This window comes from Kineococcus gynurae, assembly GCF_042433995.1.
Taxonomy (GTDB): domain Bacteria; phylum Actinomycetota; class Actinomycetes; order Actinomycetales; family Kineococcaceae; genus Kineococcus; species Kineococcus gynurae.
Window position 1 is genome coordinate 57,484 of the sequence record NZ_JBHLUI010000001.1, and the last position, 56,448, is coordinate 113,931.

General features: G+C 72.6%; 52 protein-coding genes, 1 tRNA gene, 1 pseudogene and 1 riboswitch (2 of these 55 cut by a window edge). Of the genes and pseudogenes, 33 read left to right on the plus strand and 21 right to left on the minus strand.

Annotated elements, in window-relative coordinates; genetic code table 11:
- Positions 1–578, plus strand: partial view of a sugar phosphate isomerase/epimerase family protein gene (locus ACFFKU_RS00275; RefSeq protein WP_380134291.1) — the 3' portion only. Its footprint begins 427 nt before the window's first position; the window shows 578 of its 1,005 coding nt (coding positions 428–1,005); its start codon lies off the left edge, out of view; its stop codon occupies positions 576–578.
- 9 nt (positions 579–587) lie between these two features.
- Here ACFFKU_RS00275 and ACFFKU_RS00280 read toward each other — a convergent pair whose 3' ends face one another.
- Together ACFFKU_RS00280 and ykgO are read right to left on the minus strand one after the other, a co-directional pair.
- Positions 588–1,223 (minus strand): TetR/AcrR family transcriptional regulator, encoded by a 636-nt coding sequence (locus tag ACFFKU_RS00280; protein WP_380134293.1) that lies wholly within the window; start codon positions 1,221–1,223, stop codon positions 588–590.
- Positions 1,224–1,368: 145 nt separating this feature from the next.
- A complete protein-coding gene (ykgO, locus tag ACFFKU_RS00285; protein ID WP_380134294.1) occupies positions 1,369–1,491 on the minus strand; it encodes a type B 50S ribosomal protein L36 in 123 nt (40 codons plus the stop codon).
- Between the two features lie 84 nt (positions 1,492–1,575).
- On the opposite strand from ykgO, the gene ACFFKU_RS00290 reads away from it, so the two are divergent.
- The 4 genes from ACFFKU_RS00290 to ACFFKU_RS00305 all read left to right on the plus strand — a co-directional run bounded on the left by ACFFKU_RS00290 (position 1,576) and on the right by ACFFKU_RS00305 (position 5,052).
- Positions 1,576–2,421, plus strand: a complete 846-nt coding sequence (locus ACFFKU_RS00290) for an ABC transporter ATP-binding protein (protein WP_380134297.1) — start codon at positions 1,576–1,578, stop codon at positions 2,419–2,421.
- Positions 2,418–3,185, plus strand: coding sequence for an ABC transporter permease (locus ACFFKU_RS00295; RefSeq protein ID WP_380134299.1), 768 nt, complete (start codon positions 2,418–2,420; stop codon positions 3,183–3,185). Before ACFFKU_RS00290 ends, ACFFKU_RS00295 begins: the two co-directional genes overlap by 4 nt.
- A 49-nt stretch (positions 3,186–3,234) precedes the next feature.
- On the plus strand, positions 3,235–4,341 hold the full coding sequence (locus tag ACFFKU_RS00300) for an ABC transporter substrate-binding protein (protein ID WP_380134301.1): 1,107 nt from the start codon (positions 3,235–3,237) through the stop codon (positions 4,339–4,341).
- A 264-nt stretch (positions 4,342–4,605) separates the two neighbouring features.
- Entirely contained in the window at positions 4,606–5,052 is a 447-nt protein-coding gene (locus tag ACFFKU_RS00305) for an RICIN domain-containing protein (protein ID WP_380134303.1), read from the plus strand.
- A 28-nt stretch (positions 5,053–5,080) separates the two neighbouring features.
- Here ACFFKU_RS00305 and ACFFKU_RS00310 read toward each other — a convergent pair whose 3' ends face one another.
- Positions 5,081–5,986 (minus strand): hypothetical protein, encoded by a 906-nt coding sequence (locus ACFFKU_RS00310; protein ID WP_380134304.1) that lies wholly within the window; start codon positions 5,984–5,986, stop codon positions 5,081–5,083.
- A 139-nt stretch (positions 5,987–6,125) separates the two neighbouring features.
- Between ACFFKU_RS00310 and hrpA the strand changes: the two genes are divergently transcribed.
- From hrpA to ACFFKU_RS00360, 10 genes are all read left to right on the plus strand, one after another.
- Positions 6,126–10,256, plus strand: a complete 4,131-nt coding sequence (gene hrpA, locus ACFFKU_RS00315) for an ATP-dependent RNA helicase HrpA (RefSeq protein ID WP_380134307.1) — start codon at positions 6,126–6,128, stop codon at positions 10,254–10,256.
- 50 nt (positions 10,257–10,306) lie between these two features.
- Positions 10,307–10,879 carry a cardiolipin synthase ClsA gene (gene clsA, locus ACFFKU_RS00320; protein ID WP_380134310.1) on the plus strand — a complete coding sequence of 191 codons (573 nt, stop codon included), beginning with the start codon at positions 10,307–10,309 and terminating at the stop codon, positions 10,877–10,879.
- Between the two features lie 82 nt (positions 10,880–10,961).
- Positions 10,962–11,753 (plus strand): DUF881 domain-containing protein, encoded by a 792-nt coding sequence (locus ACFFKU_RS00325; protein WP_380134312.1) that lies wholly within the window; start codon positions 10,962–10,964, stop codon positions 11,751–11,753.
- A 9-nt stretch (positions 11,754–11,762) separates the two neighbouring features.
- A complete protein-coding gene (locus tag ACFFKU_RS00330) occupies positions 11,763–12,095 on the plus strand; it encodes a small basic family protein (RefSeq protein ID WP_380134315.1) in 333 nt (110 codons plus the stop codon).
- Complete coding sequence (locus tag ACFFKU_RS00335; protein WP_380134318.1) at positions 12,092–12,889, plus strand: DUF881 domain-containing protein; 798 nt, start codon at positions 12,092–12,094, stop codon at positions 12,887–12,889. The genes ACFFKU_RS00330 and ACFFKU_RS00335 overlap by 4 nt, the downstream gene beginning before the upstream one ends.
- Before the next feature lie 63 nt (positions 12,890–12,952).
- The gene (gene gcvH / locus ACFFKU_RS00340) at positions 12,953–13,336 is read left to right on the plus strand and encodes a glycine cleavage system protein GcvH (RefSeq protein ID WP_380134321.1); all 384 of its coding nucleotides are present in this window, start codon (positions 12,953–12,955) and stop codon (positions 13,334–13,336) included.
- 113 nt (positions 13,337–13,449) lie between these two features.
- A complete protein-coding gene (locus ACFFKU_RS00345) occupies positions 13,450–13,953 on the plus strand; it encodes an FHA domain-containing protein (RefSeq protein ID WP_380134323.1) in 504 nt (167 codons plus the stop codon).
- Positions 13,950–14,705: a transcriptional regulator FtsR gene (gene ftsR / locus ACFFKU_RS00350; protein WP_380134326.1), complete on the plus strand. Its 756-nt coding sequence runs from the start codon at positions 13,950–13,952 to the stop codon at positions 14,703–14,705. The genes ACFFKU_RS00345 and ftsR overlap by 4 nt, the downstream gene beginning before the upstream one ends.
- A gap of 67 nt (positions 14,706–14,772) precedes the next feature.
- Positions 14,773–15,261, plus strand: coding sequence for a bifunctional nuclease family protein (locus tag ACFFKU_RS00355; protein ID WP_380134329.1), 489 nt, complete (start codon positions 14,773–14,775; stop codon positions 15,259–15,261).
- Positions 15,262–15,517: 256 nt separating this feature from the next.
- Positions 15,518–16,054, plus strand: a complete 537-nt coding sequence (locus ACFFKU_RS00360) for a MerR family transcriptional regulator (RefSeq protein ID WP_380134438.1) — start codon at positions 15,518–15,520, stop codon at positions 16,052–16,054.
- 54 nt (positions 16,055–16,108) lie between these two features.
- On the opposite strand, the gene ACFFKU_RS00365 is transcribed toward ACFFKU_RS00360, so the two are convergent.
- Both ACFFKU_RS00365 and ACFFKU_RS00370 read right to left on the minus strand, forming a co-directional pair.
- Positions 16,109–16,828: a hypothetical protein gene (locus tag ACFFKU_RS00365; RefSeq protein ID WP_380134332.1), complete on the minus strand. Its 720-nt coding sequence runs from the start codon at positions 16,826–16,828 to the stop codon at positions 16,109–16,111.
- 107 nt (positions 16,829–16,935) lie between these two features.
- The gene (locus ACFFKU_RS00370; RefSeq protein ID WP_380134334.1) at positions 16,936–17,697 is read right to left on the minus strand and encodes a ParA family protein; all 762 of its coding nucleotides are present in this window, start codon (positions 17,695–17,697) and stop codon (positions 16,936–16,938) included.
- A gap of 81 nt (positions 17,698–17,778) precedes the next feature.
- Positions 17,779–17,869, plus strand: a riboswitch (glycine riboswitch).
- A 97-nt stretch (positions 17,870–17,966) separates the two neighbouring features.
- On the opposite strand from ACFFKU_RS00370, the gene gcvP reads away from it, so the two are divergent.
- Positions 17,967–20,882 (plus strand): aminomethyl-transferring glycine dehydrogenase, encoded by a 2,916-nt coding sequence (gcvP, locus tag ACFFKU_RS00375; protein WP_380134336.1) that lies wholly within the window; start codon positions 17,967–17,969, stop codon positions 20,880–20,882.
- A gap of 115 nt (positions 20,883–20,997) precedes the next feature.
- A complete protein-coding gene (locus ACFFKU_RS00380) occupies positions 20,998–21,327 on the plus strand; it encodes a hypothetical protein (protein WP_380134339.1) in 330 nt (109 codons plus the stop codon).
- A gap of 134 nt (positions 21,328–21,461) precedes the next feature.
- Here ACFFKU_RS00380 and ACFFKU_RS00385 read toward each other — a convergent pair whose 3' ends face one another.
- A complete protein-coding gene (locus ACFFKU_RS00385) occupies positions 21,462–22,301 on the minus strand; it encodes an SDR family NAD(P)-dependent oxidoreductase (RefSeq protein WP_380134342.1) in 840 nt (279 codons plus the stop codon).
- Positions 22,302–22,405: 104 nt separating this feature from the next.
- Between ACFFKU_RS00385 and ACFFKU_RS00390 the strand changes: the two genes are divergently transcribed.
- The 4 genes from ACFFKU_RS00390 (at position 22,406) to ACFFKU_RS00405 (ending at position 26,418) form a co-directional block, all read left to right on the plus strand.
- Positions 22,406–22,915: an NfeD family protein gene (locus ACFFKU_RS00390; protein ID WP_380134343.1), complete on the plus strand. Its 510-nt coding sequence runs from the start codon at positions 22,406–22,408 to the stop codon at positions 22,913–22,915.
- The gene (locus ACFFKU_RS00395) at positions 22,916–23,995 is read left to right on the plus strand and encodes an SPFH domain-containing protein (protein WP_432499854.1); all 1,080 of its coding nucleotides are present in this window, start codon (positions 22,916–22,918) and stop codon (positions 23,993–23,995) included.
- Between the two features lie 61 nt (positions 23,996–24,056).
- Entirely contained in the window at positions 24,057–25,598 is a 1,542-nt protein-coding gene (locus ACFFKU_RS00400; RefSeq protein WP_380134346.1) for a cryptochrome/photolyase family protein, read from the plus strand.
- A 46-nt stretch (positions 25,599–25,644) separates the two neighbouring features.
- A complete protein-coding gene (locus tag ACFFKU_RS00405; protein ID WP_380134348.1) occupies positions 25,645–26,418 on the plus strand; it encodes an isocitrate lyase/PEP mutase family protein in 774 nt (257 codons plus the stop codon).
- Between the two features lie 17 nt (positions 26,419–26,435).
- On the opposite strand, the gene ACFFKU_RS00410 is transcribed toward ACFFKU_RS00405, so the two are convergent.
- Complete coding sequence (locus ACFFKU_RS00410) at positions 26,436–27,479, minus strand: permease (RefSeq protein ID WP_380134351.1); 1,044 nt, start codon at positions 27,477–27,479, stop codon at positions 26,436–26,438.
- A 47-nt stretch (positions 27,480–27,526) separates the two neighbouring features.
- A complete protein-coding gene (locus ACFFKU_RS00415) occupies positions 27,527–28,366 on the minus strand; it encodes an aldo/keto reductase (protein ID WP_380134353.1) in 840 nt (279 codons plus the stop codon).
- A 174-nt stretch (positions 28,367–28,540) separates the two neighbouring features.
- On the opposite strand from ACFFKU_RS00415, the pseudogene fdh reads away from it, so the two are divergent.
- The 3 genes and pseudogenes from fdh to nrfD form a co-directional block, all read left to right on the plus strand.
- Positions 28,541–31,795 (plus strand): annotated as a pseudogene (fdh, locus tag ACFFKU_RS00420) (formate dehydrogenase); the annotation flags it as partial.
- 248 nt (positions 31,796–32,043) lie between these two features.
- On the plus strand, positions 32,044–33,075 hold the full coding sequence (locus ACFFKU_RS00425; RefSeq protein ID WP_380134355.1) for a 4Fe-4S dicluster domain-containing protein: 1,032 nt from the start codon (positions 32,044–32,046) through the stop codon (positions 33,073–33,075).
- Complete coding sequence (gene nrfD / locus ACFFKU_RS00430; RefSeq protein WP_380134358.1) at positions 33,072–34,169, plus strand: NrfD/PsrC family molybdoenzyme membrane anchor subunit; 1,098 nt, start codon at positions 33,072–33,074, stop codon at positions 34,167–34,169. The genes ACFFKU_RS00425 and nrfD overlap by 4 nt, the downstream gene beginning before the upstream one ends.
- 106 nt (positions 34,170–34,275) lie before the next feature.
- Here nrfD and ACFFKU_RS00435 read toward each other — a convergent pair whose 3' ends face one another.
- Positions 34,276–35,493, minus strand: a complete 1,218-nt coding sequence (locus ACFFKU_RS00435; RefSeq protein WP_380134361.1) for a pyridoxal phosphate-dependent aminotransferase — start codon at positions 35,491–35,493, stop codon at positions 34,276–34,278.
- Between the two features lie 37 nt (positions 35,494–35,530).
- Here ACFFKU_RS00435 and ACFFKU_RS00440 point away from each other — a divergent pair, with 37 nt between their 5' ends.
- On the plus strand, positions 35,531–36,595 hold the full coding sequence (locus ACFFKU_RS00440) for a spore photoproduct lyase family protein (protein WP_380134363.1): 1,065 nt from the start codon (positions 35,531–35,533) through the stop codon (positions 36,593–36,595).
- Between the two features lie 4 nt (positions 36,596–36,599).
- Here ACFFKU_RS00440 and selD read toward each other — a convergent pair whose 3' ends face one another.
- The gene (gene selD, locus ACFFKU_RS00445; protein WP_380134366.1) at positions 36,600–37,637 is read right to left on the minus strand and encodes a selenide, water dikinase SelD; all 1,038 of its coding nucleotides are present in this window, start codon (positions 37,635–37,637) and stop codon (positions 36,600–36,602) included.
- Positions 37,638–37,699: 62 nt separating this feature from the next.
- On the opposite strand from selD, the gene ACFFKU_RS00450 reads away from it, so the two are divergent.
- Positions 37,700–37,792, plus strand: a tRNA-Sec gene (locus tag ACFFKU_RS00450).
- Positions 37,793–37,801: 9 nt separating this feature from the next.
- Here the strand turns inward: ACFFKU_RS00450 and ACFFKU_RS00455 are convergent.
- On the minus strand, positions 37,802–40,027 hold the full coding sequence (locus tag ACFFKU_RS00455) for a protein kinase domain-containing protein (protein WP_380134367.1): 2,226 nt from the start codon (positions 40,025–40,027) through the stop codon (positions 37,802–37,804).
- 98 nt (positions 40,028–40,125) lie between these two features.
- Between ACFFKU_RS00455 and selA the strand changes: the two genes are divergently transcribed.
- Together selA and selB are read left to right on the plus strand one after the other, a co-directional pair.
- Positions 40,126–41,493 (plus strand): L-seryl-tRNA(Sec) selenium transferase, encoded by a 1,368-nt coding sequence (gene selA / locus ACFFKU_RS00460; protein ID WP_380134368.1) that lies wholly within the window; start codon positions 40,126–40,128, stop codon positions 41,491–41,493.
- A 1-nt stretch (position 41,494) separates the two neighbouring features.
- A complete protein-coding gene (gene selB / locus ACFFKU_RS00465) occupies positions 41,495–43,291 on the plus strand; it encodes a selenocysteine-specific translation elongation factor (protein WP_380134370.1) in 1,797 nt (598 codons plus the stop codon).
- Here the strand turns inward: selB and ACFFKU_RS00470 are convergent.
- On the minus strand, positions 43,281–43,673 hold the full coding sequence (locus ACFFKU_RS00470) for a universal stress protein (protein WP_380134372.1): 393 nt from the start codon (positions 43,671–43,673) through the stop codon (positions 43,281–43,283). The two genes, selB and ACFFKU_RS00470, sit on opposite strands and share 11 nt — an antisense overlap.
- 25 nt (positions 43,674–43,698) lie before the next feature.
- The gene (locus tag ACFFKU_RS00475; RefSeq protein ID WP_380134375.1) at positions 43,699–45,135 is read right to left on the minus strand and encodes a CitMHS family transporter; all 1,437 of its coding nucleotides are present in this window, start codon (positions 45,133–45,135) and stop codon (positions 43,699–43,701) included.
- A gap of 199 nt (positions 45,136–45,334) precedes the next feature.
- Here ACFFKU_RS00475 and ACFFKU_RS00480 point away from each other — a divergent pair, with 199 nt between their 5' ends.
- From ACFFKU_RS00480 to ACFFKU_RS00495, 4 genes are all read left to right on the plus strand, one after another.
- Positions 45,335–47,197, plus strand: coding sequence for a sensor histidine kinase (locus ACFFKU_RS00480; RefSeq protein ID WP_380134378.1), 1,863 nt, complete (start codon positions 45,335–45,337; stop codon positions 47,195–47,197).
- A complete protein-coding gene (locus ACFFKU_RS00485; RefSeq protein WP_380134380.1) occupies positions 47,194–47,916 on the plus strand; it encodes a response regulator in 723 nt (240 codons plus the stop codon). The genes ACFFKU_RS00480 and ACFFKU_RS00485 overlap by 4 nt, the downstream gene beginning before the upstream one ends.
- Positions 47,917–48,130: 214 nt before the next feature.
- Positions 48,131–49,795, plus strand: coding sequence for a putative bifunctional diguanylate cyclase/phosphodiesterase (locus ACFFKU_RS00490; protein ID WP_380134383.1), 1,665 nt, complete (start codon positions 48,131–48,133; stop codon positions 49,793–49,795).
- A 54-nt stretch (positions 49,796–49,849) separates the two neighbouring features.
- Positions 49,850–50,698 carry a TrmH family RNA methyltransferase gene (locus tag ACFFKU_RS00495; RefSeq protein ID WP_380134384.1) on the plus strand — a complete coding sequence of 283 codons (849 nt, stop codon included), beginning with the start codon at positions 49,850–49,852 and terminating at the stop codon, positions 50,696–50,698.
- Here ACFFKU_RS00495 and ACFFKU_RS00500 read toward each other — a convergent pair.
- The 8 genes from ACFFKU_RS00500 to ACFFKU_RS00535 form a co-directional block, all read right to left on the minus strand.
- The gene (locus ACFFKU_RS00500; protein WP_380134386.1) at positions 50,634–51,089 is read right to left on the minus strand and encodes an SRPBCC family protein; all 456 of its coding nucleotides are present in this window, start codon (positions 51,087–51,089) and stop codon (positions 50,634–50,636) included. The genes ACFFKU_RS00495 and ACFFKU_RS00500 overlap by 65 nt on opposite strands.
- Positions 51,086–51,628 carry a YbaK/EbsC family protein gene (locus tag ACFFKU_RS00505; protein WP_380134389.1) on the minus strand — a complete coding sequence of 181 codons (543 nt, stop codon included), beginning with the start codon at positions 51,626–51,628 and terminating at the stop codon, positions 51,086–51,088. The genes ACFFKU_RS00500 and ACFFKU_RS00505 overlap by 4 nt, the downstream gene beginning before the upstream one ends.
- 5 nt (positions 51,629–51,633) lie before the next feature.
- Positions 51,634–52,149 (minus strand): YbhB/YbcL family Raf kinase inhibitor-like protein, encoded by a 516-nt coding sequence (locus ACFFKU_RS00510; protein WP_380134392.1) that lies wholly within the window; start codon positions 52,147–52,149, stop codon positions 51,634–51,636.
- A 99-nt stretch (positions 52,150–52,248) separates the two neighbouring features.
- Positions 52,249–52,659 carry a flagellar assembly protein FliW gene (fliW, locus tag ACFFKU_RS00515; RefSeq protein ID WP_380134394.1) on the minus strand — a complete coding sequence of 137 codons (411 nt, stop codon included), beginning with the start codon at positions 52,657–52,659 and terminating at the stop codon, positions 52,249–52,251.
- A gap of 5 nt (positions 52,660–52,664) precedes the next feature.
- The gene (flgL, locus tag ACFFKU_RS00520; protein ID WP_380134397.1) at positions 52,665–53,582 is read right to left on the minus strand and encodes a flagellar hook-associated protein FlgL; all 918 of its coding nucleotides are present in this window, start codon (positions 53,580–53,582) and stop codon (positions 52,665–52,667) included.
- A 29-nt stretch (positions 53,583–53,611) separates the two neighbouring features.
- Positions 53,612–55,063 (minus strand): flagellar hook-associated protein FlgK, encoded by a 1,452-nt coding sequence (gene flgK / locus ACFFKU_RS00525; protein WP_380134400.1) that lies wholly within the window; start codon positions 55,061–55,063, stop codon positions 53,612–53,614.
- Between the two features lie 24 nt (positions 55,064–55,087).
- Entirely contained in the window at positions 55,088–55,579 is a 492-nt protein-coding gene (gene flgN / locus ACFFKU_RS00530; RefSeq protein WP_380134402.1) for a flagellar export chaperone FlgN, read from the minus strand.
- A gap of 104 nt (positions 55,580–55,683) precedes the next feature.
- The gene (locus ACFFKU_RS00535) at positions 55,684–56,181 is read right to left on the minus strand and encodes a hypothetical protein (RefSeq protein ID WP_380134404.1); all 498 of its coding nucleotides are present in this window, start codon (positions 56,179–56,181) and stop codon (positions 55,684–55,686) included.
- Between the two features lie 127 nt (positions 56,182–56,308).
- Between ACFFKU_RS00535 and ACFFKU_RS00540 the strand changes: the two genes are divergently transcribed.
- Positions 56,309–56,448 carry the start of a sigma-70 family RNA polymerase sigma factor gene (locus tag ACFFKU_RS00540; RefSeq protein ID WP_380134406.1) on the plus strand. 754 nt of this gene lie beyond the right edge of the window, so only the first 140 of its 894 coding nucleotides appear in the window; its start codon is at positions 56,309–56,311; its stop codon lies beyond the right edge, outside the window.

Sequence of the window (56,448 nt, forward strand, 5' to 3'; positions counted from 1 at the left end):
CGCCGGTGCCGGACGGCATGGTGGAGGCCGGGTACCAGGACTTCGCCGACCGGTGGAACCCGATCATGGACGTGTTCGACGAGGTCGGCGTGCGGTTCGCGATGGAGGTCCACCCCTCCGAGATCGCCTACGACTACTGGACCGCCAAGCGCATGCTGGAGGCCATCGGGCACCGGGAGGCGTTCGGGCTGAACTGGGACCCCAGCCACATGGTCTGGCAGCAGGTCGACCCCGTCGGATTCATCCTCGACTTCGCCGACCGGATCTACCACGTCCACTGCAAGGACTCCAAGGTCAAGACCGGCAACGGCCGCAACGCCCGGCTGGCCTCGCACCTCGCCTGGGCCGACCCGCGCCGGGGCTGGGACTTCGTCTCGGTGGGTCTCGGCGACGTGCCGTGGCAGGAGTGCTTCCGGGCGCTGAACTTCGTGGGGTACCAGGGTCCGTTGTCGGTGGAGTGGGAGGACGCCGGGATGGACCGCCTCGTCGGGGCCCCGGCCGCGCTGGACTTCGTGCGGCGCAACGCCGTCGACCCCTCGGCCGCGGCGTTCGACGCGGCGTTCTCCCAGCGCGGCTGACCCGCGGGGTCAGCCGCCCGCCCCGAGCAGGGCCCGGACCCCGGCGTCGACGTCGGCGCCGGGGTCGCCCCAGGGCAGTCCGGGTTTGTTGATCCGCAGGGATACCGCCCCGTGCAGGAACTGCCACACCCGCGCCGCGGTCGCCCACGGGTCGAGATCCCCGAGGACCCCGTCGGCGCGGGCGGCCTCGAGGTCACCCGCGACGTCGTCGAGCAGCTCCCGACCGGGGACCACGTCCGTGGCGGGCATGAGCGAGGGCACCAGGCCCGTCTCGTAGAGCACGCGGTAGCGCCCCGGGTGCCGCAGGCCGAGCTCGACGTAGGCGTGGGCGAAGGCCAGCACCCGGGCCACGGGGTGCTCGGCCCCCGCCCGGGCGGTCGCGACCTCCTGCTCGAGCTCGGCGAACAGCCGCTCCACGACGGCGCGCAGCAGCGAGGTCTTCGACGAGAAGTGCAGGTAGAGCGACGGGGGAGTGACCCCCACCGCGTCGGCCACCGCCCGCATCGAGACCTGGTGCTCGTCACCCAGGTCGGCCAGCAGTCGGGCGCCGGCGTCGAGGATCTGTTCCCGGAGCAGGTCGCCCTCGCCGCGGCGCACACGGTGCCGCCCCTCGCCGATGGTGGGTCGCTGCGGTCGGGTGCTCATGGCGTCAGGCTAGTGCATTGATTAGGTTAACGAGTCGTTAGTCACCTCCCCTCGAAACCCGAAACCCGAGACCCGCCCCGAAGCCGGGGGGTGCCGACCGGGCCAGAACGGGAGGGTCAGGTCGCCCCGACCCTCCCGGCCGCATTCAGCCCTGACGTCCCTTGAACCGCGGGTTCTGCTTGTTGATGACGAAGATCCGTCCGCGGCGCCGGACGATCTGCGCCCCGGGCTGGTTCTTGAGTGACTTCAACGAGGCTCGGACCTTCATGTCCCCCTGCTCCTTTTCTGAGAACGATTGTCAGGAAGAAGCTAGCAGGCGTGGCCGCGGCGGGGCCTGGGTAGGGTTCCCCGGGTGAACGGGCAGACGGCGGGGGAGAGCATCGTCGTCCGCGACGTCGGGCAGGTCTACGCGGCCCGCTCGGGCCCCCCGACCGTCGCGCTGGACCACGTCGACCTGACCGTCCCGCGCGGGCGCTTCGTGAGCGTCATCGGCCCCAGCGGGTGCGGGAAGTCGACGCTGCTGCGCGTCCTCGCCGGCCTGGAGGAACCCCGCACCGGGTCGGTCTCCGTGTTCGGCGCGACCCCGGCCGCCGCCGCGGCCGCCAAGTCGGTGGGCTTCGTCCCGCAGGTGCCTGCCCTCCTGCCCTGGTCCTCCGTGCTGCAGAACGTGCAGGTGCTCGGCCGGGTCAACCGGGCCGCCGGTCGCCGCCGCCCGGCCCCGCCCGCCGGGTGCGAGTTCGTCACCGACCCGGTGAGCCTGCTGACCCGGCTCGGTCTCCAGGACGTCCTGCACGCGCGGCCCGCCGAGCTGTCGGGGGGGATGCAGCAACGGACGGCCTTGGCCCGCGCGCTGGCCCTGCAGCCGGACGTCCTGCTCATGGACGAGCCGTTCTCGGCCCTGGACGAGTTCACCCGCGAGGCCGCCCAGCTGCAGCTGCTCGACGTCTGGTCGGAGCTGCGCACGACCGTGGTGTTCGTGACCCACTCGATCACCGAGGCCGTCCTCCTCTCCGACACCGTGGTCGTGATGGCCTCGGGGCCCGGACGCATCGCGACCTCGATCCCGGTCGACCTGGCCCGGCCCCGCCACCACGGCCAGCTCGACTCCAGCGCCATGCACGCCCTCGAGCACCGCGTCCGGCAGGCGCTCGGCGCGGCCTACGCCGAGGCCGGGGTCCTGCGCGGGAGCACCGCGTGAGGCTGTTCCGGCGGGCGGCGGTCGTCCTGCCGGCGTTGCTGGCCCTCGTCGTCGTCGGAGCGGTCTGGACGGTGGTGGAACGCGACCACCCCTACGTGCTCCCGCCGCTGGCCGACGTGGGTGCCCAGCTCGCCGGCGAGCCCGGGCTGTTCCTGGCGAACGCGTGGACCACGCTGTCGGAGGCCCTGCTCGGCCTGCTGGTCGGGACGGTCGCCGCGGTCCTCGTCGCGGTCGCGGTCTCGGAGTCCACCCTCCTGCGCCGGGCGGTCATGCCGTTGGCCGTCGTGCTGAACGTGACCCCGGTGGTGGCCATCGCGCCCGCGCTGGTGGTCGCGTTCGGGTTCGGGATCCTGCCCAAGGTGCTCGTGACCGGCCTCATCACGTTCTTCCCCGTCCTCATGAACACGCTGACCGGCCTGCGTTCGGTGGCCCCGCCCGTCCTCGCGGTGTTCCGCAGCGTCCGGGCGACGCGCCTCGACGTCCTGCTGCGGCTGCGGCTGCCCAGCGCGCTGCCCTACGTGTTCGCGGCCCTGCGGGTGACGTTCCCGCTGTCGCTGGTCGGCGCGATCGTGGCGGAGTTCTCCGCGGCCGGCTCCTCGCGGGGACTGGGCACGATGATCCAGGTGGCCGCGGCGAACTCCCAGCTCGACGTCGTGTTCGCCGCGATCGCCTGCCTGGCGGTCATGGGGTCCGTGCTGCTGGTCGCCGTGACCCTCGTGGAGCGTCGGGTGCTGGCCTGGCACGACTCCCAGCGCCGGACCTGACCGACGACCCCATCCGGGTGGGACGGGCGGCGTCCGCCAAGATGTCGCCATGAGGACGCGGAGGAGCTGGGCCCACCCCCTGACCGGGGTGGCGGCCGCGCTGGTGCTGGTGCTGGCGGGTTGCGGCGGGGACGGGGAGGGCGACGCCTCGCCGACGCCGACCGGCAGCGCGGGCGACGCGGTCCCCGCCGAACGGTGCCGGGCGAACCGCGACGCCGGGCCCATCACCTACGTCACCGGTTACCAGTACCAGGCGTCGGCCAGCATCCTCGACCCGGTGGCGGCGAAGGCCCTCGGGTACTTCGACGAGGTGTGCCTCGACGTCACCCTGCAACCGGGCACCGGTGAGACCGCGCAGAACGCCCAGCTCGTCGCCGCGGGCACCGCGCAGATCAGTTCCATGAGCGGCCAGAGCGACGTCATCGTGAACGTCGCGAACGGGGTCGACGTCACCGCCGTCGCCACCTTCGGCCACGTCCCCATCGCGACGTTGATGACCGAACCGTCCGTCACCGACCTGAAGCAGCTGGACGGGACCACCCTGGGTCAGAAGGGGGCCCTGCCGGTCGCGATCGACGGGATGCTGCGGGCGGCCGGCGTCGACGTCGCCTCGATCACCCAGGTCGTCGTCGGGTACGACCCGAGCGTCCTGGTGCGTGGCCAGGTCCAGTCGCTCACCGGGTACAAGTCCAACGAACCCCTGACGCTGGCCGCCCGCGGCGACACGGTGAAGCAGTGGAACCCCGAGGACTACGGGGTCCCCGGCTCGATCGCCACGACGATCGTGAACCCGGCCTTCCTCGCCGAGCACCGCAGCGCGGTCGAAGACTTCCTGCGGGCCCAGCTGCGGGCCTACACCTACTGCGAGACCCACGGGGCCGAGTGCGTCGGGTACGCCGCCGACCTCGCCCAGACCGGCTACGACGAGGACCACAACGAGCAGGTCTGGAAGACCGAGCACGACCTGGTGGACTCCTCGCTGCCCGCCGGGGAGGTGCTCGGTCAGATCGGCGTGGAGTCCATGCGCTCGGAGGCGGACTTCCTGCTGGCCCGCGGACAGATCGAGGCCGTTCCCGACCTGGCCGCGGTGACCGACACCACCGTCGTCCCCGCCCTCTACGACGAGACCGGAGAACTCCGCTGGCCCGTCCGGTGAGACCGGGGAGGGACCGGAGGTCGGGACGCACCGGATCCGTGGTTCCCGGGACGAGGGCGGCGGTGCGGCGCTAGCTTGTGCTCGATCGCCACCAGTGGGGTGGTCGATCCGCGCAGGAGACCGTTCGTCGTGGTGTCGTCCTCGGGTGAGGGCGACGCACCGACGGCCGTCCGGGCAACGGCGCCCGGTGGCTTCGGCCCGTCTCGACACGTCTGCGCGGCTGGTGCCGACCAGCATCTGTGCCTCGTGTTCCCAGGAGAAGACATGCGTCTCAGGAATGCCGTCACCGTCCTCGCCGCCACGGCCGCGCTCGTCGCGACCACCGGCGCCCCCGCCGGAGCCGGGGTGATCCGCACCTACACGAACGTCGCCACGGGTCTCTGCATCGACAGCAACGCCAGAGGTCAGGCGTACGTCAGCCGTTGCAACGGCGGGAACTTCCAGAAGTGGGACGTCACCGGGACCGACAGCTCGACGGTCCTCCGGAACGTGGCGACCGGTCTCTGCCTCGACAGCAACGCCCGGCGAGCCGTCTACACCCTCGGTTGCAACGGCGGGAACTTCCAGAAGTGGACGGTGACCCGGTTCGGAGACGGCTCGGTCGTGCGCTTCCGCAACGTGGCGACCGGCCTCTGCCTGGACAACAACACCGAGTTCCAGGCCTACACGCTGTCCTGCAACGCAGGGAACTTCCAGAAGTGGCGGCGCTGACGTCCGTCCCCCGGGGTGCCGGGGCCGGTCAGTACCGGTAGAGGACGTCCACCGACCGCTGGTCGCGGCTGACCAGGGTCGCCGTCGCCCGATCGGTCCGGACCGCGTCGACCGTGTCGATGCGCCAGTCGACCCAGGCCGGGGTCGTCCCCCGCGGGCAGGGGGCGGCTCCGGCCGGGACGGCGGACAGGCTGCGGCGCAACGCCGTCGCCGGGACGCCCGCGGCGTGCGTCTCGCGGAACCACGAGTCCCGGGCCGCGACCGTCGTCGTGGTGCTGAACCGGCCCCCGGGTGCCGTCGTCCCGGCGCGGGGGGTCCCGTCGCTGCCGACGCAGGCCCACGTTCGCTCCCCGGAGAGCGTCGTGGTGACGGTCGAGGCCAGGGGAGAGGCGCCGACGGTGCTGCGCACCTGCGGGGCGACGCCCGGTGCGCCCACCGCGACGGAGGTGATGAGGGTCGGGTCGATGCCCAGGAGGTCGCCGTCGCCGGAGTTGTCGGCCAGCTCGCGCTCGGGGATCCGACCGTCGCGGTTCACCACCGCGTCGAACCAGAGGTTCTCGGCCGGGACGACGGTCGGGGTGGAGGCGTAGACCGTGCGGGTGTTCCCGGGGGCCAGGGAGCGCGTGCCGACGACGGGGGCGAGGTCGAGCGGGGCGTTGACGCCGCTGAACTCCACGACCATCGCGACGTCGGTGGGGGTCGGGCGGTCGCCGGTGTTCGTGATCGTGGCGTAGAGGCGGACGCGGGACCCGGTCAGCGGCTGCCCGAGCAGGGTGGGCCCGGACACCGGGACCCACCCGACCTGCACCACCCGCAGGTCGGCCCGCCGGTCCTTCCAGGCCGGGGTCGTCGCCGCTCCGGCCGTGCCGGTCGTGAGCGAGGAGAGGACGACGAAGGCGACGAGGGCGAGGACGGCGCGTCCGGTGCGGTGCATCTGCGTTCCCTTGGCTCGAGCGGTGCTTCCCGTCCCTGATCGGCCGATCGAGCCACTTCATTACAGAGAGTGTTCGCTGCACTCCGTCCGGTCACTCGTCCGGAGCAGAGCATCGGCGCATCGTTACGATGGTCCCCTCATGCCCAGAACCTCCCGTCGTCGTCCCCCCACCGCCCGGCGGGGCCCCGCGCACCCGCTCGACCCGGCGCTGGAGGCGCGGTTGGCGGGCATCGGGCTGCGCGACGCCGACCGGCTGCGGCGCCGGGCCTCGGCCGGTGCCGAGACGGCGACCGGTACGGCGACCGACCGGATGGCCGACCTGGAGGCGGAGCTCGCCCGGGCCGAGGCGACCGTCGCCGAGCGGGCCGCGTCCGTCCCCGCGCTGCACTACCCGGAGGAGCTCCCGGTCAGCCGGGAGAAGGACCGGATCGCGGCCGCGCTGCGCGAGCACCAGGTGATCGTCGTCGCCGGGGAGACCGGGTCGGGCAAGACCACGCAGCTCCCCAAGATCTGCCTCGAGGTGGGGCGCGGGATCCGCGGTCGCATCGGGCACACCCAGCCCCGACGCATCGCCGCCCGGGCGGTCGCCGAGCGCGTCGCCGAGGAACTCGGCAGCGAGCTGGGAGGGACGGTCGGGTACGCGGTGCGGTTCACCGACACGGTCTCCGAGGCGAGCCTGCTGAAGGTGATGACCGACGGGATCCTGCTGGCGGAGATCCAGCGCGACCCGGACCTGCTCCAGTACGACACGATCATCATCGACGAGGCTCACGAGCGCAGCCTCACGATCGACTTCCTGCTGGGGTACCTGGCCCGGCTGCTGCCGCGCCGCCCGGAGCTGAAACTCGTCATCACCTCGGCGACCATCGACCCGGAGCGGTTCTCCCGGCACTTCGGCGGGGCCCCGATCCTCGAGGTGTCCGGACGCACCTACCCGGTCGAGATCCGCTACCGGCCGCTGCGCGTGGAAGAGCTCGCCGAGGAGCTGGGGGAGGAGTTCGGGGACGCGCTCGACGACGACGACGCGCTGGCCGCCGTGCTGCCCGAGGACGACCGCGACCAGACCGAGGGCATCGTCGAGGCGGTCCGCGAACTGGCCGCCGAGGGGCCCGGCGACGTGCTGGTGTTCCTGCCCGGGGAACGGGAGATCCGCGACACCGCCGACGCGTTGCAGGAGCTGCTGCGCGAGAGGGATTTCCGCGGACAGACCGAGATCCTGCCCCTGTTCGCCCGGTTGTCGGCCGAGGAGCAGCACCGGGTGTTCCGACCGCATCCCGGCCGCCGCATCGTGCTCTCGACCAACGTCGCCGAGACCTCGCTCACGGTGCCCGGCATCCGCTACGTGGTGGACGCCGGGACCGCGCGCATCTCCCGGTACAGCCACCGGACCAAGGTGCAACGGCTCCCGATCGAGCGGGTCTCGCAGGCCTCGGCCAACCAGCGGGCCGGTCGGTGCGGGCGCGTCGCGGACGGGATCTGCATCCGGCTCTACTCCCAGGCCGACTTCGAGGCCCGCCCGGAGTTCACCGACCCCGAGATCCTGCGGACCAACCTGGCGGCGGTCATCCTGCAGATGGCCTCGCTGCGGCTGGGGGACATCGCCCGGTTCCCCTTCGTCGAACCGCCCGAGGCGCGGGCGGTCGCCGACGGTCTGGCGCTGCTGACCGAGCTGGGCGCGCTGCAGCCGCCGCGCCCGGGGGAGCGCGGTCTGCCGCGGCTGACCCGCGTCGGGCAGGACCTGGCCCGCCTCCCGATCGACCCCCGGCTCGGTCGCATGGTGCTGGAGGCCCAGCGGAACTCGTGCCTGCACGAGGTCCTGGTGGTCGTGGCCGCCCTGTCGGTGCAGGACCCCCGCGAACGACCGCTGGAGCAGCGTGACCGGGCCGCGCAGCTGCACGCCCGGTTCCGGCACGAGAACTCCGACTTCCTCACCTACCTGAACCTCTGGGCCTACCTGCGTCACCTCTCCGACGAGCTGTCCTCCTCGGCGTTCCGTCGCCGGGTCAAGGCCGAGATGCTGCACTTCCTAAGGATCCGGGAGTGGCAGGACACCTACCACCAGCTGCGCCGGGTCGTCCGCGACCTCCGCTACGAGGTCGTCGTCCCCGAGATCGCCGCTCCGGCGGAGGGGGAGGTCCTGCCCCGCACCACCATCGACGCCGACGCCGTGCACCGCTCGCTGCTGGCCGGCCTGCTCGGCAACATCGGGGTCAAGGACGAACCCAAGGAACCCGCCGGGAAGGGGCGGACCGAGCGACGGGGTCGTCCGGAACGCCCGCGCCAGCAGGAGTACCTGGGCGCGCGCAACGCGAAGTTCGCCGTCTCCCCGGGTTCCGCGCTCGGTCGGCGGTCCCCGGACTGGGTGATGGCGGCGGAACTCGTGGAGACCTCGCGGCTCTGGGCGCGGGTGGCGGCGGGGATCGACCCGCGCTGGATCGAACCGTTGGCCGAGCACGTGGTGAAACGCCACTACTCCGAACCGCACTGGTCGCGGAAACGGGCCGCGGTCATGGCCAACGAACGGGTCACCCTGTACGGGGTGCCGATCGTGGCCGGCCGCGCGGTGGACCTGGCCCGGATCGACCCGGTGACCGCTCGCGACCTGTTCATCCGGCACGCCCTCGTCGAGGGGGACTTCGAGACCCGGCACGAGTTCTTCCACCGCAACGCGGAGCTGCTGGCCGACGCCGAGGAGCTCGAGCACCGGTCCCGCCGTCGCGGCATCGTCGTCGACGACGAGGTCCTGGTGGAGTTCTACGACGCCCGCATCCCGGCCCACGTGGTCTCGGGTCGGCACTTCGACGCCTGGTGGAAGCAGGTCCGGCGCGAGGACCCGGACCGGTTGACCTTCGACCCGGCGATGCTCGTCGCGGAGGACGACGCGGTCGACGAGGCGGAGTTCCCCCGGACCTGGCGGCAGGGCGACCTCGAGCTGGACCTGGGTTACGTCTTCGAACCCACCTCGCCCGCCGATGGGCTCACGATCGACGTCCCCGTCGCCGTCCTCAACCGGTTCGACGACCGGGACCTGCACTGGCAGGTTCCCGGGTTCCGTCTGGAGCTGGTGACCGCGCTCGTCCGGGCGTTGCCCAAGGACCTGCGCAAGCACCTGGCCCCGGCCCCGGACCGGGCGGCGGAGTTCCTGCGCCGGGTGAGGCCCCGGGAGGAGGACTTCTTCGCGGCCTTCGAACGGGTCCTGCCCGACCTCGGCGACGGGACGGAGATCTACTACGAGGACGTCGACTGGCAGAAGGTGCCGCCGCACCTGCGGGCCACGTTTCGCGTCCTGGCCGACGACGGCACGGTCCTCGCGCAGGGCAAGGACTTCCCGACCCTGCGGGCCTCGCTCAGCCGTCAGGTCGAGGAGACGTTGGCCGAGGCCGCCGACGAGGTCACCCGCACCGGGGCCACCGACTGGACCCCGGGCGGGATCCTGCCGGACGAGGTCCCGGCCGTGCACCGCAGCATCCGCCGCGGCCGGGAGGTGGAGTCCTTCCCCGCCCTCGTGGACGAAGGGGTGACGGTGGGCCTGCGCACCTTCGCGACCGCCGCGGAGCAGGCGGTCGCGGACCGCGCCGGGACGGTCCGGCTGCTGCTGCTCACCATCACCTCCCCGGTGCGTCCGCTGCTCGCCGAGCTGCCGAACGACGCCAAGCTCCTGCTGGCCCGGGCTCCGCACGGGAGCGCGGCGGCGGTGCTCGACGACTGCCTGCACGCCGCCGTCGTCCGCGCCCTGAACCTCGCCGGGGGTCCCGTCCGCAGCGCGGCCGAGTTCGCCGACCTCCGCGACCGCGTGGCGCGCGAGGTCCCCGGGCTGACCCGCACCGCGCTGGCGACGACCCTGCGCGTGCTGCGGGCGCTGGCCGACGTCGAGCGGGGTCTCTCGCGCACCGGGTCGCTGACCCTGGTGCCGTCGCTGGCCGACGTACGGGCCCAGCTGGACGACCTCGTCGGGCCGGGGTTCGTCACCCGGGCCGGCGTGGAGCGGGTGGGCGACCTGCTGCGCTACCTCCAGGGCGTCGCCCGTCGCCTGGAGCGCATGCCCGCGGACCCGCAGCGCGACCGGGTGGCGATGGCGGAGTTCGAGCGGGTGCGCGCGGAGTTCGCCGCCGCCCTCGCCCGGGCCGGGGCCCACCCGCCGGCCGAGCTGCTCGACGTCCGGTGGACCCTGCAGGAGCTGCGGTTGCAGAAGTTCGCCCCCGGGGTGCCGACCGCGCACCCGGTCAGCGAGGAACGCGTCCGCCGCACCCTCGCGCAGCTGCAGCGGTGAGCCGGGGCCCCCGTAGGCTGCCGGGAGGGGGCGCAGCAGGGGGGAGACCGATGGTGAGCGAACGGGTGTGGACCCTTCCCAACCTGCTCAGCGTCCTGCGGCTGCTGCTCATCCCGGTGTTCGGGTTCCTCATCGTCACGCACCGCGACGGGTGGGCGCTGGCCGTCCTGGCCCTCAGCGGGGTCAGCGACTACCTGGACGGCCACCTCGCCCGCCGGTGGGACCAGGTGACGCGCCTGGGACAGGTCCTCGACCCGTTCGCCGACCGCCTCTACATCGCCACGACGCTGCTGGGACTGGCCTACCGGGGGGTCATCCCGTGGTGGCTGGTCGCGGTGCTGGTGGCCCGCGACGCCGTCATGGTGGCCACGGTCCCCATCCTGGCCCGGGTGGGTCACGGCGTCCTGCGCGTGCACTTCCTCGGCAAGCTCGGCACCTTCTGCCTGCTGAGCTCCTTCCCGTTCCTGCTGCTGAGCGTCGTGGTGCCGGCCCTGGCCGGACCCGCCTGGGTGCTCGGCTGGGCGTTCGCCGTCTGGGGGACCGGGCTCTACTGGTGGGCGGGGCTGCTCTACGTCCAGCAGGCCGCCCGGGTCGTCCGTGCCGAGCGGGCGGCCCTGCGGTGAGGACCCGATGAGGGCCCGACCGACCCGGCCGCGTCGACGCCTGGGGCGCCCGCTGCCGCCCGGGACCCGCAAGGACGCCAGCATGACGCTCCTCGTGGAGCTGCTGGAGCGCCCCCTGGACCCGGGCTACGCCGCCGCGGCGGCCCGACGGGCGGCGGGCGGCGGCCCGGCCCGCGGTTCCCGCTGGCTCAGCGTGCTGCTCGCGGCCCTCATCGGGTTGTTGCTCACCCTGGCCGCGCTGCGCGTCCACGCGGCCGAGCAGGTCGGTGACCCGGCGCGGACCGACCTGGTCGCGCGGGTGGAGGCGGGGACGGTCGCCGCCGACGACCTGGCCGGGCGGGCCGAGGCGCTGCGGGCCGACAACGCCCGGCTGGAGCAGAAGCTGGGCGGGGCGCAGGCCGCCGCCGACTCGGCCCGGGCCGACGCGCTGGCCGTGGCCGCCGGGGCGGTGGCCGTCGAGGGGCCGGGTCTGGTGATCACCCTGGACGACGCGGCGGAGCCCTCCGGCGGGGCCGGGACGCAGACGGGACGGGTGGTGGACCGGGACCTGCAGCTCGTCGTGAACGGGCTCTGGGCGGCCGGGGCCGAGGCGGTCGCGGTGAACGGTCAACGCCTCACCTCGCTGTCGGCGATCCGCGCCGCGGGCAACGCCGTCCTGGTCGACTACCGTCCCCTCAGCCGGCCCTACCGGATCTCGGCCGTCGGTGACCCGGCCCGCCTGCCGACCCAGCTGGCCACCTCCGTCGCCGGCCGCTACCTCGCTGCGCTGCAGAACAACTACGGCATCTCGGTCACCCAGGAGTCCGTCGAGGACCTGCGGCTGCCGGCCGCCGCGCGGGTCGAGCTGCGCGACGTCGACGGGGCCGGGAGGTAGTTTTCCCTCGTGATCGCGGCGGTCGGACTCCTCGTCGGCATCGTGGCCGGGGTGCTCCTGCAACCCGAGGTCCCGGTGTTCCTGCAGCCCTACCTGCCCATCGCGGTGGTGGCCGCGCTGGACGCGGTGTTCGGGGGTCTGCGGGCCGTGCTCGACGGGATCTTCGACGACAAGGTGTTCGTCGTCTCGTTCCTCTCCAACGCCGTGGTGGCCGCCCTCATCGTGTACCTCGGCGACCAGCTCGGCGTCGGCTCGCAGCTGTCCACCGGGGTCGTCGTCGTCCTCGGGGTGCGGATCTTCTCCAACGCCGCGGCCATCCGTCGGCACCTCCTCAACGCATGAGCGAGGTCCCCCGGCGCGACGCCGAGGCCCCCGCCCCCGCCCCCGCCCCCGCCGGGCCGCGCGGACCCTGGCGGCGGCTGTGGCGCGCCGCGCGCCCGCGCGCGACCCGGGCCCAGATCCTGGCCGGGATCCTCTGCGCCGCGCTCGGTCTCGGGGTGGTGGTGCAGGTCCGTCAGACCCGGGTCAGCGGGTTGGACGACCTGCGCGAGGCCGACCTGGTCCGCATCCTCGACGACACCTCCGAACGCAGCGACCGCCTCGCCGCGGAGGTGCAGCAGCTCGAGGCGACGCGCCGGGAACTGACCGCCGGCAGCGACTCGGCCGAGGCCGCCGCCCGCGCGGCCGCCGACCGGGCCCGCACCTACGGTCTGCTCGCCGGGACCCTGCCCGCGGCCGGCCCGGGGATCACCGCGACCGTCACCGACCCGGCCGGCACCATCTCGCCGACGGTGATGATCCAGGCGGTGCAGGAACTGCGCGACGCCGGGGCCGAGGCGTTGCAGATCAACGGGACCCGGGTCGTCGCGAGCACCGCGTTCACGAGTCCCGGCCCCGGTGCCCCCGCCGGGGGCGGTGTGGACGTGGGCGGGACGATCGAGAGTTCCCCGTTCACCATCCTGGCGATCGGCGACCCGACCACGCTCTCGACCGCGCTGGACATCCCCGGCGGGGTGCGAGAAACGTTGCGGCAGTTGGGGGCCGACCTGTCGGTCGAGAACTCCGAGGACCTGCGGGTGACCGCCTTGCACGTCGTCTCCGCGCCTCAGTACGCTCGCCCGGCGACGTCGGGCTGACCCGGGTCGCGCGCGGGTCCCCGGTGGCGGGACCCCGTGGTTCCACGAAACGAGGAGCAGTCCATGACCGACGTCCCTGCCGACCTGCGGTACTCCACCGACCACGAGTGGGTCCGGGTCGAGGACGACGGCACGCTGCGCATCGGCATCACCGACCACGCGCAGGACGCCCTGGGCGACGTCGTCTACGTCTCGTTGCCCGCCGCCGGGGAGGCCGTGCAGGCCGGGGCGAGCTGCGGCGAGGTCGAGTCCACCAAAAGCGTCAGCGAGATCGTCGCGCCGGTCTCGGGCACGGTCGTCGAGCACAACCCGGGTCTGGAGACGCGTCCGGACCTGGTGAACTCCGACGCCTACGGCGAGGGCTGGATGTTCACGCTGACCCCCGACGACCCCTCCGAGGTCGACGCGCTGCTCGACGCCGAGGGGTACCGCGGCCACATCGGCTGAGCCGCAGTCGCTAGGCTGTGCGGTGATCGCATGACTGCGGTCAGTCGTCGGGCCTCCGGTGGGCCCGTCACGGAGCGGGGTCCGGTTCAGGTCGGGTGCGAGGAGTGAACGCTATGTCTCCGTCGGAGGACAGCCCGGAGCGTGCGGAACGCCCGGCCGACTCCACCATGTCCTTCGCCGGCCTCGTCCTGCCGGAGGTGCACGACCCGGTCGAGGGCGGCCTCTCGCGCGAGGACCTCGAGGCCGTCGAGGCGCTCCCGCCCGGGTCGGCGCTGCTGCTGGTGCGCCGCGGCCCGAACGCCGGGGCGCGCTTCCTGCTCGACGCCGAGCGCACGTCCGCCGGGCGTCACCCGGACGCGGACATCTTCCTCGACGACGTCACCGTCTCCCGCAAGCACGCCGAGTTCGTGCGTCACCCGGACCCGGCGCGGGGTCCCTCGTTCCGGGTCCGCGACGTGGGCAGCCTGAACGGCACCTACGTCAACCGCGAGCGGATCGACGACGTCGTCCTGCGCACCAACGACGAGGTCCAGATCGGCAAGTTCCGGATGGAGTTCCACGCCTCGCAGCGCAGCGCGGACGCGGGGGAGACCGGGACCCCGGGCACCCCCGCGTGAACGCGAGCACCGCTCGGGCCGGCGAGTACGGCAGCTCCGCCGCGACGATGACCATCGGCGAGGTCCTGGCCCTGCTGACCCACGACTTCCCCGACGTCACCATCTCCAAGATCCGCTTCCTGGAGGACCAGGGGCTGGTCGAGCCGACCCGGACCCCGGCCGGCTACCGCAAGTTCTCGGCCGACGACGTCGAACGGCTGCGCTACGTGCTGGCCGCCCAGCGCGACCACTACCTGCCGCTCAAGATCATCCGGGAGCACCTGGACGCGCTGGACCGCGGGTTGCAGCCGCCGCCGCTGCCGGGCTCCTCGCCGCGCGCCCCGGAGGTCGTCGGGCCGGCCGACGTGCCAGGTGCGTCCCGCTTCGACGGTCGTGCGGCCCGGCTGCGACTCACCCGCTCGGAGCTGCTGCGCGAGTCCGGCGTGGAGGCCGAGCTGCTGGAGGCCCTGGAGGGTTTCGGCGTGCTGGCCCCGGCTCCGGGCGGCCCCTGGTACGACGGGGAGGCCCTGGAGGTCCTGCGGGCCGCGGCCGAGCTCGCGGCCCACGGCATCGAGGCCCGGCACCTGCGCATGTTCCGCACGGCCGCCGAGCGCGAGGTGGGGCTGGCCGAGCAGATCGTCGCTCCGCTCCAACGTGGCCGGACGGCCGAGGCCTCGGCCCGGGTGGAGGAGACGGCGCGCGAGGTGTCGGCCGCCTGCCTGCGGCTGCACACCGCCCTGGTGGCGAGCGGGCTGGCCCGGCTGACGTCCTGATCGGAGCCGGGCCGCCGCACCCAGGGGGGTGACTGGCGCCGCCGGGGGCGCGGGGTACGGTGCAGACGTGCGCGCGCTCGATGTCGTCGGTGTCCGGGTCGAGATGCCCTCCAACAACCCGATCGTCCTGCTGCGGGAACGCGGCGGCGACCGCTACCTCCCCATCTGGATCGGTGCGCCGGAGGCCTCGGCGATCGCCTTCGCCCAGCAGGGCGTCGTCCCGCCGCGGCCGCTGACCCACGACCTGCTCAAGGACGTCATCGAGGCCCTGGGGCGGACGCTCACCGAGGTCCGCATCGTCGAGATGCGCGACAACGTCTACTACGCCGAGCTGGTCTTCGACTCGGGGCAGAAGGTCAGCTCCCGCACCTCCGACGCCATCGCCCTGGCCCTGCGCGTCGGCTGCCCGATCGTCGGGGACGAGGCGGTCCTGGACTCGGGGGGCGTGCCCGTCCCCGACGAGGACGAGGACGAGGTCGAGAAGTTCCGGGAGTTCCTCGACCAGATCACGCCGGAGGACTTCGAGTCCGACCCGGGGCCGGACCCCCGGCCCTGACCGGTCCGACGCGCGGCGGGGCACCCGCCGCCGAAGCCGCGCTCCGACCCGCCGCGCGCCTCGTTGACGCTCCGGGGGTCGCGTTCTACGGTCGGACGAGTACTCAGGGTGTGCCCAGCCGGGCGCCGGCGGGTGCGTCGAGGAGGAGGACGGCGTGAGCAGACGTGGCGATGCTGTCGCACAGCCAGCTGTCGCACGGCCGGCCGTCGCGCGGACCGCGCGGGCGGAGAAGCCCACGGCGACGGGCTCGCAGGGTCTGCTGTTCGCCGAAGACCTGCCCGACCTCGACGAGGAGGTCGGCTACCGCGGTCAGACCGCCTGCAAGGCCGCCGGCATCACCTACCGCCAGCTCGACTACTGGGCCCGGACCGGGCTCGTCGAGCCCGGGGTGCGCGGGGCCAACGGCTCCGGATCCCAACGGCTCTACGGCTTCCGCGACATCCTCGTGCTGAAGGTCGTCAAGCGTCTCCTGGACACCGGGGTGTCCTTGCACCAGATCCGGACCGCGGTGACCCACCTGCGCGAGCGCGGGGTCGAGGACCTGGCCCAGATCACGCTCATGAGCGACGGGGCCAGTGTCTACGAGTGCACGTCCGCCGACGAGGTGGTCGACCTCGTGCAGGGTGGTCAGGGCGTCTTCGGGATCGCGGTGGGTCGCGTGTGGCGCGAGGTCGAGGGGGAACTGGCCTCGCTGCCCTCGGAGCGTCGGGCCCCCCTTGAGGACGCCCCGACGCTCGACCTGGCCGCCGCCGACGAGCTCGGCGCCCGCCGGCGGGCCCGCGAGGCCGGCTGACCCTTTCCCCCGGCCGGGCACCGCCGACGGCTCACCGGGGTCGGTCGGTGTCGCTCAGTCGATGAGGTAGGGCTTCGCCAACGCGCGGACCGCGAACGGATCCGTCACCCAGTCGTGCGCGTCGGGCAGCCAGATCACCGCGGCGAGCAGGGCGTCGGCCCACGTCCGCAGCAGCTCGTCGAGGTCGGCCCGCCAGCCGTGCTGGTAGGAATCCCCCTCGTCGCCGAGCTCGAGCTGCTCCAGCACCGCGACCCCGTGACCGAGCCGGACCGCGAGCAGTTCCTCGGTCCGGGCGAACACCGGCAGCAGGCCAGGCGGGGTGGGCGCCCCCAGGGCTCCGCCCCCGGCGACCCGGTCCACGGCGTCGGCCAGGGACAACGGGACCCACCCGCCGGGACCGACCGAGGGGGTCGTCCGCCCGTACCGGCGGCGGACCGGCTCGACCCCGTCGACGAGCGACCACCACGCCCGGGCCGCGGCCGGGATGGGGAGTCCGAGGCGGTCCTCGGCGGCGTCCAGCTCCGCGGCGGCGACGCCGGGGCGCAGGCGGGCGGCGATGTCGGCGCCGACCCGGGTCCACTGCTGACGCAGGGCGTGCAGGCGGCGTTCCACCGCGGCGTGGACCAGGTCCTCGGCCTCGGCGACCGGCGTCGATCCGGGCGGGTCGGAAGGTCGGGCCGGAGGGGTCACGGTGAGGTCCACCGACAGGTCGAGCACCGTCCGGGGTTCGCCGGGACGCGCGTCCGCACCGGGGCCCGCCTCCGACGTGGTCACCCGACCTCCCTCGGTCCCGCCACCGTGGCGATCTCTGCTCACGTCAAGTTACCGCGCGCGCCCACCGCGGGCCCGGTGAGGTCGCGACCGGCCGCGGCTGGACCGGCTCAGCGGGCGTCCATGATCCGGTCGAGGATCTCCTCGAACCGGGTCGCCAGCTGCCGGGCCCCGACCCCCTTCACGCGGTGCACGGGGAGCCCCGCGCCCTGCGCCTGCCCGATCGCCGCCCGGTCGGGTAGCGGGTCCAGCACCAGGTACCCGGCGATCTCGCGCAGTTCCTCGAGGCGGAAGCGCTGCTCGGGGGAGCGGGGGTTGTAGCGGTTCACGAGGATGCCCACCGGACGCGGTCCCCGGCGCAGCGCCGCCACCTCGCGCAGGGTCCGGTCGACCGCGGCGACCGAGAACCGGCTGGCGTCGGAGACCACGAGCAGGAGGTCGCTGGCGGCCCAGGCCGAACGGGTCAGGCCGCCGAGCGAGGGCGGGCAGTCCAGCAGGGCCAGGTCGTGCTCGCCGATCTTGCGCAGCGCCCGCCGCAGGTGCTCCAGGGCCTCGCCGTCGGGTTCGGGGACGTCGAGCATGGCCGAGTCGGACGTGCCGGTCAGGACGTCGAGCATCCCGGGGTGGTCCGAGGCCCACCCGCTCGGGGCCACGGCCGCCTCGGCGATCTTGCGTTTGGGGGAGGCGAGCACGCTGGCCACGTCGTGGTCACGGTGCGCGGTGACGTCGAGCCCGGTGGTCGCGTCCGCCTGCGGGTCGAGGTCGACGACGAGGGTGGGGACCTGGCGTTCCAGTGCGGCCGAGGCCAGTCCGAGGACGACGGACGTCTTGCCGACGCCGCCTTTGGCACTGCTGATCGCGACGGTCACCACGGCGGTCAACCTACAAGTCGGGGGTGTCGCGCCGGCGACGGCACGCAGAACCGGAGGCGACTAGACTCGGGCCCTGGCCGTCCATCCCGCGCGGGAGAGACCCCGGAGCCACCGGGGCGCCGAAGGGGCAACATCCCCGGAACCTCTCAGGCCACCGGACCGCGTGGAGCAGGCCGCTCTGAAGGCACCCGTCGACACGGCCGCGTCCGTGCCCGGCGGCCCGACAGACGGGGGGTCCCTCGACCGACCCGACCCGCAGGAGTTCTCCGATGACCCTGACCGCTCCCGCCCCGACCACGCCGGCCGAGCCGCCCGCCGGGACCCCCCGTCCCGAGCGCACGCTGACCGCCACCGCCCTGCCCTTCAGCGGTCGGCACATCGGCCCCCGCGGCGCCGAGATCGCGACCATGCTCGCCGCGGTCGGCGTCGCCTCCACCGACGAGCTGCTCGACCGGGCCGTCCCGGCCGGGATCCGGGACTCGGCGCTGGCGCTGCCCGAGGCCCTGGACGAGTCGGCCGTCACCGCCGAGCTGCGGGCGCTGGCCGCCCGCAACACCGTGGTCCCCTCGCTGATCGGGCTCGGCTACCACGGGACCCGGACCCCGGCCGTGGTGCGGCGCAACGTCCTGGAGAACCCGTCCTGGTACACGGCCTACACGCCCTACCAGCCCGAGATCTCCCAGGGGCGGCTCGAGGCCCTGCTGAACTTCCAGACCACGGTGACCGATCTGACCGCCCTGCCGGTCGCCGGAGCCTCCCTGCTCGACGAGGCGACCGCCGCCGCGGAGGCCATGACCCTGACCCGGCGGGTCTCCAAGGCGGCGCGCGACGCCGTCTTCGCGGTGGACGCCGACGTGCTTCCCCAGACTCTCGCCGTGCTGCGCACGCGGGCCGTCCCGCTGGGCATCGAGCTGGTCACCCTCGACCTCGACGCCGAGGACCCGTTGGCCGCGCTGGGGGAGCGGGCCGTGTTCGGCCTGCTGGCCCAGTACCCGGGCACCTCGGGGCGGGTGCGCGACCTGTCCGACCTGACCGGGGCGGCCCACGAGCGCGGGGCGCTCGTCGTCGTGGCCGCCGACCTGCTGGCCCTGACGCTGCTGCGCGCGCCAGGGGAGTTCGGCGCCGACGTGGCCGTCGGGTCGGCCCAGCGTTTCGGGGTCCCGATGATGGCCGGCGGTCCGCACGCCGGGTACCTGGCCGTCCGCAAGGGGCTGGAGCGGTCGCTGCCCGGTCGCATCGTCGGGGTCTCCACCGACGCCGACGGCGCCCCCGCCTACCGGCTCGCACTGCAGACCCGGGAGCAGCACATCCGCCGGGACAAGGCGACCTCGAACATCTGCACCGCCCAGGTCCTGCTGGCCGTGATGGCCGGGTGCTACGCCGTCTGGCACGGGCCGGAGGGGTTGCGCCACATCGCCTCCCGGGTCGCGCTCACCGCCGGGACGCTGGCCGCCGAGCTGCGCGCCGGGGGCGTGGAGGTCGTCCACGACGAGTTCTTCGACACCGTCCTGGCCCGGGTTCCCGGGCGCGCCGACGAGGTCCTCGCCCGGGCCCTCGACGCGGGCGTGAACCTGCGCCGGGTGGACGCGGACACCGTCGGGGTCACGGTCGACGAGACCACCGACGCCGGTCACGTCAGCGCCGCGCTGGCCGGGTTCGGTCTGCCCCCGCTGCAGCTGGACGACCCGGCCGAGGACGGTCTGCCGGAGGCGTTGCGGCGCACCTCGGAGTTCCTGACCCACCCGGTGTTCGCCCAGCACCGTTCCGAGACCCAGATGCTGCGCTACCTCAAGCGCCTGGCCGACCTGGACTACGCGCTGGACCGCGGGGCGATCCCGCTCGGTTCCTGCACCATGAAGCTGAACGCGACGACCGAGCTGGAACCGGTCTCGTGGCCCGAGTTCGCCGACCTGCACCCCTACGCCCCGGCCGACCAGCTGGCCGGGACCGCGGCGCTGGTCGAGGACCTGTCGGCGATGCTCGCCGAGGCGACCGGGTACGACGCGGTCTCGTTGCAGCCCAACGCCGGATCGCAGGGGGAGTTCGCCGGCTTGCTGGCGATCCGGGCCTACCACGTGGCCCGGGGCCAGGCCGAGCGGCGCATCTGCCTCATCCCGTCGTCGGCGCACGGGACGAACGCGGCCAGCGCGGTCATGGCGGGGCTCAAGGTCGTGGTGGTGGCCTGCGACGAGCTCGGCAACGTCGACCTGGACGATCTGCGGCGCAACGTGTCCGAGCACGCCGACGATCTCGCCGCGATCATGGTCACCTACCCCTCGACCCACGGCGTGTACGAGGAGTCCATCAGCGAGGTCTGCGCCCTGGTCCACGACGCCGGGGGGCAGGTCTACGTCGACGGGGCCAACCTCAACGCCCTCGTCGGCCTCGCCCGGCCGGGCCGGTTCGGCGCCGACGTGTCGCACCTGAACCTGCACAAGACGTTCTGCATCCCGCACGGCGGGGGCGGCCCCGGGGTGGGCCCGGTCGCGGTGCGTTCCCATCTCGCGGAGTTCCTGCCCGGGACGTCGCCGACCGACGACGACCCGGCCCGGGTGGGCATGGTCTCGGCGGCCCCGTTCGGCTCCGCGGGCATCCTGCCGATCTCGTGGGCCTACCTGCGGCTCATGGGGCCGGACGGGTTGCGCGAGGCCACCACGCAGGCGGTCCTGTCGGCGAACTACGTGGCCGCGCGCCTCGGTGAGGCCTACCCGGTCCTCTACCGCGGTCCGAAGGGCATGGTCGCCCACGAGTGCATCCTCGACCTGCGGCCGATGACCAAGGCGACCGGCGTGACCGTGGACGACGTCGCGAAGCGGCTGGTGGACTACGGGTTCCACGCCCCGACGATGTCGTTCCCGGTGGCGGGGACGCTCATGGTGGAGCCGACCGAGAGCGAGGACCTGGCCGAGCTGGACCGGTTCTGCGACGCGATGCTGTCGATCGCCGCCGAGGTCGAGGAGATTGCCGCGGGACGTTTCCCGGTGGCCGACTCCCCGCTGCGCCACGCCCCGCACACCGCCCCCAGCCTGCTGGGGGACTGGGACATGCCGTACTCGCGCAGCGAGGCCGCCTACCCGGGCGGGACCGACCCGCGGCACAAGTACTGGCCGCCCGTGCGGCGCATCGACGGGGCCGCGGGCGACCGCAACCTCGTCTGCTCCTGCCCGCCGCTCGACGAGTACTGACCGGAGCGGTCCACGAGCCGTCCGCCGTGATCCAGGGATCGCGGCGGGCGGTTCCACGAGCAGAAGGGGGAGGCGGGTGGCTCGCGCGGCTCGATGGGCGTTCTGCGGTCTGCTGGTGAGCGCCGCCGTCGGTGCCTGCTCCCTCGGGGGGCCGTCAGCGGAGGACGTCACGTTCTCCGTCCCCGACGTCTCGCCCCTCATGGACTCGGAGAGCGCCGTCGTCCTGCGCGTGAGCGATCCGAAGACGGGCGAGGTCAGCGCATCGGAGGTCGTCGACATCGACGGAGAGACTGATGTCGACGAGAAGGTGTCGGTGGTCCCCGGGACGTACTCGGTCTGGGTGGCTCAACTGCACTGCCCGATGGGTGACGGGTGCCCGGACGAGGCGTCGGCCCCCCGGAGTTCGTCGACGTCGGTGCGCTCTGGGAGTGCGAGACGAGCCTGACGGTCGAGCCGGGCGCAGCTGCGAGCGTCCGGGTCGAGCGGACGGGGCCGATGTCGACGGAAGACCGGCGCTGCCGCGCCGGGTGAGCGACGGGCCCGGTCGGGAGTCCCCGCGGCGACGGCCCCGGCGGTGGGTCAGGCCTCGGTGCGGGCCCGGGGGTGCGGGGTCGAGGTGATGGCCCCGGCCACCATGGTCAGCACCCGGCGCGGGACCAGCCGCGTCGTCACCGTCAGCGCCCGGTAGAGCAGACCGTCGACCGCGACCGGCGCGTTTCCCTCCAGGGCCCGGATCGTCGTGGCCACGACCTGGTCGACCGAGCGGCGGGGGAGCGCCCCGACGGCGTCCTCCCCGGCGACGTCGAAGAACGGGGTCTCGGTGGGGCCGGGGCAGACGGCCAGGACGCGCACGCCGTGGCGACGGTTCTCGGCCCACAGCGCCTCGGTGAAGGCGAGCACGAACGCCTTGGTCGCGCCGTAGACCGCGAGTCCGGGGACCGGCTGGAAGGCGGCCACGCTGGACACGTTGACCACCGTCCCCGATCCGCGGGCGACCATGTCCGGCAGCAGGCGGGCCGTGAGGTCGACCAGGGCCGTGCAGTTCAGGGTGATCTGCGCGGTGAGGCGGTCGACGTCCTCGGTCTCCGCGACCGGCCCCTGGACGGCGAAGCCCGCGTTGTTGACCAGCACGTCCACGTCACGGCCCAGCTCGGCCAGCCGGTCCCGGACGGTGCGACCTGCCTCGGGGGCGGTCAGGTCGATCGCGAGGACCTCGACGCGCACCCCGAACCGCGCGCGCAGGGCCGCGGCCAGGGAGGCGAGCACGTCACCGCGGCGGGCGACGAGGACGAGGTCGGCCCCCCGGTCGGCGAAGGCCTCCGCGAGGCCCGCCCCGATCCCGCTGGACGCACCGGTGACGAGGACGGTCCGGCCGTCGTAGCGGAGGGCACGGTGTCCGGGGAGCAGTCGGGAGGCCATGGGGTCATCGCACCACACCCCTCGCCCGGAGGCCCCCGGACCGCGGGTCCGTGGCCTGCGCGAACTAGGATGGCGGCTTCCAGACCGCACGGACGGGGGCCGCCATGGAGATCCTGGATCTGATCCTGGAACGCAGCTGGCTGATCTGGATCGCGGCCGCGCTGATCCTCGGGGTGCTCGAGATGACGGCCATCGACCTGGTGTTCGCCATGCTGGCCGGGGGAGCCCTGGCCGGGGCGCTGGCCGACGCGCTGGGGCTGGAGTTCGTCGGCCAGGTGCTGATCGCCTCCGCCGCAGCCGGTCTGCTGATCGGCACCATCCGGCCGGTGCTGCTGCGCCGGTTGCGGATGCCACCGACCGGCACCACGAACTCACCGGCCCTGGTGGGCCGCACCGCCCTGGTGATCGCCGAGGTCAGCAACCGCGGCGGTCTGGTCAAGCTCGTCGGGGAGACCTGGTCGGCCCGTTCGGCCGGCCCGGTGTTCGCCGAGGGCAGCGACGTCGTGGTCACGGCCATCGACGGGGCCACCGCGGTGGTCGGCGCCGCCGTCCCCACCGATCCGACGGTCCAAACCCGGCCGACCGACCCTCCGAACCTCTCGAAGGAGTCCTAGATGGACCAGATCGTGACGCTCATCGTCCTGGGACTCGTGATCCTGTTCGTGGTCACCGTCATCGCCCGGACGATCCGCATCGTGCCGCAGGCCACGGCGATCATCGTCGAACGGCTCGGGCGGTACTCGCGCACCCTCGACGCGGGCCTGAACTTCCTCGTCCCCTTCATCGACAAGCCCCGGGCCACCGTCGACCTGCGCGAGCAGGTCGTCTCCTTCCCGCCGCAGCCGGTGATCACGTCGGACAACCTCGTCGTGTCGATCGATACGGTGATCTACTACCAGCCGACCGACCCGAAGGCCGCGACCTACGAGATCGCGAACTACATCCAGGGCATCGAGCAGCTCACCGTCACCACGCTGCGCAACGTGATCGGGTCGCTGGACCTGGAGCAGACCCTGACCAGTCGCGACCAGATCAACGGTCAGCTGCGCGGCGTGCTCGACGACGCGACCGGACGCTGGGGCATCCGCGTGAACCGCGTCGAGCTGAAGGCCATCGACCCGCCGGCCAGCGTGCAGGACTCGATGGAGAAGCAGATGCGCGCCGAGCGCGACAAGCGCGCGGCGATCCTCACCGCGGAAGGCTTCAAGCAGTCGCAGATCTTGACCGCCGAGGGTGAGCGGCAGTCGGCCATCCTGCGGGCCGAGGGTGAGCGGCAGTCGGCCATCCTGCGGGCCGAGGGTGAGTCCAAGGCGATCACCCAGGTGTTCGACGCGATCCACCGGGGCGACCCGGACCCGAAGCTGCTGGCCTACCAGTACCTGCAGATGCTGCCGCAGGTCGCCAAGGGCGACGCGAACAAGGTCTGGATCGTGCCGAGCGAGCTGAACGATGCGCTCAAGGGTTTCGGCTCCATGTTCGACGCCCACGGCGGCGTTCCCGCGGGCCCGTCGCCGCGTCGCGGTACCGAGGCCAGCGGCGAGCACGCCGACGTGGCCATGGAGCTCGACCTGGAGGACCCGGCCGAGGCGGTCCGCCGGGCCAGGGCCGAGGCCGACGCCGCGGCCGCCGAGGGCGAGGCTCCGGCGGGGGCGACCGGTGCGCCGGCGGCACCGCGCCCGGCACCCGAGGGCTGAACCCCGACCACCCAAGATCCCCCGGAGGGCGCGGCGGCGTCCCCCGGGGGATATTGCTGTCGTGAGCGACGAGCCGGCCCCGCCGGAAGCCTTGCCCGAAACCCTGCCCGAGCGCAGCCCCTCGACCCGGCGCTGGCTGTTCGCCGACCAGCTGGGCCCGCACTTCCTGGACTCTCCGAAGCAGCCGGTGCTGCTGATCGAGTCGCGCGACGTGTTCCGCCGCAAGCGCTTCCACCGGCGCAAGGCCCACCTCGTGCTCTCGGCGCTGCGCCACCGCGCGGCCGAGCTCGGCGACCGGGCGGTCTTCGTCACCGCCGACACCTACGCGGACGGCCTGCGCGAGGCCGACGCCGGTCGCTTGAGCGTCTGCGACCCGACGTCCTGGCGGGCCCGCCGCCTGGTCCGGCGCCTGCCCGACGTCGAGGTCCTGGCCTCGCGCGGTTTCGTCGTCTCCGAGGCGCAGTTCGCCGGGTGGGCCGAACGACGGGCCCGCAAGCGCCTGCTCATGGAGGACTTCTACCGCGACGTGCGGCGGCAGCACTCGGTGCTGGTGAACGCCGACGGCACCCCCGTCGGCGGGGAGTGGAACTACGACGGGGAGAACCGCGAAGCCCCGCCGAAGCAGGAACGTCTGGACGTGCGCGAACCCTGGTGGCCCACCGAGGACGACATCGACGAGGAGGTGCGGGCCGACCTGGACCGCATGGTCCGCGACGACGGTGTGGAGTTCTCCGGGGAGGACGGTCCGCGGCGGTTCGCGGTGACCCGGTCGGAGGCCCTGCGGGCGCTGCGGCACTTCCTGACCCACCGGTTGGGGCAGTTCGGGACCTACGAGGACGCCATGCTCGCAGGGGACCGCTGGATGGCCCACTCCATGCTCTCGGTGCCCCTGAACCTCGGCCTGCTGGACCCGCTGGAGGTCGCCCGCCGGGCCGAGGATCACGGGCGGAAGAACTCCGAGCGGCTGGCCTCGGTCGAGGGGTTCATCCGGCAGGTGATCGGATGGCGCTCCTACGTCTGGCACCTGCACTGGCACCTGGGCGAGGACTACAAGCAGCGCAACGCACTGCAGGCCCGGACGCCGCTGCCGGCATGGTTCGCCGACCTCGACGCCGACGCGGTGGGCGCGAACTGCCTCTCCGGGGTGCTGCGCGACGTGCGCGAGGACGGCTGGACCCACCACATCCCGCGGCTCATGGTCCTCGGCAACTGGGCGCTGCAGCACTCCTACGACCCGCAGGAACTCTCCGACTGGTTCTGGGCGAACTTCGTGGACGGTTACGACTGGGTGATGACCTCCAACGTGGTCGGCATGTCCCAGCACGCCGACCACGGGGTCCTGGCCACCAAGCCGTACGTGTCCGGTGGGGCCTACATCGACCGGATGAGCGACTACTGCAAGGGCTGCCGGTACGACCCGAAGAAGCGGGTCGGGGACGACGCCTGCCCGTTCACCGCCGGCTACTGGAACTTCCTGCACGGCCACCGCGAGCAGCTCGAGGGCAACCGGCGGATGGCCCAGCCGCTGCGGGGGCTCGACCGGTTGCGCGACCTCGACGCGCTGCTGGAGCAGGAGGCCGGTCGGGGGGCCGACGCCCCGTGACGGTTCGGTCCGGAAGATGGGCGACGGGTCCGGGGTTGACCCGATCATGAGTCTCCACGACCAGGCCACGCGCCTGCTCCACCTGCACCAGGACACCCACCTCCTCACGGTCGTCAACGTGTGGGACCCGATCTCGGCCAAGGTCGTCGCCGACGAGCCGAGCACCACGGCGCTGGCCACCGCCAGCCACTCCATCGCGGCGAGCTTCGGCTACGAGGACGGGGAGAACATCCCCCTCGAACTGCACCTGCAGGCCATCGAGCGCATCGTCGGGGCCACCGACCTGCCGGTCAGCGCCGACCTCGAGGGCGGCTACGGCGACGCCGGGGACACCGTGCGACGGGCCATCGGCGTCGGGGTCGTCGGGGCCAACCTGGAGGACCGGCTGCGCCCCCTCGACGAGGCCGTCGCCAACGTCCGGGCCGCGGTCAAGGCCGGTGAGGCCGAGGGCATCCCGTTCGTCCTCAACGCCCGGACCGACGCGTTCGTGCGGGGTGGCAAGCGTTCGGCGGAGGAGAACCTCGCCGACGCCGTCACCCGCGGCAAGGCCTACCTCGACGCCGGGGCGCCCGTCGTGTTCGTCCCCGGGCTGCTCGACGAGGCCCAGGTGACGACGCTGGTCGACGCGTTCGGCCCGCAGCGCCTCACGCTCATCGCGGTGCCCGGTTCGCTGCCCCTGGCCCGGCTCCAGGAGCTCGGTGTGGCCCGCGTGTCCTACGGCCCGTTCAGCCAGCGCGTCGCGCTCATGGCGCTGCAGGACCTCGTCCGCGACGTGCACGCCGGGGGTGGCCTGCCGGCCGAGGTCCGCCCGCTGAACTGACCGACCGACCGACGCGGTCACGTGGTCAGCGCGAGGAGGGCGCCGGCGAGCAGTCCTCCCGCGCCGACCACGAGCATCGTCAACCCCACGACCCGCCAGCCCAGGGCCCGCCCGGTCATCACGGCCGAGGGCACGCTGACCGCGGGCAGCACGATCAGCAGCGCGCCGACGACGGCGGGGCCGAAACCGGCGACCGCCAGCCCCTGGGCGAACGGGATCTCCCCGGCCGTCGGGATCACCATGAGCGTGCCGAGCACCACCGCGACGAGGAGGGCGAGGACGCCCCAGGAGCGGGCCGACTCCCCGAGCGGGAACAGCCAGCCGCTGAAGACCCCGACCACGAACACCACCACGAGGTACTCCGGCACGATGACCAGAGCGGTCCGGACCAGGGTGGCGAAGAACCCCCGGTGGGATGGCCCCTGCGCGTCGGCCCCGACCGCGGCGAGCGCTCCGGGCGGTGAGCGGCGACGGGTGAGCCGGGCGACCAGGACCGCCCCGCCGACCACCAGCACGACCCCGACCACGAGGCGCACGGCGGCCCACTGCCAGGGGGCGACCAGCAGCATGAAGACGAGCACGGCCGGGTTGAGCAGCGGATTGCCCAGCCAGTAGGCGACGACCCCGGCGGTGGGGACCCCGCTGCGCTGCAGGGCGTTGGCGACGGGGGCGGTGCAGCAGGAGCACATCATCGACGGGGTGGCGACGAGCCCGCCCCGCGCGGCCGATCCCCAGGGGCCGCGTCGGAGCAGCCGCAGCAGGGCGCCGCGGGGGACGAGGGACTGGATCCCGGCCGCGATGACGAGACCCGCGACGACGGCCTTCCAGACGGCGGTCCCGTAGGCCACGGTGAAGGCCCACCCGGCCGCGAGACTCGGTCCGCTGCCCGCCTCGACCCCCGCGGTCGCGAGCAAGGACGACCCCGACCAGGCGCCGGAGGCGCTCAACTCCTCGGTGCGCAGCAGGTAGGGGGCCCACTTCGACCAGGTCAGCAGCGCGATCACGGCGAGCCCGAACGCCGCGACCCCCGCCACGACCGTGCGGGTCGGGGTGGGGGTCACGGGCCGGGTCTCCCCGGGAAGCGCGTCGGTCACGGGTGCGGCGCGCGTCAGACGCGGTCGAACGTGTCCGGGTTCGGGCCGGTCCGCCCGGCCTCGCCCTTGTCCAGGGCCGAGATCTGGGCGACGTCCTCGCTGCTCAGCTCGAAGTCGAACAACGCGAAGTTCTCCCGCATGCGCTCCGGGGTGGAGGACTTCGGGAAGATGATGTCCCCGCGTTCCACGTGCCAGCGCAACGTCACCTGCGCGGGGGTCTTCCCGAGACGCGTCGCGATCCCCGTGATGGTCGGATCGGTGAGGACCCCGCCCTGCGCGATCGGGGACCACGCCTCGACGGCGATCTGGGTGTCGATCGAGGCGGCGCGGGCCTCACCGTTGGTGAAGTAGGGGTGGACCTCGATCTGGTTCACCGCCGGCTTGACCGTCGTCTCCTGGGCCAGCCGGCGCAGGTGGGCGGGCTGGAAGTTCGAGACACCGATGGACCGGGCCTTGCCCGCGGCGCGCGCCTCCTCCAGCACCTTCCAGGTGCTGACGAAGTCCCCGTCGTAGCGGGTGGGCAGCGGCCAGTGGATGAGCAGCAGGTCCACGTAGTCGAGATCGAGCGCCTTCAGGGATCCGTCGATCGCCCGGCGGGCGTCGTCGGGCTCGTGCTCGGAGTTGTTCAGCTTGGTGGTGATCCAGACGTCGTCACGGGGCAATCCCGAGGAGGCGAACGCCTCGCCGACCCCGGCCTCGTTGCCGTACATCTGGGCGGTGTCGATGTGCCGGTAGCCGGCCTCGAACGCCTCCGCGGTCCGGGCCGCGGTCTCGGAGGGGTCGATCTGGAAGGTGCCGAACCCGAGCTGGGGGATGGAGCGGCCGTCGTTGAGCATGATGCTGGGAACCGTCATGGTGTGGGCGCCGGGGCGCCGCCTCCTGTTCTCTGCTGTTCCCGGGAGCGCGGACGCTGCCGCGTGATCCTCGGGCGGACGGTACGGACGTGGTGAATGCTCGTCCAGGGGGACCACCCGCGCACGCGGGAAGGCGTGGGCTAGGGTTCCGGCAGCGACCGAAGGAGGTGCGGGATGGGGCTCAAGACCTGGATCGAGGGCTGGCCCGTCTACCGGCAGCTGACCGGGGACGACCCGCTGGGCCGTGGCTCGGCCACCCAGTCCGCCCGCTCCCGCTCGCTGACCCCCCGCACGCAGACCGCCGACTCGGTGGCCCGCTCGGTGTGCCCCTACTGCGCCGTGGGCTGCGGGCAGAAGGTCTACGTCAAGGACGGTCGGGTCACCCAGATCGAGGGCGACCCGGACTCCCCGCACTCGCGCGGTCGGCTCTGCCCCAAGGGCTCGGCCAGCGAGCAGCTGGTGAACGGCGAGGCCCGCGAGACCGCCATCCGCTACCGGGCGCCGTACGCGACGGAGTGGACCGACCTCGACCTCGACACGGCGATGGACATGATCACCGACCGGGTGATCGAGGCCCGCCGCCGCGGGTGGCAGGACGCGGACGAGCAGGGCCGCGCGCTGAACCGGACGATGGGGATCGCGTCGTTGGGCGGAGCCACGCTCGACAACGAGGAGAACTACCTCATCAAGAAACTGTTCACGGCCATGGGCGCGATCCAGGTCGAGAACCAGGCCCGCATATGACACTCCGCCACGGTGCCCGGTCTGGGTGCCTCGTTCGGTCGCGGTGGAGCCACCGGTGACCTGCAGGACCTGAGCAACGCCGACGTCATCATCATCGAGGGCTCGAACATGGCCGAGTGCCATCCGGTCGGGTTCCAGTGGGTGCTGGAGGCGAAGGCGCGGGGCTGCAAGGTCATCCACGTCGACCCGCGGTTCACGCGGACCTCGGCGCTGGCCGACACCTACGTGCCGATCCGCACCGGGACCGACATCGTGTTCCTGGGCGCGATCATCAACCGGGTCCTCACGCAGGAACGTGATTTCCGCGAGTACGTGCTGGCGTACACGAACGCGTCCTGGATCGTGGGCGAGGACTTCGTCGGGACCGAGGACCTCGACGGGTTGTTCTCCGGTTTCGACCCCGAGACGCGCTCCTACGACACCAAGAGCTGGCAGTTCGAGGGAGTCGCGGAACGGGGTCAGGGTCAGGAGGAGTCCGCCACGGACTCCGACTCCGAGACCGGGCAGTCCCTGGGTGGGGGTGGGCCGAAGGCCGACCACGCCGACGTGCACCGTGACATGACCCTGCAGCACCCGCGGTCGGTGTGGCAGGTCATGAAGCGGCACTACGCCCGCTACACCCCCGAACTCGTCCGCGACGTCTGCGGCATCCCCGAGGACCTCTTCGACGAGGTCGCCGAGGCCTGGATCGCGAACTCCGGGCGGGAGAAGACGGGCGCCCTCGTCTACAGCGTGGGGTGGACCCAGCGCGGGACGGGTGTGCAGTACATCCGGGCCGGGGCGATGCTGCAGCTCCTGCTGGGGAACATCGGACGACCCGGGGGCGGGGTGCTCGCGCTGCGCGGGCACGCCAGCATCCAGGGCTCGACCGACATCCCCACGCTCTACAACCTGCTGCCGGGGTACCTGCAGATGCCGCACGCCGAGCGGCACCCGAGTCTGCGCCACTACGTCGACGGCATCCGCTCGCAGAACCAGAAGGGGTTCTGGGCCAACGCCGAGTCCTACATCGTCAGCCTGCTGAAGGCCTACTTCGGCGACGAGGCGACGCCCGAGAACGACTTCCTGTTCGACGAGCTGCCCCGCATCAACGACGATCACGGCACCTACGCCCAGGTCATGGACATGATCGAGGGCGGCAAGATCTTCGGATACTTCCTGCTCGGCCAGAACCCGGCCGTCGGATCGGCCAACGGTCGGGCCCAGCGCCTCGGCATGGCCAACCTGGACTGGCTCGTCGTGCGCGACCTGGTGATGATCGAGTCGGCGACGTTCTGGAAGGACGCCCCGGAGATCGCGACCGGCGAGATCGTCCCCGAGGAGTGCCGGACCGAGGTGTTCTTCATGCCCGCCGCCTCGCACGTGGAGAAGGAGGGGACCTTCACGCAGACGCAGCGGCTGCTGCAGTGGCGGGAGAAGGCCGTCGAACCCCGGGGTGACTGCCGCAGCGAACTGTGGTTCTTCTACCACCTCGGCCGTCGGATGCGGGAGAAGCTGCGCGACTCCACCGACCCGCGCGACCAGCTGCTGCTCAAGGTCGCCTGGGACTACCCCATGATCGGCGAGCGCGGGGACGAACCCGACGCCGAGCACGTGCTGCAGGAGATCAACGGCCACGACCTGACCACGGGTGAGCTGCTGCCCGGGTTCGCCGGCCTGCGCCCCGACGGCACCACCGCCTCCGGGTGCTGGATCTACTCCGGTGTCTACGCCGACGGGGTCAACCAGGCCGCCCGGCGCAAGCCGGGCCGGGAGCAGACCCTGCACGCCCCCGAGTGGGGGTGGGCGTGGCCGGCCAACCGCCGCATCCTCTACAACCGCGCCTCGGCCGACCCCGAGGGGCGGCCCTGGAGCGAGCGCAAGGCGCTGGTGTGGTGGGACGAGGAGGCCGGACGCTGGGTCGGGGACGACGTGCCCGACTTCGAGGTCACCAAACCCCCGTCGTACCGGCCGGGCCCGGACGACACCGGGGTGGCGGCCATCGCCGGGGACGACCCGTTCATCATGCAGCCGGACGGGAAGGCGTGGTTGTACGCGCCGAAGGGTGTCGTCGACGGACCGCTCCCGGCGCACTACGAACCCGGGGAGTCACCCTTCCGCAACGCGGTCTACACCCAGCAGCAGAACCCGGCGCGCGAGATCTACACCAACCACCTCAACGAGATGCACCCGTCGCCGCCGGAACCCGGCAGCGGTGTGTTCCCGTTCGTCTGGGTCACCTCACGTCTCACCGAGCACCACACGGCGGGCGGGATGAGCCGCTACCTGCCCTACCTGGCCGAGCTGCAACCGGCCCTGTTCGTCGAGGTGTCCCCGGAGCTCGCGCACCTGCGCGGCCTGGAGCACCTGGGCTGGGCCCACGTCGTCACCGCGCGCGCGGTCGTCGAGGCCCGGGTCATGGTCACCGACCGGTTGGCCCCGTTGCGGGTGCAGAACACCGTCGTGCACCAGATCTGGTTGCCCTACCACTGGGGTCCGGGCGGACTCACCACCGGCGACGTCGTGAACGACCTCGTCCACCTGACCCTGGACCCGAACGTCCACATCCAGGAGTTCAAGGCCGGGACCTGCGACGTCCAGCCCGGGCGTCGGCCGCAGGGACCCGACGTGCTGCGGCTCATCGACGAGTACCGGGTCCGGGGCGGCGTCACCATGGCGACCGGGTCGGTGGCCCTCACCGCCCAGCTGCTCGACGAACCGGACCAGCGGGCCGACGCGGCCCTGGCCGGGGCCACCCAGGCCGGCACGGGGCACCGCACCGATCTGGTCGACAGCGTGCTCTCGGTCCGGCACGAGGTGCGCACGCACGACCAGGGACCGGCCGATCCGATCGAACCCGTGGTCCTCGACGGCGACCCGGACGCCGACGCCGACGTGCTGCCCGCGCGCGCCGACCACCCCGACGGGCACGACGAGCAGGGAGGGCGGTCCTGATGGTCGCTGCCAACAGTCTCTACGGGCGTCTGGACGACCCGGCCCGTGACGCGGGGTACGCCGACCCGCCCTCGCGCAAGGGGTTCTTCACCGACACCTCCGTCTGCATCGGCTGCAAGGCCTGCGAGGTCGCCTGCAAGGAGTGGAACGCGGTCCCGGAGGACGGGATCGACCTGCTGGGCATGTCCTACGACAACACCGGGGGGCTCGGGTCGGAGTCGTGGCGGGCGGTGGCGTTCATCGAGCAGTCCCGCCCGATCGGGCAGCAGAGCACCCCCTTCGGCGGGGCGGCGACCGGCCCGTCCTCGGAGTCGTTGCAGCAGCAGGCGGCCGCGCTCGACGTGTTCGAGGAGGCGGCCCGGTTGGGCCGGGAGACCCCGGTCGATCCGCCGCCCGCGGAACCGCAGTTCCTCGGGATGCCGGGGATGCACGCGCCCGCCCCGGTGCCCGACCGGCAGGGCCGGCAGGACATGCGCTGGCTGATGATGTCCAACGTCTGCAAGCACTGCACGCACGCCGGGTGCCTCGACGTCTGCCCCACCGGCGCCCTGTTCCGGACCGAGCACGGCACGGTGGTCGTCCAGCCCGACGTGTGCAACGGGTGCGGCTACTGCGTCTCGGCCTGCCCGTACGGCGTCATCGACCGTCGCGAGGACGACGGCCGGGCCTGGAAGTGCACCCTCTGCTACGACCGTCTGGGGGCCGACGAGACCCCCGCCTGCGCCAAGGCGTGCCCCACCGAGTCGATCCAGTACGGCGACCTCGACGAGCTCCGCGAACGGGCCGAACGCCGGCTCGCCCAGCTGAGGTCCGTCGGGGTGGAGGAGGCCCGCCTCTACGGGGAGAGTCCCGACGACGGGGTCGGGGGCGACGGTGCGTTCTTCCTGCTGCTCGATGACCCCGAGGTGTACGGCCTTCCGCCGGACCCGGTCGTCCCCACCCGGGACCTGGCCTCGATGTACGGGCACATGGCCGCCGCGGCCGGCGCCATGCTTGTCGGTGTCGCGCTGTCGGCGTGGGGACGGCGATGAGCGGGGGTTCCGCCACCGCAGGGAACGACCCGCAGGCGGCGCAGGCTCCCTCCCAGCAGGGAGAGGGACATCTGCTGGGCGGGCACGCGGCCCGGATGTGGGACGCCGGGATGGGGCGGCGGCCCAAGGGGAAGAAGGGTCGCAAGGGCGATTCGAACGCCGTCGTCCCGGAGGCGGAGTTCAAGTCCTACTACGGGCGGCAGATCCTCAAGACCCCGGTCTGGGAGCACCACATCGCCTGGTACCTCTTCACCGGGGGTCTGGCGGCCGGGTCCTCGTTGCTGGCCGTCGTGGCCGACCTGCGCGGCGAGCAGACCGCCCGGCGCAACCTGCGGGTGACGGCACTGGGAGCGGTCAGCGCGTCGGCGTTCTTCCTCATCGACGACCTGGGCCGACCCGAACGCTTCCACCACATGCTGCGCGTCGCGAAGATCACCTCACCGATGTCGGTCGGGACGTGGATCCTCACCGCCTACGGTCCCTGCGCCGGGGCCGCGGGCGTGGCCGAGTTCACCGCGGTGCTGCCGCAGCGGGGGCTCTGGGGTCTCGTCCGTCGGATCGCCGGGCCCGGGGCCCGGGTGGCCGGACTGGGGGCTGCCGTGTTCGCCCCCTGGCTCGCCACCTACACGGCTGTGCTGCTGGCCGACACCGCCGTCCCGTCGTGGAACGCCCCCTACCGCGAACTGCCGTTCCTCTTCGGGGGCAGCGCGTTGGCCGCCTCCGCCGGGGTCGCCCTGCTCACCTGCCCGACCGCTCAGACCGGCCCGGCGCGCAAGGTCGCCGTGGGCGGGGCCGTCGCGGAACTCATCGCCGGGCACCGGATGGAGCACGGGCACGGCCTGGTCTCCGAACCCTTCCACGAGGGACGGGCCGGGCAGCTGCTGCGCGCCGCGCGGATCTGCACCGTCGCCGGCGCCGTCGGGGCCGTGCTCGGCCGTCGTTCCCGCCTCGTCTCGGCCCTGGCCGGGCTCAGCCTCGCCGCGGGCAGCGCCCTCACGCGTCATGGGGTCTTCGAGGCCGGGGTCCACTCCACCCAGGACCCGAAGTACGTCGTCGTCCCCCAACGCGAGCGGATGGCCACCTCCACCCCCTGACCTGCTGGACGACCCCCATGAACCCCCCCCGTGATCAAGGAATCCATTCCTTGATCACGGGGGCGGGTGGGGGGTTAGGGGGGTGGGGGGGGGTACGAGGGGCGGCTCAGAGGTCGGCGAGTCGGCGGGTGAGGAACGAGCCGATCCGGCCGAGGGCGTTCTCGAGATCCTCGACGCGGGGAAGCGTGACGATGCGGAAGTGGTCCGGGGAGGGCCAGTTGAAGCCGGTGCCCTGCACCACGAGGACCTGCTCCTGCTCGAGCAGGTCGAGGATCAGCTGGTAGTCGTCCTGGACCCGGTGGACCTCGGGATCGAGCCGGGGGAAGCAGTAGAGCGCCCCGCGGGGACGCACGCAGCTCACCCCGGGCATGGCGTTGAGCAGTTCCCAGGTGCGCATCGTCTGCTCGTAGAGCCGACCCGTCGGGATCACCAGGTCCCGGATGGACTGCTTGCCCCCGAGGGCGGCTTGGATCACGTGCTGGGAGGGGACGTTGGCGCACAGACGCATGTTGGCCAGCAGGTCCAGGCCCTCGATGTAGCTGCGCGCGTGCGCCTTCGGACCCGAGACGATCATCCAACCGGAGCGGAAACCGGCGACCCGGTAGGCCTTGGACAGCCCGTTGAAGGTCAGGCACAGGACGTCGGGCGCGACCGCGGCGGTGGACACGTGCACGGCGTCGTCGTAGAGGATCTTGTCGTAGATCTCGTCGGAGCAGAGCAGCAGCCCGTTCTCGCGGGCGATCTCGGCGATGCCCTCCAGCACCGGCCGGTCGTAGACCGCCCCGGTGGGGTTGTTCGGGTTGATGACGACGATCGCCTTCGTCCGCGGGGTGACCAGCGAGCGCAGGTGGTCCAGGTCCGGGGCCCAGTCGTTCGACTCGTCGCAGCGGTAGTGGACCGCACGCCCCCCGGAGAGGCTGACAGCCGCCGTCCACAGCGGGTAGTCCGGGGCGGGCACCAGGACCTCGTCGCCGTTGTCCAGCAGCGCCTGCATCGCCATGACGATGAGTTCGCTGACCCCGTTGCCGAGGTAGACGTCGTCCACGTCCACCGAGGGCAGCGACTTCTGCTCGGCGTACTGCACGATCGCCCGGCGGGCGGAGAGCAGCCCCTTGGAGTCGCTGTAGCCCTGGGCGATCGGGAGGTTGGCGATCATGTCCTCCAGCAGCTCCGGCGGGGCCTCGAACCCGAACGGGGCGGGGTTGCCGATGTTGAGCTTGAGGATCCGGTGCCCGGCCTGCTCGAGCTCGTGGGCGCGGGTGAGGGCCGGCCCCCGGACGTCGTAGAGCACGTCGGCGAGCTTGGCGGACTGGGTCAACTCCATCCTCCGATCATTGCACCGCTGACGTAGCGTCGACCGGGTGCCCGCCCGCCCTCTCCTGGACGTCCGCCGGATCTACCTGGAACCCGCCGCGGCCGAGCTGCCCCGGGGCCGGCAGATCCTGGCGCGCTGGCCTGACGCCGAACGGGTCGAGGTGGACAGCCACTGGCGGATCCCGGAACTGCACGGCGACGAGACGAACGTCCGGCGCTGGGTGCGGATCAAGACCGAGGCGCTGGTCCTCGGCGTGAAGAAGTCGCTCACCGCGCGCCCCAACGGACGCTCCGCCGACTTCATCGCCCCCTCCACCGCCAACGGCTGCGCGATGGCCTGCGCCTACTGCTACGTCCCGCGGCGCAAGGGGTACAGCAACCCGGTCACGGTGTTCTGCAACATCGAGCAGATCACCGGTTACCTGGCCCGACACGTCGCCCGGCAGGGCGTCAAACCGGAACCCAACCAGTGCGACCCGGTGAGCTGGGTGTACGACCTGGGGGAGAACGGCGACTGCTCGGTCGACGCGGACATCTCCGACAACGTGGCCGACCTGATCTCCCTCTTCCGCGGGTTGCCGAGCGCCAAAGGGTCCTTCGCGACCAAGTACGTCAACCGCCGGCTGCTCGACCTCGACCCGCAGGGCCGGACCCGCATCCGGTTCTCGTTGATGCCGGCGGAGATCGCGAGACTGCTCGACATCCGCACGTCGCCGGTGGCCGAACGACTCGCGGCCCTCGACGACTTCGTGGCCGCCGGGTACGAGGTGCACGTCAACCTGTCCCCGGTCGTGGTGACCGCGAACTGGTTGGCCGACTGGGCTGAGCTGCTCGACCAGCTCGACGCGGCCACGTCGCCCGCCACCAAGGCGCAGCTCGCCGCCGAGGTGATCTTCCTGACCCACAACGAGGACCTGCACCGGGTGAACCTGGGCTGGCACCCGCGGGCCGAGGAGGTGCTGTGGCGCCCGGCCATGCAGGAGACCAAGCGCTCCGAGGGCGGACAGGTCAACGTGCGCTACCGCAGCGGGGACAAGGGGCGCTACGTCTCGGAACTGCTGGCCCTCATCGAGGCCCGGACGCCGTGGCTGCGGGTGCGGTACGCGTTCTGAGGCCTCAGCGGACCGCGATGCGGGGGGGCCCGGCCCGGAACTCCCCGACCACGGGGAACCCGGGGACCTCTCCGGCGACCAGCAGACCCCCGGAGGTCTGCGCGTCGGCCAGGAGCAGGAGCTCGGACTCGTCGATCCCGTCGGCGTCGAGGTGGTCCCGGACCCAGTCGAGGTTGCGGCGCGAACCCCCGGGCACGAACCCGTCGCGCAGGGCCTCCCGGGCGCCCCCGACGTACGGGACGGCCGCGGCGTCGATCACCGCGCCGACCCCGCTGGCCCGGGTGACCTCGTGCAGGTGCCCGAGGAGACCGAAGCCGGTGACGTCGGTGGCGCACGTCGCCCCGGCGTCCAGCGCTCCGCGGGCGGCGACGTCGTTCAGCGTGCACATCACCGCGACGGCCTCGGCGAAGACCTCCCCGGTCTGCTTGTGCCGGTTGTTCAGCACACCCAGACCAAGAGGTTTGGTGAGGGTGATCGGACTCCCGGGGCGCGCGGCGTCTTCGCGCAGCAGCCGGTCCGGGTCGGCCAGGCCGGTCACGGCCATCCCGTACTTGGGTTCCGGGTCGTCGATGCTGTGCCCGCCGCCGACGTGGCAGCCGGCCGCCCGCGCGGCGTCCAGCCCCCCGCGCAGCACCTCCCGGGCCAGTTCCAGCGGCAGCGTCGTGCGCGGCCAGGCCAGCAGGTTGATCGCCACCAGCGGGGTCCCACCCACCGCGTAGACGTCGGAGAGCGCATTGGTCGCGGCGATCCGGCCGAAGGTCCACGGGTCGTCGACGACCGGGGTGAAGAAGTCGGCGGTGGCGACCACGGCCCGGCCGTCGGGCCCGGCGGGGCCGATCCGGACGACCGCGGCGTCGTCGCCGACCCCGAGCAGCAGGTCGTCCCCCGACCCGCCCCCCGACCCGTCCCGGGCCGGATCGAGCAGGCCGGCCAGGACCCCCTCCAGCTCGCCCGGGGGGATCTTGCAGGCGCACCCGCCCCCGGAGGCGAACTGCGTCAGCCGGATCGTGGGCCCGGGTCCGGTGGTCGGCGCGGTACTCATCCGGGGAGGCTACGTCGGGTGCCCAGGGGCCCCGTCTGGCAGGCTGGGCCACGCCGGCCCAGGGAGGCGTCAGGGTGCCTGGTGGCCCCCGCGGTCTTCAACACCGACGTGACCGGGTACCCCGGTCAGGTGGGTTCGATTCCCATCCGCCTCCGCCGGGCCGGCTACCGGCGTTCGATGCTGCTTGTGATTTCCCTGATCAACTCAACGGCATCTTGAGCGCCGCCGAGATCGAGTGTTATGTCCTGGACGTCGAAGAATACCTGGAACGAACCTGATTTCCCGCTCCGCCGGCGAATGTTGGACTTACTCGATACTAGTCGATCCAGTTTTCGGTTGAGCGCCGTGCGGGCGTCGGCACCCGACTTGAATGAACCCACGGTCAAATTGCTTGCCATCGAGAAAGTCAACTCCAGATTTACTGAGTTGGCGATTTTCCCGTATCCGGCAAGCCGGACTGATATGTCGACCTGGCCAGATAAACTCGCTACTGTCACGTCTTGCTCCGACGCGTGATAGTTTTCCATGCCCGAGTGCAGATGGCCAATCTTCCTGCAGAATACAAGCTCGTCGACAACATCTTGTCCCGAGGCCGCGAGAATGAAACTCTCAGCTCTCGAAAGTTTCGAGATGAAGTCAGTGACATTCTCCGTTCTCTCTGACGGTTCATGTTTTGTCGACTCACCGTAGGCACTCAAGAGAGCAACGGCGGCGCGTTCATCCGTCCAATCATTTAGAGCCCGACGGAAAGCATCGTAATTCCGCACCCAATCATTGGGAACGGGATCGCGTCCACATATTATGAAGAACATAAGTTGCCCTAGGGCGAAGACGTCCACCGCCTCCTCGCGCGCGGGTCGCGTGTTTGGAGCGAACAACTGCTCAGGTGCAGCGTAGTTCAGCACGCCTCCAATCGAGCCACCCGACATCGTGATAGTCCGATTGGTCTCATGGTATGCGAGGTCAAAATCCGTCAAATAGGCCTCAAGGCCACCCTCGCTTGTCGTCGTGAGGATGATATTCTCAGGTTTGATGTCGCGATGAAGAACCCGACAATTGTGGGCATGTAAAACTGTTTCCGAGATCTCGATCATCAATCGGATGCAAGTTCCTGATTCGCGGCGGTCAAAGTATGCGTCCCGGAGGTTCTGTCCAGGAACGGCATCCATTGTGAAACCGTAAGGCGCTTCGGTGAGCTGGTGGACGCGAACTATGCGGGGGTGATTAAGTCTTCGCATAGTCTTGAACCCGTTGCTGAAACGTTTGACCTTGATCTGGTCGTCCAGTTCGTTGCCATGGAATACCTTGTATGCCATCTTCGATCCATCCGGCCCGTCAAGCGCCCACACATGCCCGAAGCCTCCATGTCCGATTCGCTGGGACACTCGACCGTATTCCGTCTCTTGTCCTGGTGAGATATCGGCGAGCCGACCCTGGGCTTGCCGAACTCGATCCACAAGGTCCTGCCACGAAACTGATCGGCGAATTTCGGGAAGAGCCACCTCGGTTTCATCGAACCATCTCAGAATCGGAGCCAGCTCCTGCCCGCACCGACGAGCCCCGACGCGCTTGCGGTGCCCCAGTTCGCCTAGTTCTCTTTGCTCCAGAGGGTAGTACTCCTCAATGAGGGACTCGGCCTTTCGTAAAGTTCTGAACGTGGCATCCTCGGTCAGTGGACGCCCCAAACGCGGAGGAAAATTCCGACCCAGGATCACTGAGCCCGCGGCGTCGCCTTTGAAGACGGGGGTTTGTCGCGACGACGGAAGCGTCTTTGCTATATAATCGAATAAAGAGAAGACGCTGACGTTCCCATCAAAATCGACAGCGTTGCCAAGGAGGCCGTTAAGCATCTCTTTGGTGAAGACGCCCTGGCCGCCGGACTCTAGGGCAAGTTCTTCTGGGCGACAGGCCGCAAGGATGCAGCGTGATTCGTTTGCTGAACGGACCTCTCTGTCTACGTCGCTACCCGTCAGGGGCCGGCTGTTGCTCCAAGAGAGACTTGATCCCGAGTGGCACGAGTCTAAGATCAACAACACATGACGGTATCTCCGACTGGCGGCCTCCATGAGACCACCTAGATGACTCAGTGCAATACCCGGGTCGTAGGGCGTCCCATCAATAGTCACTAGGTAACCTTGATCGCCGAGCACTTGCCCATGCCCGGCAAAAAATATCACCAGCGTGTCTGCGGGTGTTTCATTCTCAATAAGCTGACCTAAGGCACTCAAGATCCTGGCTCGGGTCGCTTGCGAGTCCACGAACGTTAAACAGTGGAATCCATACTCCGCCAGAGTTAAACAGGCTGCCATGTCATTGGCGTCCCGGACGCATCCAGCGAGAGGCGCGTCTCGGTAGAGGTTGATTCCTACAATTACGGCGTCCCTGGCCAATGCAACCTCCTTGGTCGTTGTAGCGAGGACGACTTCGTCTACCCCGGTAGGCCAGTCGCTGCGAAACCTGTGGCCCTGCTACATTTATTTATACTGCCATGCGTAGAGGGGGGGCAAGCACGTTGCGCGATCTATCGCTGACCTGGAAAGATCCGCGACGACGGGTGCCGCGGACCGACACCGTTCTGGCCGACCCGGCGCTGACGGCCGCACTGGAGCGGCACGGGCGCGACGTCGTGCGCTCCGCCGTGCGCCGGGCCCAGGACCGCGTCCGTGACGGTTCGCTGGAGCCGGGGGCCGTCCCGCGGGCGGTGCTGGCCGATCTGCCCCGGCACGCCACGAGCCTGCGACCGGTGCTCAACTGCACCGGCGCGGTGCTGCACACCAACCTCGGCCGGGCCCCGCTGTCGGCCGCCGCGGTCGAGGCGATCACGGCCGCCGCGGGGTCGACCGACGTGGAGATGGACCTGGCGACGGGCCGTCGGGCCCGCCGGGGACGGGCCACGATGGCGGCGCTGCAGGCGGCCGTCCCCGCGGCCGAGGACGTCCACGTCGTCAACAACGGCGCGGCCGCCCTGGTGCTGGCCGCCACCGCGCTGGCCGCCGGTCGTGAGATCGTCGTCAGCCGGGGTGAACTCGTCGAGATCGGCGACGGTTTCCGGCTGACCGACCTGCTGGAGTCCACCGGGGCCCGGCTGCGGGAGGTGGGGACGACGAACCGGACCCACCGCCGCGACTACCTCGACGCGATCGGACCGCAGACCGGGTTCGTGCTCAAGGTCCACCCCTCGAACTTCGTCGTGCAGGGGTTCACGTCCGGCGTCGAACCCGCGGAACTGACCGGCCTCGGCGTCCCCGTGGTCGTGGACACCGGTTCCGGGCTGCTCGCCCCCGACCCCCTGCTGCCCGACGAACCCGATGCCGGATCCGTCCTGCGTTCCGGCGCCGACCTGGTCACCTCCAGCGGCGACAAACTGCTCGGCGGACCGCAGGCGGGGTTGCTGCTCGGCCGGGCCGATCTCGTGGAACGGTTGCGGCGCCACCCGTTGGCCCGCGCGCTGCGGGTCGACAAACTCACCCTCGCCGCGCTCGAGGCGACTCTGACCACCGCGGAGAACCCGACCTGGGTCGCGCTGCGCGCCGATCCGGAGGAACTCCGGCGTCGGGTCGGCCTCCTGGCGGCGGCGTTGACGGACCAGGGGGTCGAGACCGGGGTGGTGAGCACCGGCGCCGTCGTCGGCGGGGGTGGCGCCCCCGGGGTGGAGCTGCCCTCGGTCGCCCTCGACCTGCCCGAGGGCCTGGCCCGACCGTTGCGCGAGGACGGGATCGTCGGCCGCGTCGAGAAGGGGCGGTTGCTCCTGGACCTGCGCTGCGTGCCCGCCGCGCGGGACGGAGAGGTCCGCGACCGCGTCCTCGCGGTCGTCCGTCGGGGGCCCGCCGCGAGCACGACGTCCGGGAACGACTGACGTGCACGTCGTCGCCACCGCCGGGCACGTGGACCACGGCAAGTCGTCCCTGGTGCGTGCCCTCACCGGCACCGACCCGGACCGCCTGGCCGAGGAGAAGCGCCGGGGCCTCACCATCGACCTGGGTTTCGCGGTCACCCGCCTGGACTCCGGCGAGGAGGTCGCCTTCGTCGACGTCCCGGGTCACGAACGGTTCGTCCCGACGATGCTCGCCGGGGTGGGACCCGTCCCCGTGGCCCTCCTGGTGGTCGCCGCCGACGGTGGCTGGATGCCGCAGTCGGCCGAGCACCTGGCCGCCCTCGACGCCCTCGGCGTGCGCCGCGCCCTGGTCGTCGTCACCCGCGCCGACCTGGCCGACCCGACCCCGGCGGCCGCGGTGGCCCGCATCGAGGTGGCGGGGACGAGCCTGGCCGCCGACGGGCCGCCCGAGGTGGTCGCCTGCAGCGCGGCGACCGGGGCCGGGCTGGCCGAGGTCCGGGCCGCGCTGGACCGGCTGCTGGCCACCGTCCCCGCGCCACGCACCGAGGCACCGGTCCGGTTGTGGGTGGACCGGAGCTTCAGCGTCCGGGGGGCGGGCACGGTCGTCACCGGCACGCTGGCCGCGGGGACGGTGTCGGTCGGCGACGTCCTGGACCTCGCCGACGGTCACGACGGTCCGCCGTCCGGGGTCCGGGTGCGCGGGGTCCAGTCCCACGACCGGTCCCGCCCGTCGGTGCCCGCCCTCGCCCGGGTCGCGCTGAACCTGCGCGACGTCGACCGCCGCCGGGTCTCCCGGGGGCACGCCCTGCTCACCCCGGGCTGGTTCCGGCCCACCCGCGAGGTCGACGCGGAGCTGCCCGACGACGGCCCCGAGCACGTCGTCGTCCACCTCGGTTCCGCCGCCGTCCCGGCCCGGGTGCGCCGCTTCCCCGGCCGCGGACGCACCGGCCGGCTCCGGCTGGAGCGGGCCCTGCCCCTGCGGGTCGGCGACCGGCTGCTCCTGCGCGACCCCACCCGGCACGAGATCCTCGGCGCCGCCCTCGTCCTCGACGTGGAACCGCCGCGGTTGGAGCGGCGCCGGGGGGCCGCCGCCCGTCGGGCCGAGGAGCTCGCGGGGGGCCCGCCCGACGCGGCCGAGGAGGTCCGCCGGCGCGGAGCCGTGCGCGGCGACCGTCTGCGGGAGATGGGGATCGCGGTCGACGCACCGCCGTCGGTCGGGGACTGGCACGTCCACCCGGACCAGGTCCGGCGGTGGCGCGAGGCCCTGGAGGCCGCGGTGGCGGCGGCGCGGACCCGCAACCCGCTGCTGCCCGGCCCGGCCACGGGCGAGGTGGTCCGGGCGCTGGACCTGCCCGACCCGCTGCTGCTCACGGTGGTCGTCGCCGACCCCTGGGAGATCCGCGACGGTCGCGTCCAGCGGAGCGGGGCGGGCACGGACCTGCCCCCGGCGCTGGTCCGGGCGGCGGCCGCGCTGAAGCGCGAGCTCGCCGCGGACGAGTTCGCCGCCCCCACGGCCGAACGGTTGCGGGAGCTGGGCATCGGCCCCGCCGAGCAGGCCGCCCTGGACCGGGCCGGCGCGCTGCGCCGCCTCGGCGACGGGGTCCTGCTCGGTCCGGACTGCCTGCCGCGCGCCGCGGCGAGGCTCGCGGCGCTGCCCCAGCCGTTCTCGGTCAGCGAGGCCCGTCAGGCGCTGGGCTCCTCCCGGCGGGTCGTGCTGCCTCTGCTGGGTGCGCTCGACGGTTCCGGGGCCACGCGACGCGGCCCCGACGACCGTCGGACGGTCGTCGGGGCCGCGGGAGGGCCGGCGCTCAGGCCTTGACGGTCACCACCGGGCAGGCGGCCTCCCCGATGACCCGCTGGGCGATGCTGCCGAGCAGGAACTTCATCGTGGCCGAGCGCCGCTTGACCGGGAGGACGACCAGGTCGGCCTCGGCCGACAGCTCGACCAGGGTCAGGGCGATGTCGGCGAGGGTCTCGTGCAGCTCGTAGGCCGCACCGGAGGTGTCGGCGATCGCGCGGACCCGGGAGCGGAAGTCCTCGCTGACGTGGACCGGGGTGCCGGGGGAGTCCCCGGTCGTCGGGACCACCGTGATCTTGGCGCCCTGTTCCTGGGCCCGGTCGAGGGCCCAGCGCAGGGCGGCGATCCCTTCGGGCCGGTCCTGGGTGGCCACGACGATCCGGCCGGCGGTGCTGGTGCTCATGGGGTTCCCTCCGTTCGGGGGTCGGTCAGGCGTGGAAGGGGACGACGCCGAGCAGGAGCACCACGGCGAGCATGGTCAGCGAGCAGACGACCGCCCGCCAGATGACCTTCTTGTGGTGGTCGGCCAGGTCGACCTTGGCGAGCGAGATCAGCAGCAGCATCGCCGGCACCAGGGGCGAGGTCATGTGCACCGGCTGGCCGATGATCGAGGCCCGGGCCATCTCGACCGGGGTGATCCCGTACTCGGCGGCCGCCTGGGACAGGATCGGCAGGACCCCGAAGTAGAACGCGTCGTTGGTCATGAAGAACGTCAGCGGCATGGAGAGCACCGCGGTGATGACCGCGAAGTACGGACCGAAGGAGTCCGGCACCACGCTGACGAGCCAGGTGGCCATCGACCCGTCCATGCCGGTCGAGGAGAGCACCGCGACGAGCACCGCCGCGGCGAACACCATGGCGACCACGGAGACGATGCTGGTGGCGTGCGCCTGGATGCGCTGGGCCTGCGCGGCGGGGTTGGGGAAGTTCACGAACAGCGCCAGCGCGGCGGCGACCATGAACACGAAGGCCAGGGGCAGGACGTCCAGCCCGAGCAGGGTCAGCAGGGCGATGGTGAGCCCCGCGTTGAACCAGTAGAGCTTGGGGCGCAGGGTGGAACGGTTCGGGTCGAGACCGCCGACGGAACCGAAACCCTCGGCGTCGGTCTCGTCGTGACCACCGGTGGCGACGGTCGTGCCGGAACCCCCGGCGGCGGCGGAACCGGTGGTCGAGCCCGTGCGCCCGGTCAGGGTGCCGATACCGGCGCCCACGAGTTCGGTCTCGCGGATCTCGGCGAGGTCGACACCGTTCTTGGCGAGGCGGCGGCGCTCACCGAGGCCGAGGAACACGGCCAGCACCAGGACCATCGCGAAACCGGCGAGCATGGCCGGGACCATCGGGTTGAACAGTTCCGAGGGCGAGACCTTCAGCGCCGTCGCGGCGCGGATGGTCGGCCCGCCCCAGGGCAGGATGTTGAAGACGCCGTTGGCGAGGTTCGCGGCCACGGTCAGGGTCACCGGGGACATGCCCAGGCGCAGGTAGATGGGCAGCATGGCCGAGACGGTGATGATGAACGTCGTCGAGCCGTCGCCGTCCAGCGAGACGACCCCGGCCAGCAGCGCGGTCCCGATGACCACGCGCACCGGGTCGTCGCCGCAGACCCGCAGGATGCCGCGGATGATCGGGTCGAAGAGGCCGACGTCGATCATCAGGCCGAAGAAGATGATCGCGAAGAACAGCAGCGCCGCGGTGGGGGCGAAGTCGCCGATCTGGTCCATGACCGCCTCGGCCATGTCCGTGCCGCCGCCGGCGATCACGCCGAAGATCAGCGGGACCGCGATGAGGGCCACGACGGGGGAGAGACGTTTGGTCAGGATGAGGGCCATGAAGACCGCCACCATCCCGAACCCGAGGATGACAAGCATCGTTGCTCCGTCCAGCTGAAGGGGATCGACGTCGTGCCGGCGGCTGCGCCGGTCCCGACCGTCTCGCCCCCGTCGTCGGCGGGGGCTCTTGGGGAAGACCGTAGGGATGTGGTGCCGGTCACCGCGGGTTGCTCGCGTTGCGCGCAGAAGTGCTCGTTGGTCGCCTTGTGCGCGTTCTGCTCATGAGTACGGTGAGCGCATGTCGACGGCGCCGGGGCGATCACCGCAGGGCGGGTCGGACGGGCCCGCGCGACGGGGCGTCGACCCCCGCGGCTGGCCGTTCACCCGGCAGGCCCTCGCGGTGCAGGTCCTGCTGGTCCTGGCGGTGCTCGTCGTGTGCCTCAGCGGCACGGCGTTCGTCGTGCAGCGGCAGGTCAGCGACGAGGTGCGCCAGCGCGCGCTGGCGATCGCCCGGACCGTGGCCGAGGACGACGCCGTCCGGGCCGGGGCCGAACGGGCCAGCGACGCGCCCCCGCCCGCCGACGCCGCCGAGCGGGCGACGCTGGTGGACGGAGCCGTGCAGGCCGCCGCGGAGGACGTGCGGCGGCGGACGGGGGCGCTGTTCGTCGTGGTCACCGACGACCGCGGGCTGCGGCTGGCCCACCCGACCCCCGACCGGCTCGGGCTGCGGGTCAGCACGGACCCGACCGTCGCCCTGGCCGGCGGGGAGGAGGTCGAGGACGAGACCGGCACCCTCGGCGGTTCGGCCCGGGCCAAGGTCCCGGTCTGGGCGCCGGGCCAGCAGGGACCGGACGGCCGCGTGGTGGGGGAGGTCAGCGTCGGGGTCGCCGACGACGCGGTGGCCCGTCGGGCCGCGCGGGCGGTGCTGCCCGCCGCCGGTGTCGCCCTGGTGGCCCTGCTGGTGGGGTCCCTGGCCGCGGTGGCGCTGTCGCGCCGGTTGCGGCGGCTCACGATGGGCCTGCAGCCCGAGGAGATCCGGGGCCTGCTGCAGGGGCACGAGGCGGTGCTGCACGGCATCGCCGAGGGCGTGGTGGCCCTCGGGCCGGACGACCGGGTGGTCCTGGCCAACGACGAGGCGGCGCGCCTGCTCGACCGGGACCTCTCGCCCGGCACCCCGACCGAGGACTGGCCGCCCGCCGTCCGGTCCGTCGTGCGCGACCCCGGCGGGTTGCCCGCCCTGGCCCTGGTCGGGGAGCGCGCCCTGCTGATCGGTTCCCGCGGGGTGCGCCGGGAGGGCCGCGACCTGGGCGTGGTGCTGACCCTGAACGACCGCACCGACGTGGAGCTGCTCACCCGCCAGCTCGACGCCGTGCAGGAGGTGGGCACGGTCCTGCGGGCGCAGCGCCACGAGTTCAGCAACCGCCTGCACCTGCTGTCCGGGTTGCTCGCGGCGGGGGAGACCGGCGAGGCGAGCAGCTACGTCGGCGCCCTGCTGGGCACGGGGCCGCTGGGGTCGCAGGTCGAAGGGCTGGAGGCCGTCGCCGACCCCTACCTGCAGGCGTTCGTCTCGGCCAAGGCCGCGCACGCGCGCGAGCGCGGTGTCCACCTGCGGCTCGGCGAGGTGGCGTTGCGCGGACGGGTGGTGGACCCGGTGGACGTCACCACCGTCCTGGGCAACCTGGTCGACAACGCCGTCACCGCGGTCACCGGGCGGGTCCCTGCGGTCGGGGCGGGACCGGCCGACCCGGGTGCCGTGGTCGAGATGGACCTCGTGCAGGACGGGACGACGCTGGTCGTGGCGGTGACCGACTCCGGCGACGGGGTGGCGGAATCGCTGCGGGAGAACGTGTTCGAGGCGGGGGTGACCACCCGTCCCTCGGGGGTCGGCGGGATCGGGTTGGGCCTGGTGCGGCAGGTCGCGCGGGCGCGGGGCGGGCAGGCCCGGCTGGCCGACCCGGGTGGCGGACGGGAAGGGCCCGGCCTCGGCGGGGCGGTCTTCGTGGTCACCCTGCCGGGCGTGCTGTCCCCGACCGCGCCCTCGGTCGGCGAGGACCCGGGGGATCTGGAGGACCCGGAGGACCGGGACAACCCGGGTCCGGACGGGTGGCCCGGGGCGGACGACGGGTGGGACGAGGGGCACGAAGGAGGGAGGGACCGATGACGGGACCGACGGGCCGTCCGGGCATCGGCCGCGAGCTGCAGGTGCTCGTGGTGGACGACGACTTCCGCGTCGCCGAGCTGCACGCCCGGGCGGTCGCCCGCACCGACGGCTTCGCGGTCGCGGCGACCGCGGGCTCGCGCGCCGCGGCGCGCTCGGCGGTGGCCGCGCGGCGGTCGGCGGGTCACGAGCCGTACGATCTCGCCCTGGTGGACGTGTGGCTGCCCGACGGGTCGGGGATCGGCCTGCTGCCCGAGCTGGGGTGCGACGCGTTCGTCCTGTCGGCGGCCACCGAGCCGCCGACCTTCCGCGCGGCGTTGCGGGCGGGGGCCCTGGCCTACCTGGTGAAACCCTTCCCCGAGGAGCTGCTGCAGCAACGGCTGCGGGCCTACGCGCGCTTCCGCCGGGTGCTGGCCGCCCAGCCCGTGCTCGACCAGGACGTCGCCGACGCGGCCCTGCAGGCGCTGCGGGGGGAGGGCGGGTCGTCGGCGGCCCGGGCGACGGCGTCCTCGGCGACCCGGGACCTCGTCCTCGGGCACCTGCGCGAGGCCGGGCGGCCGTGCTCGGCGGCGGAGGTCGCCGAGGCCACCGGCATCTCCCGGGCCACCGCGCAGCGGCACCTGGCGGCCCTCGACGCCGCCGGACGCCTGGAGCTGCAGCTGCGCTACGGGGCCACCGGACGGCCCGAGCAGCGCTACTCGCCCCGGGAGACGTCCACCTGAGGCCCAGCTTCCGTCCGGGTGGCGCACGGGCCACCCGAACGGGTGGTTCTGGACACGAATCGTGCTCAGATCATGCGCTGCGTGATGCTGGGTCGTGGACAGTAGTGGACAGTCACCGTCACAGACGTAACGATGGGCACACCGGTGCTCACCGCATCGTTACGGTGTCGAGCATCCGGCACGGTCGTCACCGTCGCGGGAACGGAGGAGGGCGATGAAGAGCTGGCCGTGGAGGGCGCGTGCTCGCTCCGGGGACGAGATCCGGGGCCGCATCCTTCCCTGGGCCCTCGTCTCGCCCTTCGTCGCGGTCGGGGTGGCCGCCCTGCTGCACCGGCTCGTGGGTGACCTGTCCCCGCTCGCGGTGCTGCTCTACACCCTGGCCGGTTCGGCGGTCAGCTCGTTGCTCCTGGTGGTCCTCGGCTTCCAGGCCGCCAGCCGGGTCGACTCCGCCGCGAGCACCCACCGCGTCGAGCTGGAGCGGGCCCAGCAGCAGGCCCTGCACGACCCGCTGACCGACCTCGGCAACCGGCAGCTCTTCACCGACCGTCTCGAGCACGCGCTCTCCCGGCGCAGCGCCGACGCCTGCGCGGTGCTCTACCTCGACCTGGACAACTTCAAGGGGATCAACGACTCGCACGGGCACGCGGCCGGCGACGCCGTCCTCGTGGAGGTGGCGCACCGGCTCACCGCCGCCGTCCGGCCCGAGGACACCGTCGCCCGCTTCGGCGGCGACGAGTTCGCCGTCCTGTGCGAGGACCTCTCGGAGGAGTTCAACGCCTCCCAGATCGCCGAGCGCGTCGTCACCAGCATCGCCCACCGCCCGATCGACATCGGCTCGGGCCGCGTCATCAACGTCACCCCGAGCGTCGGCATCGCCCTGGCGCGTGAGGAGGCCGACGTCTCCAAGCTGCTGCGCCGGGCCGACGCCGCCCTGTACCGGGCCAAGGAGGGGGGCAAGGCGCGCTCGGAGGTGTTCGACGAGCGGATGCAGGCGCAGGCCGTGGACGCGCTGCAGACCACCGACGACCTGAGCCGGGCCGTGGCCGAGGGGCAGTTCCGGCTCCACTACCAGCCGATCGTGGACCTCCGTGACGGGCGCGTGCGCGGCGTCGAGGCGTTGCTGCGCTGGCAGCACCCCCGCCGCGGCCTCCTCACCCCGGAGGCGTTCGTGCCGTTGGCCGAACGCACCGGACTCATCCTCGACATCGGTCGGTGGGTGTTCACCGAGGCCTGGCGGACCCTGGAGACCTGGTACGCGGAGGCGGGCCCGGACTGCGGGTTGACGCTGTCGGTCAACATCTCGGCCCGGCAGCTGGCCAACGGCGAGCTGCTGGACGTGGTCGCCGACACCCAGCCCGCCGGGCCGGCCGGCAACGCCCTGCTGGTCGAGGTCACCGAGGAGCTGCTGGTGGCCGACGCCCGGGCGGGGTTCTCGACGCTGCACGCGCTGGCGATGATGGGAGTCCGGGTCGGGGTGGACGACTTCGGCCGGGGCATCTCCTCGCTGGCCCACCTGCAGACCATGCCCATCGACCACGTCAAGGTCGACCGCTCCTTCGTCGCCGGGCTCGGGCGGCACGCCCAGGACGAGGCCGTGGTCGCGGGCATCGTGGGCATGGCCCGCAGCATGGGGGTCGGGGTCGTCGCCGAGGGCGTGGAGAACGCCGAGCAGCTGGACATCCTGCGGCGCCTCGGGTGCGACTCCGCACAGGGCTACCTGCTGGGGTTCCCGGCCCCGACCTTCGACCTGGACCTGCTGGGGCCCCGCCCCACCCGGCTGGTGCTGCCCGCCGACGGTCCCGGCGTCGACGGGCCGGCCACGCCGGCCGCCGCCCGCCGGTCCGCGGTCGAGGAGGTCCGCGCCGCCGGGGCCCGCTGATCCGCTGAGCCGCTGAGTCCCTGAGCCGCTGAGCGGTCGGTATCGTCGGCCCGCGTGCCCCGTCTCGACCTGACCGACCTGCGCGCCGACCACGACCCGGCCCTGGCCGCCCTGCTGCGCGACTACACCGAGCTCAAGGACGTCCGGCTGCGGGCCGTGCGGGAGCCCGCCGAGGGGCTGTTCCTGGCCGAGGGGGTCGAGGTCATCCGCCGAGCGCTGGCCGCCGGGCACCGCCCGCGGTCCTTCCTGCTCTCGGCGACGCGGGCCGACGACCTCGCCGAGGAGCTCGCCGCGCTGGACCCCGACGTGCCGGTCCTGGTGGCCCCGGTGGACGCGTTCGCCGCGCTCACGGGGGTGGACCTGCACCGGGGTGCGCTGGCCTCGATGCACCGGCCCCGGGAACGATCCGTCGCGGAGTTCCTGGCCGCGCTGCCCGCGGGACCGGCGCGACTGGTGGTCCTCGAGGACGTCGTCGACCACACCAACGTCGGAGCGGTGTTCCGGTCGGCGGCGGCCTTCGGGGTCGACGGCGTGGTCGTCTCCCCGCGCTGCGCCGACCCGCTCTACCGGCGCAGCGTGCGGGTCTCCATGGGTACCGTGCTGCACCTGCCCTGGGTCCGGGCGTCCTCGTGGCCCGGTGACCTGGACCGGTTGCGCGAGAATGCTTTCGTGGTCGCGGCCCTGGCCCTGGAACCGGGCGGGGACGATCTGGGGAGTTTCCCCGTCCCACCCCGGTTGGCCTGGATGCTCGGCACCGAGGGGGACGGGTTGTCGGCGCGGGCGCTGGCCGCCGCCGACACCAGCGTCCGGATCCCCATGGATCCGCGGGTCGACTCCCTCAACGTGGCCGCGGCCGGGGCGGTCGCCCTCTGGGAGACCCGCCTCCGGACCCCGGGGCGCTGACCAGCCTCCGCAGGGCGAGCCGCGCCACGGGGGCGTAGGCGTGGATTGCCGGACCGGGTCCACCGATCAGGAGACCGGTCAGGGTGCCCCCGGGGATCCCGATCACGCTGTGCCGCATCGTCATGCCCACCGCACCGAGGCCGACCCGCCACGTCCAGCGGCGGGCCGCCTCGTCGACGTCGAGGATGCGGAAGTCCACGCGGAGCCCGGCCGGACCGAGGACCTGACCGACCGCCCCCGCGGTGATCCGGGGCCGGTCCGTCGCGACCCCGCGGATCTGCGGCGACCACCGCGACCAGTTCGCGAACTGGGCGTAGTCCTCCCACACCCGTTGCGGTGCAGCCGGTCCCCGGACCTGGACGGACCGCTCGGACGCGCCGGGGAAGCTCACCCGGTCAGGGCGATGTCGACCACCTCGGCCCCCGGCAGGGCGGCCAGGTCACGGCCGCGGACGACGAGTTTCGACCGCCGCACCCCGGACCCGATGAGCAACCACTCCGTCGCCGCGACGCGGGTGTCGACGAGGATCCGCCACCCGGCGGGCACCCCGACCGGGGTGATCCCGCCGTACTCCATGCCGGCCTCGCCCACCGCGCGGTCCTGGGGCAGGAACGACGCCTTGCGGACGTCCAGCGCCCGTTTGACCGCGTTGTTCACGTCGGCGCGCGTGCTGGCCAGCACCACGCAGGCCGCGATCCGTTCCTCGCCGTCCCGCTTGCCGCCGACCACCACGCAGTTGGCCGAGGCCTCGTCCGGGACGCCGTGGGTCGCGGCCAGCGTCGCGGTGTCGGCCCGTGCCGGGTCGATCTCGCAGACGAGGGCGTCCGCGGGCAGCGCGTCCCGCACGGTCCCCGGGTACAGGTCCGGCCGGTCGAGGGCGGGGACCAGCTCGAGGTCGCCCGCGGCGGCCTGCGCCCCGGGGGGCGGCACCGGGCTCACCGCTGGTAGGTCCCGGTGATCGTGGCCCGCGCCAGGGTGCGGCCCAGACCCATGAACGCGGCGACGGTCGGGGTGGCCCCCTCGGGCAGCCCGAGGCTGTCGGTGTCCAGGGCGTGGACGGCGAAGACGTAGCGGTGCGGGCGGTCTCCCGGAGGCGGGGCGGCCCCGGTGAAGTCGGCCGTGCCCATGTCGTTGCGCAGGGCGGTGGCCCCGCCCGGCAGGGTCCCGGCCGCCGCGTCGGTGGGGAGGCTGGTCACGTCGACGGGCAGGTCGACGACGCTCCAGTGCCAGAACCCGGCGGGGGTGGGGGCGTCGGGGTCGAAGCAGTCCACCCGGAAGGACCGGGTCTCCGCGGGGAAACCGCTCCAGGACAGCTGCGGGGAGACGTTGCCGCCCGCCTGGGCCTCGGCCATCGGCTCACCCTCGGTGACGTCCTCGGACGTCACGGTGAACGAGGGGACGCGGGGCAGGAGCGAGTAGGGCTCGGGAGCGATCGGGCGTTCGAGATCCATGACCGCACCCTAAGGAGGGAACGCGCGGACGGCCACGCGTCCGTCCGCGGGTGCGGGGGGAGGCGTGGCCGTCCGGGGTGCCGGCGTCGCCGGGGTCGGTCAGGCGGTGAGCAGCGGGGCCTTCAGGGGCAGGTCGCGGTCACCGAGGACGGTCTGGGCCGCCTTCAGGGAGCGGTGGTTGATGACGAGGGGGGCGAGCAGGTTGACCGTGGCCGTCGCCGGGTCCTCACCGGGGTTGACGACGCAGAGGACCGCGGCGTCCGAGGCCCCCTCGATCTGCAGCGCGTCGACGGTCTCGTCGTCGATCTCGGGGGCGTAGTCCGGGAAGAACCGCCCGGGGGCGACGACGATGAGGCGCAGGTCGGGGTCGGAGACCGAACGCAGCGTGTAGAGGGTCCCGTCGGCGTCCAGGCTCACCAGGGTGTAGCGGGTGTGCCCGCCCAGGCCCATGAGGGGGGCCACGAACTCGATCTCGGGGGCCTCGGTGGGCCGCGCGGTCGCGTCAGTCATGAGGGTCATCGTAGGAAGTCCATGAGGGTCGGCTGGATGATTTTGGCCGTGGCGGACAGCGCGGCTTGGTACGCGTTGTCCTGCAGCTTGACGTCGATGATCGTCTTGGGCAGGTCGATGTCCTCGATGTCGGACAGCGACGCGGTCAGCTGGTCGGTGCGGGTGTCCCCCGAGGTGGACAGCGCCTGGAGCTGGTTGGTGGTGGCCCCGACCTTCGCGCGGGCGTCCATCAGGCGCTGGAAGGCGGCGTCGATGGCGGTCAGCGGGTCGGCCACCGGGGTGGTTCCGGCCGGCAGGGTGCCCATGAGCTGCTTGGAAAGGGTGTCGAGCAGGACGAAGGTGTTGTCGGCCGGGGTGGTTCCGCCGCCGAACGTCTCGCTGCCGGTCACGTTGACCTGGACGTCCAGCCCGGGGGCCACCCGCCGGGTGATGGCCGTGGTGTCGCCCTGGTAGGCGAAGGTCGTCTTGTCGTAGGCGCCCGCGGTGTCCGCGGAACCCTTGGCGCCGGCGAAGACCGAGTGGCCCAGGAACTTGGTGTTGGCGGCCGCCAGCACGATCTGGTTCACCGCCCCCATCTCCTGACCGATGGCGCGCAGGCTGTTCGCGTCGAGCGCGCCGGTGTTGCCGGCCTGCACGGCGAGGTCGCGGGCCCGCTGCATCGCGTCGACGGCGCTCTGCATGGCGGTGTCCTGCACCGAGAGCCAGCCCTGGCCGTCGAGGTTGGCCTTGGCGTACTGCTCCTGGACCCCGAGCTCGTTGCGGTACGTCATCGCGTTGTTCGCGGCGACGGGGTCGTCGGAGGGCTTGGTCAGCGTCTTGCCGCTGGAGAGCTGCTCCTGCAGCTTCGCCGAGCGGGCCTGGCTGGCCTGCAGGTTCGCCAACGAGCCCATCGCGATGGTGCGGCTGGAGATGCGGTCGACCACGGTTGCTTGCTCCTTCCTCGGGTTCTCGGTCAGAGGCCCACGCGGCCGGTGCCGCGGATCAGGGTCTCGAGGGCCTGGTCCATCGCGGTGAGGACGCGGGCGGCCCCGGCGTAGGCGTGCTGGTAGGAGACGAGGTTCGTCATCTCCTCGTCCAGGTTGACCCCGGACACCGACTCGCGGCGGGCCGCGGAACGGCTGGCCACGTCGTCGGCGAGGGTCGAGCGGAGGTCGGCGCTCTGGGCCGCGGAGGCGATCGAGACGACCGTGCCGCGCCAGGCGACCGACGGCCCGTCCGTCGCCTCGCCGAGGACGCCGACCTTGGCGGCGACGTCGCGCGAGACCGAGCCGGCGTCGGAGGAGTCGGCCAGCGTGGCCGAGGTGGGGACGACCTTCAGCGAGGCGGCCGCGCCCTGGGCGGCACCCTGCGCGGTGGCGGGGGCGCCGGCGGTCTGGGTGAAGGAGTAGAAGTCGCCCGCGGCACCGCCGTTGGCGGTTCCGTAGACGGCGTTCACCTGGTTCTTCAGCGTCACCGCGGCCTGGTCGTACTGGTTGCCGACGCCGGGCAGGGTGACGTTGATGCCGTCGAGCACCCCGCGCAGCTGCCCGGAGTCCGGCTGCACGGTCATGCCGTCGACCTTGACGGCCCAGGTCGTGTAGCCGGCCTTGGCCTTGTCGAAGCCGCTCATCGCGGCGGCCGCGGCCGGGCTGGTGTCGGACGTGGTGACGGACATGGCCTTCGCGTTGGTGCCCGAGAGCACCGACGCGTTGCCCACGTAGAGGTCGACCATGCCGTCGGGCCGGTCGGTGACCCGCGCCCCGGTGAGCTTGGTGAGCTGGGCGACCTTGAGGTCGCGCTGGTCCATGATCTCGTTCGGCGAGGCGCCGGAGTTCTTCACCTGCAGGATGGCCAGGTTCAGCTCGCCGATCTGCCCGACCAGTTCGTTGGCCTGCTTGGTGACCGCACCGGCCTGGTCGGTCAGCCCGCCCCACTGCTGGGCGACGGCGGAGTCCAGCGACTTCAGCTTCTCGGCGACGGCGCCGCTGGTGGCGACCACGGACGCCTTGGCCGAGGCGACCGCGGTGGCGCCGGTGGCGGAACCCAGGGCCGACCAGGCGTTCCAGTTGGCGGTCATCCGCGCGGAGAGGCTCTGCGTACCCGGCTCACCGAGGTTGGTCTCGACCTGGTTCCAGACCTGGTCGGACTGGGTCAGCTGGGCCGCGGTCGCCTGGTCCTGCCGGGCCGTGGCGTTGACGAAGGTGTCGGTGATCCGGGTGATCCCGGTGATCTCGACCCCTTGGCCGGAGGCGTTCTTCACGCCGAAGCGGCCGTTGGGGCTGACCACCGCCTCGGTCTGCTCGACCCGCTGGCGGGAGTAGCCCTCGGTGTTGATGTTGGAGATGTTCTGCCCGGTGATCTCCATCGCGCGCTGCGCGGCGACGAGACCCTTGGCGGCGATCCCCAGACTGGCGAACGAACTCATGCTCTGTGTCCTCTCTCGGATCGCTCAGAAGGCTTTGTCGACGAAGTACGCGCGGTTGCCGGCCCGGGGGCCGGAGTCGTTCTTGCCCTGCGCGGTGTAGGTGTCCAGCCCCTCGTCGAGGCCGAGGAGTGCCTCGCGCAGCGCCCGGCCCCCGGTGGAGAGGAGGTCGCGGTTGGCGTCGGCGAGGGTCTGGATCTCGGCGGTGAGGGTGAGGAAGGCGTCGCGGTGCGCGCCGAACAGCTGGTCCCAGGGTTCGGGGGCGTTCTGCGCCAGGACGGTCAGGCTGGGGGAGGGGGCCAGGCCCAGCTGCTCGGCGACGGCGTCGACCTCGACCGCACGCAGCAGCTCGGTGGACCGGATCTGCTCCAGGACGAACTCGACCTCGCGGGTGGCGTGCGCGAGCCAGCGGCTGCGGCCGCTGGCCAGGACGAGCTGTTCCTCCTCCAGCTTGAACAGGAGCAGTTCGAGCAGCTCCCGCTCCTTCCAGAGGATGCTGGAGACCTCTGCGAGTCCCATGCCGGTCCTTCCCTGTCCGTGGTCGGGGTCCGGACGGACCCCCGATGTGGCGTCGGGTCCCCCATCGGCGGGTGGAGGGGGGAGCTGAGGCGGTCGGGGACCGATCAGGCGGAGGGGGCCGGCACCGGTTCGACCGGACGGTCCTCGTCGGTGCTGGTCGCGGCGCCGGTCGGGAGGGGGGCGTCGAACGGGTCCCCGGCCGGGAGGTAGTCCGAGAGGTGCTCCCGGCGCTCCAGGGACGCCAGGGGCACCCGCTCCTCCGTCTCGACGGGCAACGCGAAGCGGGTGGGGTTGCGCATCGCCCAGGGACGGGCGTCGTCCTCGCCGCGCCGCAACCGGCGCAGGGTCTCCCGTCCGGCCCGCTCCTGGGCGTCGAGCATCTCGCGGCCGTGGCTGACCGACCGCGGCTCGTGCGGGGTGAGGACGTGGTCGTTGCGCCCTTCCTCGTGCGCGATCGGCATGAAGTTCCGACTGGCCAGGGAGTACAGGGCCAGCGGCTTCTCGTGGTGGAACCGCGCGTAGGCGTCGATGAAGGACGGGGTCAGCCGGCCCTCGTCGGAGGCCTTCTGCAGGTCACGGAGCACGTGGTGGAGAGGTCGCACGTCCGCCGATCGGCAGCCGACCCGGTCCCGTTGAGCCGGCCGGGCGCGGACCCCCCGGACAGCGCAGCGGGGGTTCCTCCGAACGGGGGGCTCAAGTCCGAGGGGGTGACGTGCCGAGAAAGGGGGCGTGACCGCACACGCCTCGTCGAACGCCGGGACCCCGGGCAACCAGCTCACCGACGCGCAGCGCTCGGAGCTCGTGCAGAAGAACCTGCCGATCGTCGGCTACATCACCAACGAGTTCATCGGCCGGCTGCCGGCGCACGT

Bases quoted from the DNA above. Each gene is read 5' to 3' on its own strand.
- ACFFKU_RS00280 (WP_380134293.1), bottom strand. From the start codon at position 1,223: ATGAGCACCCGACCGCAGCGACCCACCATCGGCGAGGGGCGGCACCGT.
- ykgO (WP_380134294.1), bottom strand. From the start codon at position 1,491: ATGAAGGTCCGAGCCTCGTTGAAGTCACTCAAGAACCAGCCCGGGGCG.
- ACFFKU_RS00300 (WP_380134301.1), top strand. From the start codon at position 3,235: ATGAGGACGCGGAGGAGCTGGGCCCACCCCCTGACCGGGGTGGCGGCC.
- ACFFKU_RS00305 (WP_380134303.1), top strand. From the start codon at position 4,606: ATGCGTCTCAGGAATGCCGTCACCGTCCTCGCCGCCACGGCCGCGCTC.
- ACFFKU_RS00310 (WP_380134304.1), bottom strand. From the start codon at position 5,986: ATGCACCGCACCGGACGCGCCGTCCTCGCCCTCGTCGCCTTCGTCGTC.
- hrpA (WP_380134307.1), top strand. From the start codon at position 6,126: ATGCCCAGAACCTCCCGTCGTCGTCCCCCCACCGCCCGGCGGGGCCCC.
- clsA (WP_380134310.1), top strand. From the start codon at position 10,307: ATGGTGAGCGAACGGGTGTGGACCCTTCCCAACCTGCTCAGCGTCCTG.
- ACFFKU_RS00325 (WP_380134312.1), top strand. From the start codon at position 10,962: ATGACGCTCCTCGTGGAGCTGCTGGAGCGCCCCCTGGACCCGGGCTAC.
- ACFFKU_RS00335 (WP_380134318.1), top strand. From the start codon at position 12,092: ATGAGCGAGGTCCCCCGGCGCGACGCCGAGGCCCCCGCCCCCGCCCCC.
- gcvH (WP_380134321.1), top strand. From the start codon at position 12,953: ATGACCGACGTCCCTGCCGACCTGCGGTACTCCACCGACCACGAGTGG.
- ACFFKU_RS00345 (WP_380134323.1), top strand. From the start codon at position 13,450: ATGTCTCCGTCGGAGGACAGCCCGGAGCGTGCGGAACGCCCGGCCGAC.
- gcvP (WP_380134336.1), top strand. From the start codon at position 17,967: ATGACCCTGACCGCTCCCGCCCCGACCACGCCGGCCGAGCCGCCCGCC.
- ACFFKU_RS00385 (WP_380134342.1), bottom strand. From the start codon at position 22,301: ATGGCCTCCCGACTGCTCCCCGGACACCGTGCCCTCCGCTACGACGGC.
- ACFFKU_RS00390 (WP_380134343.1), top strand. From the start codon at position 22,406: ATGGAGATCCTGGATCTGATCCTGGAACGCAGCTGGCTGATCTGGATC.
- ACFFKU_RS00395 (WP_432499854.1), top strand. From the start codon at position 22,916: ATGGACCAGATCGTGACGCTCATCGTCCTGGGACTCGTGATCCTGTTC.
- ACFFKU_RS00405 (WP_380134348.1), top strand. From the start codon at position 25,645: ATGAGTCTCCACGACCAGGCCACGCGCCTGCTCCACCTGCACCAGGAC.
- ACFFKU_RS00415 (WP_380134353.1), bottom strand. From the start codon at position 28,366: ATGACGGTTCCCAGCATCATGCTCAACGACGGCCGCTCCATCCCCCAG.
- ACFFKU_RS00425 (WP_380134355.1), top strand. From the start codon at position 32,044: ATGGTCGCTGCCAACAGTCTCTACGGGCGTCTGGACGACCCGGCCCGT.
- nrfD (WP_380134358.1), top strand. From the start codon at position 33,072: ATGAGCGGGGGTTCCGCCACCGCAGGGAACGACCCGCAGGCGGCGCAG.
- ACFFKU_RS00435 (WP_380134361.1), bottom strand. From the start codon at position 35,493: ATGGAGTTGACCCAGTCCGCCAAGCTCGCCGACGTGCTCTACGACGTC.
- selD (WP_380134366.1), bottom strand. From the start codon at position 37,637: ATGAGTACCGCGCCGACCACCGGACCCGGGCCCACGATCCGGCTGACG.
- selA (WP_380134368.1), top strand. From the start codon at position 40,126: ATGCGTAGAGGGGGGGCAAGCACGTTGCGCGATCTATCGCTGACCTGG.
- ACFFKU_RS00470 (WP_380134372.1), bottom strand. From the start codon at position 43,673: ATGAGCACCAGCACCGCCGGCCGGATCGTCGTGGCCACCCAGGACCGG.
- ACFFKU_RS00475 (WP_380134375.1), bottom strand. From the start codon at position 45,135: ATGCTTGTCATCCTCGGGTTCGGGATGGTGGCGGTCTTCATGGCCCTC.
- ACFFKU_RS00480 (WP_380134378.1), top strand. From the start codon at position 45,335: ATGTCGACGGCGCCGGGGCGATCACCGCAGGGCGGGTCGGACGGGCCC.
- ACFFKU_RS00485 (WP_380134380.1), top strand. From the start codon at position 47,194: ATGACGGGACCGACGGGCCGTCCGGGCATCGGCCGCGAGCTGCAGGTG.
- ACFFKU_RS00490 (WP_380134383.1), top strand. From the start codon at position 48,131: ATGAAGAGCTGGCCGTGGAGGGCGCGTGCTCGCTCCGGGGACGAGATC.
- ACFFKU_RS00510 (WP_380134392.1), bottom strand. From the start codon at position 52,149: ATGGATCTCGAACGCCCGATCGCTCCCGAGCCCTACTCGCTCCTGCCC.
- fliW (WP_380134394.1), bottom strand. From the start codon at position 52,659: ATGACTGACGCGACCGCGCGGCCCACCGAGGCCCCCGAGATCGAGTTC.
- flgK (WP_380134400.1), bottom strand. From the start codon at position 55,063: ATGAGTTCGTTCGCCAGTCTGGGGATCGCCGCCAAGGGTCTCGTCGCC.
- flgN (WP_380134402.1), bottom strand. From the start codon at position 55,579: ATGGGACTCGCAGAGGTCTCCAGCATCCTCTGGAAGGAGCGGGAGCTG.